Raw genomic sequence first — 57,671 nt, 5'->3', positions numbered from 1 at the left:
GCCGAGCCGGAAGAGGAAAAAGGCGGCGTGCTGCACGACCCCTGGGCCATGGTCTGGAGCAACCAGCACAACATGCTTGACGAGGTCAACGCCAAGGCTCTGGCCATGAGCGACTCCTTTGGCGACCGCGCCTTCAACGTGAGCGAAAAGGTGCAGCCCTTTATTGAAGAGGCGCGCCGTCTGCTTGTGTTGAGCAATACCTATAAAAACTGGCCCAACGCCATGGAGGCCGTCAGCCGCCGTCTGACGGTGACCATCACGGAAGTGAACAAGATCCTCGCGCCCCTGATGGCCGCGCGCGGGGAGTCGCAGGCCCTGCTTGAGCGCATCAGCTATCTTGCCGACAGCCTGCCCGAAGACCTGCACGATGAGCGCCTGAGCCCTGAAATGCAGGAATACATCCGCTCGCTTGCCATGACCCGCCTGCGGCTTACAGCGGTGCTGGCCCAGTACGACACGGCCCTGGCCCCTTCGCTGTCCCTGCTCAACCGGCTGGAAAAAACCCGCGAAGAAATCGCCACCCAGCTTCCCGCCCTGTGGAAGGACTATTATCTGCAAAAGCCGGTTCCCTGGCTCAGCGCGTCGGCCTGGACGGATTTTTCCAAGCAGATGACCTATTCCTATCAGGGCATGATGCTGCGCATCCCCGTTGAGGTGCCCATCACGCTGGAAAGCTGGGGCACAGCCGTGCTGCGGTTTTTCGTCTGCCTGCTGTTCACGGGCGTCATTACCGTGATGTTCTCACGCCGCTGGCTCAACGAAAAATCCACCCCTGCGGTCAGACACATCTTTCATGTAACCCTGCCCTGGCTTTGTGTGGGCCTGGCCCTTCTTGGCAGTTCGCTGTCCGCGTCGGGCGAGTTTTTCAGGCTGTTTCTGGCATTCGGCAACCTGAGCCTCATTGTGGCCCAGATATATCTGGCCTGGGATCTGCGGCGGCTCAAATATCCCGAGGTGCAGCTCGAGCGCTCGCCCCTCTGGCATCTTATCCCGCTGACCCTGTGCGCCTACGTGCTTGTGTACCTGCCGCTGGTCAAGCCGCTGGTGGTTCTTATCTGGATGGCCCTGCTCATTGTGGACATTGTCCGCATGCGCCGCCGCAAGGAACAGGACCTCGGCCCCCTGCACGCGGAAACATCCGTGCTGGAAACAGAACCCGTGGTGCTGTGGATATGCCTCGTCATGAGCATCTTCGGCCTGCACCTGTACAGCATGGTGCTCTACCTCTGCTTTGTGTCCTGCTCCCTGGCGCTGCAGCTGTCTCTGGGCGGCATGAGCTTTGTGACCACCATTAGCGAAAAGCTGCCCCAGGAGGGCGTGCGCGCCGCTCTGGCCCACATGGCCGTGGCTCTGGCCGCTCCCGTGGTGCTGGTTGTGGCCTTTATGGGCGTCACCCTGTGGGTGGGCACCCTGCCCGGCGGCCTGCCCCTGCTGCAATACTACATCCTGCGGGGCGTCAATGTGGGGGCAACGCAGTTCAACATCCTGCATTTGCTCATGATCGTCAGCGCCTTCTACATCACGCGCACTGCCGTGAGCATGGGTTCGCGCTTTCTGGGCCGCCTGCCCAAGCAGGGCCTGCAAATAGACGCTACCCTCATTCCCCCCATTCAGACGGCGTTTTCCTACGCCCTCTGGTGCTTCTTCGGCCTTTTCGTGCTCAAGGCCCTTGGCATGGAACTGAGCAACCTCGCCATGGTGGCTGGTGGTCTTTCCGTGGGTATCGGTTTTGGCATGCAGACCATCGTCAACAACTTCCTTTCCGGCCTCATCCTGATTTTCAGCCGTACGCTGCAGGCTGGCGACGTGGTGGAAGTGGGCGGCACCCAGGGGCGGGTACGCAAGATCAGCGTGCGCGCCACCATGGTGGAAACCTTTGACAATGCCCTGATCATCGTGCCCAACTCGGAATTTGTGGCCAGCCGCCTCATCAACTGGACGCGCAACAGCCGCACCGTGCGCAAGGAGATCAAGATAGGCGTCGCCTACGGCAGCGACACTGCCGTAGTCATGCGCATCCTGCTGGGCACGGCCAACGCCAACAGCAATGTGCTCAAGTACCCCCCGCCAGCCGTGAACTTTGCGGACTTTGGCGCCAGCACCCTTGATTTCAGTTTGACCTTCTGGGTACGCGACTATGACGTGGGCTCTTCCACCGCGTCGGACATCCGCCTGGAAATAGAAAAAGAGTTCCGCAAACAGCGTATTGAAGTGGCCTTCCCGCAGCTGGATATCCACATCAAGGATATTGCGCCACGCCTGAAAAGCGCCCGCCCGGCATCGGAGCAACCGATAAGCAGGCGGCCCACCAGGCGTCCCCGGCGCAGGCCATCCGCCCCGGCGGGAGCGGACGGCGCAACGGCCAAGCCCGCACCGAGCAAGGCCGAGGATGACGAAGACGAATCATAGGCAAGGCAAAACGCGTCCGGCCCGGCCCGCCACCGGCAGGGGCCGTTATGCGTTACAGTTGCAGCCCCGCCAGGGCCGCAGCCAAACACAAGGCACAAGGAGAACATATGATCTATCGCGCTGATGCTCTGGACGGATTTGAAAAAGAAATGTTCGGCGGCCCCGGAACCACCAAGTTCACCAAGATCGTCAATGAAGAAGGCCTGGTCGGCAAGGGCCGCCTGTTCAACGTGGTGAACCTCAAGCCCGGCTGCGCCATCGGCAGTCACAAGCACAACGGCGAACTGGAAATCTACTATGTGCTCAAAGGCCAGGGAACCTATGACGACAACGGCACGTCCATGCAGGTCAAAGCCGGCGACGTCACTGTCTGTAACGACGGCGAAGTGCACGGCATACTCAACAGCGGCACTGAAGACCTGGAAATGATCGCCCTTATCCTGTTTACCAAGTAGCAGCGGGCAAACGAATGCCTCTGCCGGGTGCGCCTGCGGGGCGTATTCCGGGGCGAGGTTTTGGGGCGAGGTTTTGGTGAAATGCTTTGTGGGGGAGGGACCCTTTTAGACCAGATTACCTTTGAAATGCTTCACATTTCAAAGGTTTCATTCAGCCGAAAAATGTGATTTCCGGCTGAATCCACGCCACGTTGTGGCGCGCTGCACTCTCGTGCAGCGTTAGAGCATTTAACTTTTATCAAAGCTAAATGCTCTAAAAAAGGGTCTCCTCCCCCACGCCCCCACCCCCTAAAACTCTTGGTGTAATTTCGTGTATGCCAATGAATTTTCTGGTCTGGAGTGGGATTCCCGAGGCAGCGCCTTCAAGCACATTTTCTGTGCTCCTCTGCCTCAAGGCTTGAACGCAAACACTGGAGAAGCCGCCCGGCTTCTCCAGTGTTTTTTTTTGTTCTGCCCGCTTTTTGTTCTGCCCGTTTTTTGGGGCAATGTGTTTTTCCGCCGATAGCATTTTCTACAACACTATGCCGAGAGTCACCTGGATATTTCAACCTGGCGTGCCAGGCGGCTGCTCCGCAGAGAGCCGTTAGTTCCTTTCATTCGCAGACGGCTCCAGGTTGATCCATTTCATTCGCAAACTGCTCCAGACAGTGTCGTCGCGAGATGAATTTTCAGTTATACCCGTCAGATCATGGAGAACGAGCCTTTTGGAAACGCGCAGTTGTTTCGTTTGGCAAGGCGCGATCTTTTTTTGAAACAGGAGTGGACTCTTCCGTCCTCGACTGTTTCAAAAAAAGTGAAGCAACACCGCCAAACGGAATAAATCAGCGTTTCCCTAATATTGAATGTAGGCCACGTGGGTCTGTAGATACTCCATAAGTCCGTGCTTGCCGTCGGCGCCGCCAATGCCGGACTTGCGCCAGCCCGCGTGGAAGCCCTGCATGGCCTCGAAGTTTTCGCGGTTCACGTAGGTTTCGCCAAACTTCAGCTTGTTGACCGCCTCAAGGGCCTTGGAGATGTTGCTTGTGTAAATGGACGAAGTCAGGCCGTATTCGCAGTCATTGGCAAGCATGATGGCCTCATCCAGCTCGCGGAAGGTCAGCATGGGCAGCACGGGGCCAAACACTTCCTTGCGCACGATCTCCATGTCCTGACGGCAGTTGCGCAGCAGGGTCGGCGTGTAGAAATACCCGTTGCCCTGTGGCGCGCGTGCCCCGCCAGTGACCGTTTCCGCGCCGTCGGCCTGGGCGCGCTTTACCATGGCTTCGATCTTTTCAAGGTGTTCGGCGCTGATCTGGCTGCACATATCGGGCGCTGGATCGTCAAAGGGATTGCCCAGGCGCACGTTGTTAAAGGCCACGGCCAGTTTTTCCGCAAACTGATCGGCAATGCTCTCATGTACATACAGCCGCTCGGCGCAGTTGCACACCTGACCGCTGAAGATGGTGCGCGAAGCTGTGACAGCCCTGACGGCCAGATCCAGATCAGCGTCCTGGCACACAATGGCCGGAGCCTTGCCGCCCAGTTCCAGCGAAACCTTGGTAACATTTTCCACGCTGGCGGCGATAATGCGTTGCCCGGCCTCAACACTGCCGGTAAGCGAAACCATGTCCGCCTGCGGGCTGGACGCCAGGGCTTCGCCCATACTGCCGCCGCCGCCCGTGATGATGTTGAGCACGCCTGCGGGCAGATCCACCTCCTGGGCCACCAGCCTGGCAAATTCCATCGTTGTGGCCGGGGCCACGCTGCTGGGCTTGATGACGGCTGTGCAGCCCACCAGAAGGGATGGGGCAACCTTGCGGGCCATGACAAAGAAGGGGAAGTTCCAGGGGCAGATGCCCACAACCACGCCGATGGGCTGGCGGTACAGCAGGATGTTTTCGCGCGGGCGGTCACTCTGGATGATCTCCCCTTCATAGATGCGCGCCCAACCGGCGTAATAGTCAAAGTAGTCTGCCGTAAAATCCACCTCCACCTGCGCCAGCGGGTGGGTCTTGGCCTGCTCCTCAGCCAGGATGCGGCCCAGGTCCTGACGGTGTCTGCGAATGACGGCGGCAAATTTTTTCAGATATTCCGCCCGGGCCGCCGAGGTCAGGGCAGCCCAGCCGCTCTGCGCCCTGGTGGCGGCCTCCAGGGCGGCCATGGCGTCCTCGCGCCCGCCATTGGGAGTATGGGCCATTATTTTTCCGGTTGAGGGATTTTCCACTTCTATCATGGTGTCCGACAGACCGGGAACCAGTTTACCGTTGATGAACTGCAAATATGAACGCATGTTCGCTCCTTGGTTTGCACCAAGTTAGCCATAAAATAAAAACAAGGTAAAGTCGCCCGCAGACGCTACAGGCTGCGCCTTTGCGGGGCTCTTGCTCAAAACTTTTCAGAATGATTGTCATTTTCATTCTTCACAAAATATATATGCCAATATGTATATCCGTCATGTCCGGCTGAATCCTGCACTGCCGCATACTGGCAAAAACTCGCCAGCACCCTGCCTGAAGCGGCCCCCCTCTGAAACCCTGCGCCGTAACGATCGAGATGCCCCTTGCCGACACATATGCGCACCGCAATTGTGCCCCCTTGGACCCGCACCTTCACAACGCCCGTCTCATGTCTGCCTGCAACGCGACTGCTGCCCCACTGGCCACGCAGTTTGGATGCGCCCATCCCCGATGCACCTGCACAGCCAGCCCGCATGCGCCTGCATAGCCAGCCCGCGTGCACGCATTCACGGAAAACGCCTGCGCACACAGCTGCAGAGCGTTGGCCTGAGAGTGCCCACATGTGCGAGGGTCAGGTGGATGGCCAGGTGTTCGTGCCCGCATGTGCGAGGGCCAGGTGTGCGTGCCTACATGTTCGTGCCCGGCATACGTGCCCCGGAGTGCGTGCCCCGGTATACGTGCCCGGTGTGCGTTCCCACATGTGCGTGCCGAGGTACGATTTTTTTTCAGACAACCATCTGTTTTTAAAAAAATATTTTTTCCTGTCAGCGCGTTGTGCAGACCTTCTGGCAAAGAATCTTGCGATTTTTGATTTTTTGTTATTGACATATGCCACAAACAGACCCTATTTTGTTTTTGACATATGTCGGCAATAACAAAACGCCCAAGGGCGCACGCAATAACAACCAACAACAGTAATCCCCAACATCAAGGAGATGTATATGTACAACGATAATCAGAACAATCCCCAGGATTTCCGTCAGACCGGGCGCGGCAGCCGTTGCGCCCACGGGATGCGCGGCGGCATGCGCGGCGGCATGCGCGGCGGCATGAATGCCATTGACGACATGACCCAGGACGGACAGGGCATGGGCCAGAATAATCAGGCCATGGGCATGGGCCGCCGCCACGGCGGCCGTGGCCGCAACGGCATGGCCCAGAACGGACAGGGTATGTCCCAGTGCCGCCGTGGACGTGACGGACAGGGCATGGGTATGCAACGTGACGGGCAGGGCATGGATATGCTCCAGAGCGGCCAGGACGGCCCGAACGGCCCAAACATGGACATGGCCCGGAACGGTCAGGGCATGGGCATGGGCCGCTGCCACGGCGGCAACGGCGGCCGTGGGCGCAAGGGCATGGGCCAGAACGGCCAGGGCATGGGCCAGCGCCGCAGCGGCAACGCCATGCCCCAGCGGAGCACGCCCCCCGACTCTGCGCCCGCCAGCCCCACAGGTGACGGCACGGACGATTAAGGGTACCCTGGCTCCATTGCCGGTTCGCATCGCCCGATGCCAAAAGGCCGCTCCCTGCCGGGGCGGCTTCACGTGTTACCGAGAGAAAGCCCATGCCAAGACCCAAAAAATGGCGCAGAGTCTGCTCCATGCCCCAGAGCACATGTTTCGGCCCCATGGCCGGGCCTGACGGCGGCCCTGCGCCGGAGGGGGGCGCATCCGGTCGCGGCATGCGCCCCGGCGGCGGCCCCGGATCGGGACGCGGCGGGCGCGGAGGCCACGGCGGCGGTCCCGGATCAGGGCACGGTATGCACGGCATGCACGCCGAAGCTGTGGTCATGACTGTGGACCAGTATGAAACCGTCCGACTCATCGATCTGGAGGGATTTACGCAGGAGGCCTGCGCCGAAAAAATGGAGATCGCCCGCACCACTGTGCAGAGCATTTATGCGGAGGCGCGCAAAAAGCTGGCCGACGCCCTGGTCAACGGCAAGATGCTGCGCATAGAAGGCGGCGAATACAAACTTTGCGAAGGCTCGGACCAGCCCTGTGGTCATGAGGGCTGCCATCACAGGCGGCGCTTTTAGGGCATTTACCCCTGAAAAAGGGTAGATGCCCCAGCGCTGCGAGGGAATAGGGCTGCTGCACGTGCACGGCCCCGGATGGGGTCAGCATCAGGGGCACAACCGCGCCCCGTTTTGTGCTTCTCGTCCCGTTTTGTGCGCCTCGCCCCAGTTTTGTTCATCCGTGCGCCTGCCCCGCTCAGGCGGGCTGCTCCTCCTTGCACACATCAACCCAGGTTCCCCCCGTGATGCGTTCAAGCTCGTCCAGTGTTATCCGCACCATATTATTGGGCGCACCAGCCGCAGGGTATATGGGATCAAAATTCCTGAGGCTCGCGTCAAGATACACGCGCACAGTGTCGCGCAACGCAAAGGGGCAGACGCCCCCCATGGGATGCCCCACCATGTCCGGCAAATCTTCGGGCTTGATGAATCGGGGCTTGCAGCCAAAAGCATCCTTGAACTTGCGGTTGTCCAGCCTGGCCGTGCCCATGACCACCAGCACCATGGGGCCGTCCGCACCCATGACGGAAAGGCTCTTGGCAATGCGCCCCGGCTCGCATCCCACCGCCGCTGCGGCCAGATCCACAGTGGCGCTCGACACCGCAAATTCCATATATGCCTCAGCCAGACCGTGACTTGCCAGCACGGCCTTTACCGCATCCACACGCATGATCCATCCTTGGTTGTATATCTTGGGTTGTATGTCTTGCCACAGGCAGGCTGTAGCGTGTCGTCACGTGCGCCACGCTAGCGCCGGAACACCAGAGCCAGACCGGCCAGCACCAGAACAAAGCCCAAAAGCCTGTGCCAGCCAAAGGGCGTCACAGGCACACCAAACCAGCCGTAATTGTCAATAATGGCCGCCATAAGCAGGTTGCCGAAAATCATGGCCAGAGCGGTAGCCAGCACGCCGATGCGCGGTACGGCAATTATGCTGCTCAGTACCATAGTGGCCCCTAAAATACCGCCTATCCACTGCCAGGAAGGCGCTTCGGTTAACCGCCATATGTGCCCGCGACCGAAAAAAAGCATGGCGAGCCCGAGAAACAGCGCCCCGCCGGCAAAAGAAACGAAGCTGCTTTCCAGCACGCCCACAGTGCGACTCAGGCCCGCATTGATGGGCGACTGCATGGCCGTCAGGAAACCCGCCAGAATCACAAGAGTGACGTACAGCATAATCCCTCCGACAAAGTCTAAGGAAACGCCGATTTATTTCGTTTGGCGGCTTTGCTTCACTTTTTTTGAAGCAGTCGAGGACGGAAGAGTCCACTCCTGCTTGAAAAAAGATCGCGCCTTGCCAAACAAAATACCAGCACGTTTCCAGAAGGCTCTTTAATCAGTGCTTCCCTAAAAAAGAATCCCCGGATCAAAGCGCGATTCTACCTTGAAACTGCTCTGCAACTGCATGAAAAGGCGCTTGCTGTGAAGGTGCGACGCAACGTGAGGCTTTGCCCGCCAGGCAGAGCGGGCAGGGGACTATGCTTGTTGCCGCCCGGCCCGCCTCTGACCAGCAGTGTTACACGGCAAAAACACCCTTGGGCACCGGCCCGAAAACGGCCTCGTACCGCTGGCAAAAGTCTGCGGGCGTAAAAACGTGCTCCTGCGTGCCCAGCTTTTCCAGGGCAAAGCTCGCGCTGACGGAGCCAAGTCTGGCGGCATCCGGCATGGCAAGGCCATGCACCAGCCCCTTGATAAGCCCCGCGCGGTGCGCGTCGCCCGCGCCGGTGGGATCCAGCACCTTGCTGATGGGCACGGGCGCAATGCGTATGTTTTCGCCATGGCCGCGCACCTGCGCGCCTTCCGCGCCAAGGGTGGTTACAAGCCACTGGGTGCGCGCCGCGATCTCGTCTTCGCTCTTGCCCGTGGCCTTGCAGATCATGTTCAGTTCATAATCGTTGGTGATGCAGGCCAGCGAGCCTTCAATGGCCTCAAGCAGTTCCTGGCTGGTGAGCACGGGCAGCTGCTGGCCGGGATCAAAAATATAGGGCACGCCCTTTTCACGATACAGGCGGGGCAGGCGGCGCATGTCTTCCACATTGCCGGGAGACACGATGGCCAGATCCTGCCGCGCGTCAAGGCCGGGGAAGTCATACTCGGCGGGCAGGGTCATGGCGCCGGGGTAAAAACCGGTGATCTGGTTGCTGTTCATGTCTGTGGTGATGTAGCACAGGGCCGTGAACACTTCGTCCGCACGGCGTATACCGTCCAGGGGCAGGCCGTGGGCAGACAGCGTCAGGGCGTAGGATTCAAAATCACGTCCGGCCGCCGCCACAATCACAGGTTTTTCACCAAGCAGGGCAAGGGAATAGGCGATATTGCCCGCGCAGCCCCCTCGCCTTTCATCCATGCCATCCACCATGAAGCTGACATTGATCATGTGCAGCTTGTCCATGAGGATATGATCCTGAAAATTGCCGGGAAAGGTCATGATGCGGTCAAAGGCCAGCGAACCGGAAACATAAATGGCCATAGGGTCCTCGCGTTATGTGGTGAAAAATATCTTGTGCAGCGTGAACGCATGTACTTTTTTTCAAAGACAAAAAGCTCTAGTCGTCTGCGGGCGCGGGCGGATGGCTGTTTTCCCGGATCCAGTCCAGAAAAGACCCGAACCCCGCCTCAATGGGCACCGCCACCATGCAGGGAACCTCATACCTGTGCAGGCGCCTTACCGCCGCCTCAAAGGCTGGCAGGGCCGCACGGCTCACCTGGGCCACAAGCAGATGTTCCTCTGCGTCATGCACCTGACCGCGCCAGCGGTATATGGAGCGCGCGCCGGGCACAATATTGACCCCGGCCGCAAGCCCCTCGCCCACCAGCGTTCTGGCAAGAGAAAGGGCAAGCGCTTCATCCGGGGCAGTGACGTATACCAGAAAGGACATGGTCTTCCTCCGCCTGTGGATATCTGGCGGCAAGTTTATACACAAATGCGCAAAAAACAAAGGCCGGACGGCCATGTACAAAATGGCGAACGATCACGACTAGCCACGGCAGCCCTGCGACGCGCTCACACAGGCCCGCGCTGACCGGGCTACTGGCGGCGCACTGACTTGTGACTGGCCTCCACTGGCGAGCGCTGCCCTTGCCACAGGCCGCGTACTACCCTTGCCATAGGCCGCGCAACTGCCGCGCACAGGCCGCCGCATCCTGCGTAAAACTTGCGGGCAACTTGCGCCTGTGGCATATGTCAACCATGAGCACGAAGAACACCCGCCCGGATCGGGCGAAAAAAGTTCTTGCGGCGCTGCGGGCCCGCTACCCCCATCCGCATACCCATCTGGACGCCGAAACCGCCTGGCAACTGCTGGTAGCCACGGTGCTGGCCGCCCAGTGTACAGACGCCAGGGTCAATACCGTCACCCCGGAACTGTTCCGCCTCTGGCCCGGCCCCAGAGAGATGGCCAAGGCGGGCATTGAAGAACTGGAAGCGGTTATCCGCCCCACAGGATTCTACCACAGCAAGGCCAAAAACCTGCTGGGAGCGGCTGCCCGCGTATGCGAGGTTTACGGCGGCCAGGTGCCCAAAACCCTTGAGGAACTCATCACCCTTCCGGGTGTGGCGCGCAAGACGGCCAATGTGGTGCTGTTCGGGGCTTTTGGCATCAATGAAGGGCTTGCTGTGGACACGCACGTAAAACGCATCAGCTATCGCCTTGGACTGACTGAAGAAACCGACCCTGTCCCCATTGAACGCGATCTCATGAAGCTTTTTCCGCGTGAGGACTGGGGCGATGTGAACCACCGCATGGTCTGGTTTGGCCGCGAAGTGTGCGAGGCGCGCAAACCCCTGTGCGGCCAGTGCGAAATGGCGGCGTTCTGCCCACAGCTTGAGCCCCCCAAAACGCCGCGCCCGCAACGCAAGAAAACGGCAACGCCTTAAGAGTTCGGTTTTCTGGCCGATGAGAACTGCAGCGCCAGACTCCATGCCAGGTGCTCCCCCCCACGTTTTGAACAAGACTCAGCCGCTCAACCGGCTCGGATAGACAGGAAAAAAGCCATGTCGCAGAACAGCTTGCTCAACGTCAATAACAATGAACTTGAGATCATTGAATTTATCATCGACGAGAAGCAGCCGGACGGCAGCTCCTACAGCGGGCACTATGGCATCAACGTGGCCAAGGTGCTCGAGATCATCCGTCTGCCCAACATCACCAGCGTGCCCAGCAAGTGCGATCCTTCAGTGCTTGGCACCTTCAATCTGCGGGGCAAGGTGCTGCCTATCCTCAACCTTGCCACATGGCTGGGCAAAACCATGGCCGAGGAGTCCAACGCCAAGGTCATTGTAACGGAATTCAGCGGGGTGCAGGCGGCATTTCTGGTCTCGTCCGTCACGAGCATCCACCGCATGACCTGGGATCGCATCGAGCCGCCGAACCAGTACGTGCAGACCTACTCGCGCGACAGCATCACCGGCGTGCTGCGCATCCAGGACAGGGTGCTCTTTATTCTGGATATGGAAAAAATTCTGGCCGGCCTGGACAGCACCCTGGACATGTCGCAGGTCAAGGTGGACACCTCGCCCGTGGAGGGCGCGGCCCAGTTTCACCTGCTTGTGGCCGACGACTCCAACTCGCTGCGCCACATCATCAAGTCCTCGCTGCAAAAATCCGGCTTTCAGGTCACGGCCGTGGCCAGTGGACGCCAGGCCTGGGAGTTTCTGCAAAAAACCCGCGATGAGGCCCAGGCCCAGGGCAAGGAACTTACCGACATCGTCCACCTGGTCATTTCGGACATCGAAATGCCCGAAATGGACGGCCACATGCTCACGGCAAAAATTCGCGACACCCCCGGCATGAACACCCTGCCCGTCATCCTCTTTTCTTCGCTCATCACAGAAGCCCTGTACGCCAAGGGCGTCAAGGTGGGGGCAGACAAACAGGTGTCCAAGCCCGACCTGCCCGGCCTCAGCAAGATCATCCGCGAACTCATTTCGGAAAAACTGAACAAGTAGCCGCCCGATCCGCCTGCGCCGCCTGCGCCGCCGTACAGGCGCGTGCTGTTTAAAAAAAACTTTGTGGGGGAGGGACCCTTTTGCAAAAGGGTCTCCTCCCCCACGCCCCCACCCCCCAAAACTCTTGTCTTTGCACTATACCTTTGAAAAAAGGTATACGCCCTGACGCGCCCTACTCCTGCCCCTGAGACAGTCCCGGGGCCTGTTCCTGGGCCTGTCCCTGGGCCAATCTCTGGGCCTGCCCCTGCTCCCCATTTTCGGTAACGCATACCGGAACGCAGTATTTTGCCACATACTCCATGGGGTTTGTGGAAACGATATAGCTGGCCATGTCGTAGCCATACACGTGGCCGTTGATGACCCAGCCGCGCCGCTCGATGTCGTCCACCATGCGGCTGTAGGCATCTGCATGGTTTGGGGTATCACCCTTATGGTAAAACCTCGCATACAGCCCGGCAGGGCGAATGAACAGGTTTTCGCGTCTGGTTTCCCTGGATGCGCCACAAAAAAAATAATCCACAAGATACGAACGGCTGGCAATCTTCTTCTTTTCCATCATAACACCAAGGGGCATGGGCACAGGACGCCCCTGCGCTTCATACTTTTCAAATAGTTTGACGAATATTTCAATGGAACCTTCTTCGGTTGCCTGATCCTCCTCGCTCACGGGCGTCATTTCAAGCCGCTCTTCGGGCATTTCCACAAGATCCAGAACGTCATAACGGGCGTTCAACGCTTCATGCCCAAAGTCTATGGTCGCTTCGAGCATTTTTTCCCTGGCGGCCATACGCATGCGCTCCCGGTGCAGAAGCCGCTTTTTTTCCTCAAGATGCGTCAGCAGGCCCGCCGGATCGGGCTCCTGCATGAAGGCGCGTATTTCCTTCAGCGAACTGCCCGTTTCCTTGAGCATGGTCACCATGTCAAATTCATAAAACTGCCCGATGGAGTAGCGCCTGTAGCCATTTTCCGACACAAGGCGCGGCTTCAGCAATCCTTCCTTGTCATAAAACAGCAAGGTGTCTTTTCGCGTTCTGCACAGTCTGGCGAATTCTCCCGTGCTCAAATACTTCATGCGTCCCCCTTGACTCTGGAGTTACTCCATACCTTATGGTGACTGACACCACCATGAAAAGCAAGACCGACAGCAGGACGACCAGCCAGAAAATCGCGCAGCGCCTGCCTCAAGAGGAAACGATGACCATACCCCAAAAAGCCGCGAATCCCCGTAACGCCCGACTTCTCACCGCCCTCGCCGCCCTGCTCTGCCTCTGTCTGGCGCAGGCCGGTTGCAGCGATCAGGAACAGCCCGCAAGCGACACGCCACAGGCGCGCTACCTGCCCGTGACGCCGGAGCGCCTTGTGCTGACCAGCGAACTGCCCGGTCGCGTGGCGGCCCTGGTCACGGCCGAAGTGCGCCCGCAGGTGGACGGCATCATTCAGCAGCGCCTGTTTGAAGAAGGCGCGGTGGTAGCCAAAGGGCAGACGCTTTACCAGATAGACCCCGCCGTATACGAGGCAGCCAGAAACACCGCCAAAGCCGAACTGGAGGAAGCCCAGGTGCATGCCGCGGCCCAGCAGAAACGCGAAGCCCGCATCAGGGTGCTGGCCAGGGCCAATGCCGTGAGCCAGCAGGAACTGGACGACGTGCAGGCCGAACTGGGCCGGGCCAGAGCGCGTGTGGCCCGCGCTCGTGCCGCGCTGGAAACGGCGGAGATCAACCTTGACTACACGCACATCAAGGCTCCTGTTGCCGGAAAGATCGGCAGATCGTCGATCACGCGGGGCGCGCTTGTCACAGCCAACCAGACAAGCCCTCTGGCGGTCATACAGCAGATCGACCACGTGTATGTGGACATCACCCAGCCCAGCGCCAACATGCTGCGCCTGCGCCGCCTTGCCGCGTCCCTTGGCCCGGCCTGGGGCAAGGGCGCCAGCGGGGCGCGCCTTATTCTTGAAGACGGCACGCCGTACGCCGCACCAACTGCGCCAAATGCGCCAGATGTGGCGGGTGTGGTGGGTGCGGCAGGATCGGTGGGGGCGGCGGATACGGCGGGCACGCCAGATGTGGTGAATACGCCAACTGCGCGAAACACAACGGGTTCGCAGAATGCGGCGGTGCCGGGGGACACGCCCAATGCTGGGGGTGCGCCAGATCCAGCGATGACGGCAGAGGCCGAGCCGCACTGGATCACGGGCGACCTGCTGTTTGCGGAAATAAGCGTGGCCCAGTCCACTGGCAACGTGAGCCTGCGCGCCCTGTTTCCCAATCCCGAAGGACTGCTCTTGCCGGGCATGTACGCCCGCGTGCTCATTGAAGAAGGCGTCATCGAAAACGCGCTTCTTGTTCCCCAGCGGGCTGTCATGACTGACAGTGAGGGACGCCATTTTGTCATGACCCTGCAAGGCCCGCAAACGCCGCCACAAGGCAGGGACGCGGCCCCGGTCTTTACGGTGCAGAGAAAAAATGTGGCGCTTGACCGCCCCCACGGCAACCGCTGGCTTGTGCGCTCCGGCCTCGAGGCCGGTGACCTCGTGGTCATTGAGGGCCTGCAAAAAGCCGTGCCCGGCGGCAAGGCCGCCGGAACCCTGTGGCAGGCTGAGGCCAGCGCGCAAGCCGACGCGCAGGCCAACGCGCAGCCCGGGGCCGACGCGCAGCCCAAGGCCAACACGCAGGACAGCCACAAAAATCAGGGTGGTCGCTAGATGGCAGCCTTCTTTATCAACCGCCCCATATTCGCCACCGTACTGGCCATCCTGCTCATGCTGGCCGGGGGTCTTGCCCTGCGCAGCCTGCCCATCGCCCAGTACCCGGACATAGCCTCGCCGCAGATATCCATCTTCGGTCAGTACCCCGGCGCTTCGGCGGCAACGGTGGACCAGAGCGTAACCCAGCTCATCGAACAGCAGATGAAGGGCATCGACAACCTGCTCTACATGCACTCGTCCAGCGACGCCTACGGCAGCGTGGAAATGGTCTTCACCTTTGAGGCGGGCACCAATATCGACATTGCCCAGGTGCAGGTGCAGAACAAGTTGCAGCAGGCCTTGCCCATGCTGCCCGAATCCGTGCAGCGCCAGGGCTTGCAGGTCAGCAAGGCAGTGGAAAACTCCTTTATGACCATAGCCTTTTATGTCGATGACGCATCCATGAGCGCTGGCGAAATCAGCGACTATGTGGCCAGCAACCTCATCGACCAGCTCAACCGGGTAGAAGGCGTTGGCTCCACCACGGTATACGGCGGCGTCAATGCCATGCGCATCTGGTGCGACCCGGCGAAAATGGAGCAATACCGCCTGAACCCGCAGGACATTGTGGCCGCCGTGCAGGCGCAGAACGCGCAGGTGGCGGGCGGGCAGACAGGCGCGGCCCCCGCCCTGCCGGGGCAGGAAACAAGCATCACGGTCAATGCCGCATCGCGCTTGCAGACAGTGGACGAATTCCAGCGCATACGCCTGCGCACAGAGGCTGACGGCTCCATACTGCGGCTCGGCCAGGCGGCCCGCGTGGAGATCAATGAAGAAACCTTTATGGGGCAATCGCGCTTCAACGGCCACCCCGCCGTGGGCGTGGCCGTAAAGCTGGCCTCAGGGGCCAACGTCATCAAGACCACGAATGCCATCAAGGCCGAACTGGCCTCCCTTTCCCGCTTTTTTCCCCAGGGCATGCAGTATTCTTTCGCTGACGACAGAGCCCCCATTGTGGAAAAATCCATAAGCTCGGTGGTGCACACCCTGCTGGAGGCCGTGGCCCTTGTGGTTGCCGTCATGTTTCTCTTCCTGCAGAGCTTCCGCTCCACGCTCATTCCCGCCATCACCGTGCCTGTGGTTTTGCTGGGCGTGTTCGCCGTGCTGTCGCTGGCGGGCTATTCCATCAACACCCTGACCATGTTCGGCATGGTGCTGGCCATCGGCCTGCTGGTGGACGACGCCATTGTGGTCGTTGAAAACGTGGAGCGCCTCATGCGGGACGAAATGCTCAGTCCCAAGGAAGCGGCGCTCAAGTCCATGCGGGAAATCACGGGCGCGCTGGTGGGCGTGGCTGTGGTCATTTCGGCCGTTTTTGTGCCCATGGCCTTCATGTCCGGGTCCACAGGCGTCATTTACCGCCAGTTTTCCATAACCATTGTCACGTCCATGGTGCTGTCGGTGCTGGTGGCCATTGTGCTCACGCCCGCCCTGTGCGCCCTCATGCTGCACAGCCACGCCTCCGCCCAGGGCGAGGGCCTGTTTGGCCGTTTCAACCGCTGGTTCGACCGCCTGACGCGGCGCTACGCCGTCAGCCTGCGCCCCATGCTCGACAAACCCAAACGCTGGGTCGGCCTTTTTGTGGCGGGGCTGGCCGTATGCGCTGTTTTGCTGTTCCAGTTGCCCGGCGCGTTTTTGCCGCAAGAAGATCAGGGCATACTTTTTCTCGACGTCCAGTTGCCGCCGGGGGCCTCCTTCGAGCGCACGGGCAGGGTGCTGGCGCAGGTGGAAGACTATTTTCGCCAGGACGAAAAAGAAGCTGTGGAGAGCGTCTTTACTGTCATGGGCTGGGGCTTCAGCGGCACGGGCCAGGGTTCGGGCATGGCTTTTGCCCTGCTCAAGGACTGGAGCGCGCGCGGCAAGGGGCAAGGGGTTTTTGACATCATGAACAGGGCCAATGCCCGGTTTGCGGACATCCCCGAAGCCCAGCTCTTTGTCATGGCTCCCCCTGCGGTTATGGAACTGGACAATTCCTCCGGCTTCAGCATGCAGCTCATGGACAGGGGCAACAGGGGACACCACGCCCTCATGGCCGCCAAGGACGCCCTGCTGCAAAAGGCCGCAAAGCAGAAGGCCATAGGCTCCGCCCGGTACAGCGGCCTGGACGACGCCGAGCAGTACCGCCTGATCATCGACAGCGACAAGGCCGGAGCCCAGGGCCTGGACATGAGCGTGGTCAACGGGGCCATCGGCTCGTATTGGGGCGGGGAATACATCAATGACTTTGTGGACAAGGGGCGCACCAAGAAGGTGTACCTGCAGGCGGAACCGGCCTTTCGCTCCAGCGCGGAGGACTTCCGCCGCTATCATGTGCGTAACGATGTGGGCGAAATGGTTCCCTTTGCCAGTTTTATTGATGTGGAATCCATCAACGCCTCGCCCAAGCTCACCCGCTATCAGGGCGTGCCTGCGGTGAAAATAGAGGGCGACGCCGCACCGGGGCAAAGTTCCGGTCAGGCCATGAAGGCCATGGCGGCCAGCGCCAAGGAACTGCCGCCGGGATTTGACTTTGCCTGGACAGGCTTATCTTATCAGGAGATGCTTTCTGGCGATCAGGCCCCCATGCTCTACGCCATATCCCTGCTGGTGGTCTTTCTCAGCCTCGCGGCCCTGTATGAAAGCTGGAGCATCCCCGTATCCGTGCTGCTGGCCGTGCCCACAGGTCTTGTGGGCGCGCTTGCCGGGGCATGGCTGCGCGGCCTGAACAATGACGTCTACTTTCAGATAGCGGTGCTGACCATTGTGGGCCTGTCCGCCAAGAACTCCATCCTGATTGTGGAATTCGCCCGCGCGCAGCACAGGGCTGGCAAAAGTCTGGTCGCTGCCGCCATTGAGGCTTCACGGCTGCGGCTGCGGCCCATCATCATGACCTCCCTGTGCTTTATCCTGGGTGTGATCCCTCTGGCGTTGAGCAGCGGGGCCGGGGCCGGAGCGCAGAACGCCCTGGGCACTGTGGTGATGGCGGGCATGCTTACGGCAACCGCGCTTGGTATCTACTTTACGCCGCTGTTCTTTGTCCTGATTGTAAAAATGCTGGGCAGACCATTGGCCGGTGACGGCAACCAGCAAAAAAGCTGAAGCTGCGGCGGCAGCGCTCCATTGGCGCTGCCGCCGCCACAAGAACCTCGCATGAGTTTTTATGAATACGGATATTCCTGATACGCATACTGCGTCCCCAAAAAACGCTCCTGTCCACAAGCGTCTTTCCAGGGCCGCCCGCTGGCGGGTGCTCATTGCCGTCATGATCGCATGGCTGCCCATTGCCATGGACATGACCATTCTTCATATCGCCGTGCCTTCGCTGACGCTCTCATTGCAGGCCACTGGCACGGAAATTCTCTGGATCATAGACATCTATCCCCTGATCATGGCCAGTCTGCTGGTGCCCATGGGCACACAGGGCGACCGCATAGGGCCACGCGCGCTGTTGCTGGTCGGGCTGGGCATCTTTCTGGTCGCCTCGCTGGCAGCGGCTTTTTCGCCCACGGCCAGGTTCCTGATCATGTCCAGGGCGCTTCTTGCCGTGGGCGCGGCCATGATCGTGCCCAGCGTGCTGGCCATCATACGCATCACCTTTGAGGACTGGAAAGAACGGGCCATGGCCCTGGGCATCTGGGGCACGGTGAGCACCGTGGCCGCAGCCATGGGGCCTCTGGCGGGCGGCCTTTTGCTTGAGCACTTCTGGTGGGGTTCGGTTTTTCTCATCAACGTGCCCATTATTCTGGGCATCTTGCCCCTGGCCGCCATGTTGCTGCCCAAACCCCAGGTAAAAATGCGCGGTTCATGGCCCATCGGCCAGGCGCTCACGCTGGCGGCGGGCCTCATGGCCACGGTATATGCGGTAAAGGCCGTATTTAAACAGGGCGCATCGCTTCTGCTGTGCGGCGGCGCACTGGTTTGCGGCGTCACGCTGCTGACGCTTTTTGTCCGCCGCCAGCTCACGGCGCGCACGCCCATGCTTGACCTGGGGCTTTTTCGGCTGCCCGCCATCCGCGTGGGCCTTGTGACCGCCCTCGTCGTTTCCGGCGCTCTGGCTGGTGTGGAACTGACCATTGCCCAGGAACTGCAATTTGTTCTGGGGCGCACGCCCTTGCAGGCCGGAATATTCATGCTGCCCATCATGGCTGCCTCCGCCGTGGGCGGCCCGCTGGCAGGCAGGCTTGTGGTCTTTGGGGGTTTGCGCAAGGTCTGTACGCTCTCGCTGCTGGCCGCAGGGGCCAGCCTTGCCGGGCTTGGCCTGGCAAGTTTTCACGACGCGGGCTGGCTTGTGGCTTCCTATATGGTGGTGCTGGGCCTTTCGCTCAGCATCGGCCTGACGGCCTCGTCCATTGCCATCATGGGCAGCGTGCCGCCGGAAAAAGGCGGGGCCGCCGGATCCATCGAGGCATTGGGCTATGACCTGGGCGCGGGGCTGGGCATCACAGGTTTTGGCGTGCTGCTGGCCGCCAATTACAGTTCCGCCCTGCGCCTGCCGGAACAGTTGCGGCAAAGCCTGCCGCACAGCGTGGCGGATTCCATCAGCGACACCATGGTGGCAGCGGAACTGGCAGGCGGCGAACAGGGCAGGGCCATTGCCGAGGCCGGACAGGCGGCCTTTTCCGCCGCGCACAGCACGGTGCTGCTGTCAGCGGCGTTTCTGGTGTGCCTGCTGGGAATCTGGGTCTTCAACGGACTGCGCAACTACAATTCCGGTGAACAGGGCAAAGCCTGATCCCGCCGGAAGCCTCCAGCCCCCGCAAACGTGCCCGGAGTGATTTCCGGGCCTGACGCGCCTCCCTGCCCGGAGTCATGCCTGCTCGTGCCCTGATTATGTCCGGCTCACGCCTGCTCATGCCCTCTTTCATGTCCGACGCATACATGGCGTCATGCCCTTTTTACGCTAAGCCGCCGCGCGTCACCCTTCTGACGCGCGATGGCCCCAAGAGGCTGTTTTCTTTGGCAGCCATTTTGCAAATCCCTCCGCATGGACGTGTTCAACTATAACCAGGCAGAGGTGCTGAGCCTCATACTGACCATGATGCGCGTAAGCATAGTCATGTTCATGCTGCCTGTGTTTTCCACCAACAATATTCCCATGCAGGTCAAGGCAGCCATAACCCTGGTGTTCACGCTGGGCATATGGCCGCATCTGGCGCTGCCGGGAAACCAGATGCCCGCTCACCCTTTTGATATTGTGATCATGATTCTGGGTGAAGCGGTCATGGGCCTGGTGTTGGGCATGGCCGTCAATTTTCTGTTCATGGCCATTCAGGCCGGTGGGGAACTGCTGGGCTTTCAGATGGGCTTTACCATGATCAACTTCGCCGATCCGCTCACTGGCAATCAGACGGGCATCACGGCGTTTTTTCTCTGGATGGTGTCGCTGCTGACCTTTCTGGCGCTGGACGGCCACCTCTACATGATCAAGGGCTTTGCCGAATCCTTCAAGCTGATCCCGCCGGGCGGGCTCTTCATCGGCTCCAAAATCCTGTGGCAGATATTGCACCTTGCCGCGCAGATGTTTGTGCTGGCCCTGCAGATAGCGGCCCCGGTGATGGTGGCGCTTTTTATGGTGGAAGTGGCCCTGGGCCTCGTGGCCCGCACCTCGCCGCAGATACACATTATGGAATTCGGCTTTCCGGCCAAGATCGGCGTGGGCTTTTTCTTTGTGGGCCTGCTGCTGGTCATCATGGCCGACCATGTGGAGACGTTCATTCTGGGGCTGGACGGCCTGTTCACCAACCTGCTGCGATCCATGAGTCCCTTGTATCAGTAGCAGTTGCACGGCCGGACGCGCCGACAAGCGGGCAGCGGGCGGCGGGCAGCGGGCAGCGGGCAGCGGGCAGCGGGCGCGCATATGCCCATGCCGCATACGGCAAGAGAACTTTAACGAAGCAGCTTGCGCCAATGCAAAAGGCCGCCCCTGAGGGCGGCCCTTTTGTATTGGCATCGAAAGAATACCGAAAGAGGCGTGATCCAACCTACCGCGCAGCCTTCTCCAGCCGTGCCAGGGTTTCGTCCTTGCCGAGAAAGGCCATGATCTCGTTCAGGTGCGAGCCGCCCATAAAACCCATAAGGGCGGTGCGCAGGGGCGGGGCCACTTCCTTGAACTTGAGGCCGTTGTCCGCCACATAGGCGTTGAGGGCGGCCTCGATATTTTCGGCAGTAAAGGGCTCGCAAGCCGCGAAGATTGCGGCCAGAGCGCGCAAATGCGCCTTGCCGCCGTCCGTCAGGTGCTTGGCGGCGTCTTTTTCAACGTATTCCAGATCAGCGGCGGCCACCAGCAAGGGCCGGAAGCTTTCGGCCAGGGCCTTGAGGGTATTGGCGCGCTCGCGGAACATGGCGCACAGTGGCTCCAGCCTTTCCTGCGTCAGCACGCCAAAGCCCGCCTGCTCCACAAAGGGGGCCGTCAGCGTGGCCAGTTCGGCCAGGGGCATTTCGCGCATGAAGTGGGCGTTGCACCATTCCAGCTTGGTGGGGTCAAAGGCTGCGGCCGCAGGATTGAGGTTGCTGCCGTCAAAGTATTCCACCAGTTCTTCGGGCGTGAACAGCTCCTGATTGCCGTGTGACCAGCCAAGGCGCACCAGATAGTTCACGAGCGCCTGGGGCAGCAGGCCGTCCTGCTGGTATTCAATGACGGCGCGCGCGCCGTGGCGCTTGGAGAGTTTTTGCCGATCAGGGCCGAGAATCATCGGCACATGGCCGAAACGCGGTACGGGCAGGCCCAGGGCTTCATAGATGAGGATCTGGCGCGGCGTGTTGGACACGTGGTCGTCACCGCGGATGACGTGGGTAATGCCCATGTCGTGATCGTCCACCACCACGGCCATGTTGTAGGTGGGCATGCCGTCGGCGCGGCGGATGACCATGTCGTCCAGTTCGCCCACATCCACGGCGATCTTGCCCTTGACCAGATCGTCAAAGACCACCTTGCCCGTCAGCGGAGCCTTGAGGCGCACGCAGCGCCCTTCGCCCGGCCCCAGATCGCGGCTGCGGCAGCGGCCGTTATAGCGCGGCTTGAGGCCATTTTGCCGGGCCTCTTCACGCATGGCCTCCACCTCTTCAGGGGTACATGAGCACCAGTAGGCGTGGCCGTTTTCCAGCAGCTTGTCCACATAGGCGTTGTACAGATCAGTGCGCTGCGTCTGATAGGCGAGTTCGCCGTCCCAATCCAGCCCCAGCCAGCGCATGGAAGCCAGGATTGAATCGGTATACTCCTGCTTGGAGCGCAAAAGGTCTGTATCTTCAATGCGCAGATGAAAGCGGCCGTTGAAATGCCGGGCCAGAAGCCAGCAGAAAATGGCGGTGCGCGCCCCGCCGATGTGCAGATGTCCTGTGGGGCTGGGGGCGAATCGTGTAACCACTTGCGTCATGTTGTTATCCTTGACTGGGCTTGTGAGACAAAAGGGCTGTCAGCCCGCCTGTTCTCGTATCTTGGTGAAACAATTTCACGTTAAAACTGCTCTGGCGGCTGCGTGAGCAGACGCCCGCCGCAAAGGCATACGCGCAGGCTGCCTGCACTGGTAAACGCCAAAGCGGACGTCCTGTAAACGCTGAAAATACGCATTCCCAGCGGTGAGTTGCGCCAAGCCCGATATGTTGTCGCAAAACGGATATCTCGGGCCAACCGGGTTCTGAAGACAAGCGCCCGCGAAGAGCGTCAGGACTCCGGCATAATGTTCAAAGATTCTGGTTGCCCGCTTCGTAGGCGGCTTCGCGCCGCTCATCACAGTTTCTGGCAAGGCGCTTGAGGGTCAGGGTCAGTTCCCGCACGTCAATGGGCTTGGTCAGATGGGCGTTCATGCCCGCCTGAAGGCTGCGCTCCGCATCCCCGCGCATGGCATAGGCCGTCATGGCCACAATGGGCACGTCCACAGCGCCGGGCAGACCGCTGGCCCGGATCTCGCGCGTGGCCGTGTAGCCGTCCATAAGGGGCATCTGCACGTCCATGAGGACAAGATCAATGTCGTCGGCCTGCTTGCGCCAGCCATCGAGCGCTTCCTGGCCGTTGCCCACGGCCATGCACTCAATGCCCATGCCGCTCAGCAGCACTTCCATAATCTCGCGGTTTATGTCCCCGTCTTCTGCCATGAGCACCCGCAGGCCGCGCAGGCAGGCATATTCCTCGGCAGCGTCGTCTTCCAGGCTGGTCGGGGCAAACATGTCTTCCCGACCCACGCCAAAGGGCAGTTCCACCTTGAAAACGCTGCCCTTGCCGGGCTCGCTCTGCACGGTTATGCGCCCGCCCATGAGTACGGTCAGACGGCGGCAAAGGGCAAGGCCCAGACCAGTGCCGCCGAAGCGGCGGGTTATGGATGAGTCCGCCTGGGAAAAGGGCGTGAATATACGCGCCTGCTCATCCCTGCTCATGCCGATGCCCTCATCGCTCACAAGACAGACCAGCGTGATGTCATGCTGTTTGCGGCGCAACAACTGCACGTCTATGCGCACCGTGCCCCGCTCTGAAAACTTGATGGCGTTGCCGCCAAGGTTCAGCAGTACCTGGCGCAGCCGCAGGGCGTCGCCCACCAGAGTCGGCGGTATGCGCGGGTCTATGTGACTTTCGAGCGTGCAGTTTTTGTGCTGCAGGCGCGGGCGCAGCAGGGACAGCACGGCCTCAATCTCCCTCTCGGGCTGGAAAGGAAGATTTTCCAGCTCCATATGGTTGGCCTCAATCTTTGAAAAATCCAGAAGATCATTGATGATGTCCAACAGCGATTCGCATGTGGAATGAATTTTTCCCACATAGTCCCGCTGCTGCGGATTGAGGGCCGTATTGAGCACAAGATGGGCCATGCCCATGATGCCATTCATGGGCGTGCGGATTTCATGGCTCATATTGGCCAGAAAAATACTTTTGGCCGCGTTGGCGGCCTCCGCGCTTTCCTTGGCCTCGCGCAGCATGCGCTCGTGCTGGCGGTGCTTTGTAACGTCGCTCACATAGCCAGCGATGCGCGGTTCTTCCGGCGTGCCCACCACTTCGCAGGCCACGGCAAACCAGCAAAGGCCGCGCCAGGGATGATTGACGCGCAGTTCCACATGCTCCTGAAAGCCCACTGTCCAGCCTTCGGAGCGGCAAAGACTCCGCCAGCGCCGCCTGTCTTCCGGCAGGATGCACTTTTCCACGGCCGCAAGCCGCTCTTCGGCGTTGGCCCCTTCGCGCAGGCCGAACTGTTCGTAAAAAACCTCGTTGCAGGTGAATTCCAGGCTATCCTTGCGGCGGCCCAGTTCAAACACGCCCAGCCAGCCCAGGCGACAGGCCAGCGAAAGCCGCGACAGGCTCTCACGCAAGGCCTGATGGGCCGCGTGCAGTTCGCTTATGTCCTGATGAAATCCGGCAATGCGTAAAATCTGCTCGCCATCGCCCGAAACGCGCCTGCCACCGCAGCGCACATGAATGGGGCCCCACTGCGGATGGTTATAGCCGTAGCGCATCTCGCACATGTCGTCATGGGTTTTAAAATCTTCAAGCTTTTTCCATATGGAGTCCATGTCGCGGCTGTCCACGCGACTGCGCCAGAATGTCGCGCACTCTTCCGGGGTGATATCATCGGGCGCGCCCAGCAGACGGCGGGTGATGGCGTTGGTGAGCAGACGCGTAAGGCCACGGCCCGTATCATGCTCGATAACCCACAGCCCAACGCTGGCCGCCGCCAGGGCCTCCTGCCCCCAGGCGAGTCCTTCACCAAAACTCTTTTGTGCCTCTAACACCATGATGCCTCCATAAACTTGCTGAGCAGGCTAGCGCTTTTGGCCCGGCAATACAATGCCGTAGTGCACCATCCACCCGTGCCTGTGGCATGGCATTTCTGTGCAATTACTACCCGAATCATCAGGATTTTGTCGCAGAACCGACATGTTGTCCGCTTGCACGCCGCATGACGGAGTGCTAGTTTAGATAACTATCAGGATATAAAAAATACCACGTCACTGGGCTTTTGCCGCGCCCATGCAGCGCGGCCGACCGCCCGTAAATGAGGAAGACGCATGAACAACGCCACTGTCGTTATCAAGTATGGCGGGCACGCCATGGACAAACCCGAGCTTTGCACGGCCTTTGCCACAGATCTGGCCCAACTTTCCGCCCAGGACATGGGCTTTGTGGTGGTGCACGGCGGCGGGCCGCAAATTTCCGCGCTGCTGACGCGCCTGAATATTGAGAGCCGCTTTGAAAACGGCCTGCGGGTCACCGACGAAGCCACCATGGCAGCCGTTGAAATGGTTTTGTGCGGCCAGGTGAACAAGGCCGTGGTGGCCTCCTTTGCGGCCCACGGCGCGCGGGCTGCGGGCATATCCGGCAGGGACGGCAATTTGCTGCGCGCTGTTGTAAAAAATCCCGCTCTGGGCCTTGTGGGCGAGGTGGAGGCCGTGGACCCGGCCCTGATCCTTTGCCTGCTCCAAGGGGATTTTGTGCCCGTTGTGGCTCCGGTGGCCAACGGCCCCGACGGCCAGGCTCTGAACATCAACGCCGACACGGCCGCAGGCGCGCTGGCCGGAGCTTTGGCGGCGGACTACTTTATACTCATCTCCGACGTGCCGGGCGTGCTGGACGCCGAGGGCAGGCTCATTACCTCCCTTACCCGTGCGGAGATAGAAAAGCTGCGGGCCGAAGGCGTCATTACCGGCGGTATGATTCCCAAGGTCGAATCCTGCCTGCACGCCCTGGACGCGGGCTGCCAGCGTGCGCTTATTCTGGATGGCCGTTCTCCGTCGAGCCTGCGCCGCTATCTGCTGGACGACGCGCCGCTGGGCACTGTGGTTGTGAACTGAACCAGCGCGGCCCCACAAAAATGCCGAGAGGCAGCCGGAAATTCCGGCTGCCTCTTTTTTTGAAGCCAAACTGGCGGTTTATCCGCTTTGGGATGCGCCGTCACGGACGCGCCCCGGCCTTTACATGGATACTTTTAGAGCACGCGGGCCAGGCGGGCAGGATACGCAAGACACACGGGCAGGACACACGGGCAGGGTACGCCGGCCAGGCGGACTGCCTGAACGGACTGCCTGAGCGGACTGCCTGAGCGGACTATTTTTTGAGGGAGCCAACGCTCTGGACTATAAGCACGCCCCAGCCCTCGGGCAGCGGCAGCGTGCCGTCCAGCGCCGAGGAATTCGAGGCATGCACAAAGTCGCCCAGCCCCGCCGATGCGCAGAACAGCCCCACATTCTGATATATGGAGCCCACATGCATGCCCGACCATCTGCTTGCCGTGGGAGCCGCATACAGCAAGACCAGCGAGCCGCCGCCAAGTTTGGCGCGCCAGTCGCCCTCCAGCACCATGGTCAGGCTGTGCCCGGGTTCATACCGCCATACGCCATTTTCCAGGGCCGCAAAAACCTGCACTTCCTGCTTGTTCATGGCTGAAGGCGCGGTGCGGCGTCCGTCTTCGCGGTTGACGCCCCAGGCAGCCCAGAGCAGATCGCTCAACTGTTGCGCCGGAAGCGGCGCGCCGTTGAACCCGCTCTTGGTTGAATGGCGTTGGGCCAGAGCCTGCATAAGCGGCACGCCGCCGGTTTTATCCGGAGCGGGCAGTTCCATGCGCCGGGCGGAGGCGTCCGCCGCAACTGCGCTGGTGGAAGCCGGGGGAAGCAAGGCCAGAGAGGCCATTGACAGACAAAAAGCAAGACCAAGTCGAATACTGCGGATCATACGTCCTCCATGAATGACTGCCGCCCGTGGACGCAAAAAAGTGCGCCAGGAATTCTTTATGGGCAGGCAGAAGACGTCCGAAGTATGCTGCTGTTCGCAACAGGTTTCAAGCGGCCACGCACGGATAAAAAACACAAGGCTGCCGCGCTGCGCTGTTTGTGGCGGATTATCGTGAAGGGGCAGTGGCAAAAGTTTCGACACGCCGCTTACGGGCGTACGGCCGGGCAGATGGGCAGCAGATGGGCATATGGGCGGGCATATGGACGGGCATATGGGCGGGCATATGGGCGTACGGGCGGGCATATGGGCGCATGGCCGCGCGGACGGCAGGTGTACGGCGGAGGGCGGCGGAGGGCGGCGGAGGGAGGCGGCGCGTGTATGGACGGCGTGCGGGTACACGAGCGGCAAGTGTACGGCGGAGGGCATACAGGCGCGCTACTCGCGCGCCAACGGCCTCAAGGGCCTATGCATCGGAAGCTTCTTCGCCTGCCGGAAGGAGTTTTTTGCCGCCCTCAAGCAGGTTCGTGAAGTTTTCCGGGCTCATGGGGCGGGCATAGAGAAATCCCTGCGCCTGAATGGCGCCCAGCCGTGACAGAAACTCGCGCTGCGAAGCATTTTCAACGCCTTCGCACAGCACCCCCATGTTCAGATCCTCGGCAAGGCGCACAACACTGGTGATGATGCTCTTGTTTGTGGGCGCTATGGCTCCCGACCCCAGGAGGCCCCTGTCTATCTTTATGACGTCAAAGGGCACATCCTTGAGCACGTTCAGGCTGGAATAACCCGCGCCGAAATCGTCAAGCCAGATGGAATAGCCGTACTGTTTGAGCTGGCGCACGCTTTCGCTGATTTCTCCAAGATTCTTTACAAACACGCTCTCTGTGATTTCAAGGCCCAACCAGCGGGGCTCAAGCCCATAGGACTGCACCAGCGCATGGAGATCGTCCACAAAGGCCGGGTTTCTGAAGTGCTCGCGTGAAATATTCACGGACATGGGCAGCAATGCCTTGCCCGCGCGCTGGCGTGCCTGCAGGTACTGGCAGACCTGGCCATAGATGGTGAAATCCAGACCCGTTATGTCGCCCGACTCTTCCAGAAGCGGCACAAAATTTCCGGGCATGATCAGCGTGCCGTCCGGCGTGCGCATCCTGGCCAGGGCCTCCGCGCCCACAACGGCGCCAGTGGCGATGTCCACCTGCGGCTGCAGCAGAAAGAACACGCCGCCGTGCTCCAGAGCCTTGGTCACGTCTTCGTAAAGGCTTTGCCGTTGCAGGCGGCAGATCTCCATGGCCTCGGTGAACACGCCGCCGCGTGAGCGCAGGGTGGGCTTGAGGGAACGCCGCGCCTGATCCGCACGGGTTACGAGGGAATGCAGGCTTTCTGGCCTGCCCTCGACCGGGCAGACGCCGCCCACAAAAGCCAGGTGGCTGCGCGGGTGCAGCCTGCGTTTTTCCGCAAGAAACTGCTCGCCTTCGGCCACGAACTTGTCGGTTATGGCCTGCAAACTGTAACCATCGGGGATGGTGAAGAGTACGACGAAGCGATCGGCAAAAATGCGGCTGCCGCACACATATTCTTCGCGCCGCCGCAAAAAGGCGGCAAAGGCGCGCAGCATGCTGTTGCCAGCCCGTTCGCCGTAAATGCGGTTGAGCACCTGAAAACCCTGCATGTCGGCATGCAGAAGGCCAAAGCGCCTGGCCGTGCGGTCAGAACGCACCACGCACAAAGCCTGTTGCAGAAACGACTCATACTGCATGAGCCATGTGGTGCGGTCATACTGCTCCACACGGGCCAACAGACGGCGAACCTGGCAGCTTTCCGAGGTTTTCAGGTCAAATTCGGGTGCAAAATTTTCCATGGCCAGTGCAGTGGGCCAAACATCGCCCCTGCGTCCTCCCTCAGCATCCAGAAAATGCATGCCTCCCCCTTTTTGGTCCGGCACAAGGGCCCCACAGTGGGGGCTTCTACAATTCTGGGCGTGCAAGGCTAGCCTAGTCTGAAATCTTTTGTAAAGATTTTTCAGTAATGGCAGCAACAGCTATCACTATTATTCTTGATTGCGGCGCACCCACCAGTCCTTTTCCACACGGCCATACCACCAGCGGTTATGGTCCGTGCGCAAGACAACCTCCGCCAGTTCCCGGGCTTCGGGGCTGCGCAGCCTCTTGACCGCGCTTTCAAGCCATTGGGCGGCAAAGGCATTGCCCTTGTCGAGTTCTGCCTTGAGGTTGCAGATAAGATCAAGCTGATCCGCGTCGTGGGCCAAAACCGCTTCCGGGCTTACGCCTGCGGCAAGTTCGTCCCACAGGGGCAGCACGTCGGCTTCAAGGCCCGTGCCATCCACGCAGTCTTCCAGGGCGCGGCGCGCCTGGCACTGGTCATAACGGTGATTCACATAGTTGAAATCGCCTGTGCGCGCTTCATGCAGATCATGAAACAGGCAAAGAAAGGTGACTCGTGCCGGATCAAGGCCGCACATGCGCGCCAGCACATAACCCATGACGCTGACCCGGTAGGAGTGCTCCGCCACATTTTCCTTGCCGGAGCCAAGAAAGGCATAGCCGGTGCGCGGCGTGTGCCGCAGCATGCCAACCTCATTAAAAAAATCGGCGAGACGTTCCAACCGGGCAGTGGTGAACTCCCCGGCCTCTGCTTTGCTGTCTGTATCACTCATGACTTTTCCGGTACGATGATGGGCGCAAAAAACCGGCCCGTTGCAAAAACGCTATTCCATGCCATATTTGCGCAGCTTGTTGTGCAGCGTGGCACGGGTGATGCCAAGACGGCGCGCGGCTTCGCTCTTGTTGTCTCCGGCCAGGCGCAGCGTTTCCTCAATGGCCCTGCGCTCCACTTCGTCCAGGGGCAGCCCCGCCAGGGAGGCGTCCGGATCTGCCGGGCGTTCCTCCACCTGGGCTTCACTGGAGAGCATGGAGGGCAGTTCACGCCCGGTAATGAGGTCGCCGTGGCAGAGAATGACGGCGCGCTCCACCGCGTTTTCCAGTTCGCGCACGTTGCCCGGCCACGAATACCGCAGCATGGTGTCCAGCGCCTGGGCAGAAAACCCCCGCACGGCCTTTCTGTTGCGGCTGGCGAATTCTTCAAGAAAGTGGGCCGCCAGCAAGGGGACGTCCTCCGCCCTTTCACGCAGCGGCGGCACATCCACGCTGATGACGTTGAGGCGGAAAAACAGGTCTTCACGAAAACGCTTTTGCGCCACCTCAAGCCGCAAATCACGGTTGGTCGCGGCCAGAACGCGCACGTCCACCATAAGCTGCGTGTCGGAGCCAACGCGCTGCACCTCGCCCTGTTGCAGGGCGCGCAGCAGTTTGGCCTGAATGGACAGGGGCATTTCGCCCACTTCGTCCAGAAAAAGCGTGCCGCCGTGGGCCTGGGCAAAGCGACCTTCGCGCCGACGTTCAGCCCCGGTGAAGGAGCCTTTTTCATGCCCGAACAGCTCCGATTCCAGCAGGTTCTCGGCCAGGGCAGCGCAGTTTACCGTGATAAAGGGCTTGTCGGCACGGGAACTCAGGGCGTGCAGGGCACGGGCGACCAGTTCCTTGCCTGTGCCCGACTCGCCGGAAATCAGCACCGTAGCCTCGGTGGGGGCCACTGTGCTCATGATTTCCTGCATGCGGGCAATGGCCTTGCTGCGGCCAATAATGCCCGACATGGACGCGGTGTGGCTCAATTGACGGCGCAGCTCGCGGTTTTCAACGCTCAGGCGCGAATGCTCGATGGCCTGATGCAGGGTGTGCTTCAGGTTGTCAAAATCCAGCGGCTTGACCAGATAATCGTAAGCTCCGAGGCGCAGGGCCTCCACAGCCGTTTCCACAGACGAATACGCCGTCATGAGCACCACGGGCAGAGCGGGATTATATTCGAGAATGCCCCTGAGTGCGTTTATGCCGTTCATCCGGGCCATGCGCACGTCCGTCAGCACCACGGAAAAACTTTTTTCGCGCACCAGAACCACGGCCTCGTCCCCGTCCGAAGCCTCTTCCACGTCATAGCCCCACGAGCGGAGCATGGTCCGCAGCATGCCGCGGTGCGCCTGATCGTCATCAACCACAAGAATACTGTTGTTCACTCTGGCCATTCCTCCTGATCTGCTGGGGTGCGAGGCCTGATTGTCAGCCGCGCGACACAGCGGTTGGCGCGATCGATCTGTTACGAATGCCGCAGGATCGAAACAGTGATCCCCCTGGCGGGCTTGGCCGCTTGCGCATTTACACTTTGAACTACGTTACAGTGCTCTAGACGCGTTTTCGCTTTCTGCGCTCCACAAAGAGTTGCGACTCAGTCAGCGCCTCCGGCAGCCAGATGCGGAACAGGGTTTCGCCCTGTCCGCCAGGCGGCGCCTGCCGGGAGACGACGCTGATCTCCCCGTTATGCGCCTCAACAATCTTGTGCACCATGGCCAGGCCCAACCCGGTTCCCTGGCCCTTGGTGGTGAAGTAGGGGTCAAAAATGTGCGGCAACTGACGCGGTGGAATACCCACGCCTGTGTCGCGCACCATAAGACATACGCCTTTTTTGTTCCGGGTCGCCGCCAGGATCAGGCGTCCGCCTTTGGGCATGGCGTCCAGAGCGTTGATGCAAAGATTCAGCAGGGCCTGGCCCATGCGTTCCGGGTCTACCAGAGCCTTGGGCGCCTCGCGGGAGATCTTGCACTCGACCTCAACCCCGCGTTTTTCCGCGTCCTGGCCGATAAGGCGCACCACATGCTTCACAACGTCCGCAACGTTGCCGGGCCTTGGGGACACGTCGCTCGGGCGGGAAAGACCGATGAGATCCATGATGACGCGGTTGAGCCTGTCAACCTCGTTAACCATGACATTGGCTGCGGCGCGGTCTTCGCTGCCCTCGGGAAAGCGCTGACCGAAGTAGGTGGCATAGCCCTTGATCGAACTTAAGGGATTACGGATTTCGTGCGCCACCCCGGCGGCGAGGTTGCCCACAGCCGCGAGCTTTTCCTTGCGCCGCACTTCCCCTTCAAGGCGGCGTATTTCCACCTCGGCCCTGCGCTGCCGCTGGCGGGATTCCCGCGCACGCTCGGCGTAATACAGGGCCAGAAGGCAGGCCAGCCCCACAAGCAGGGTCACTGCCGAGAGCATGGCGACATAGTCCCTGTTCTGGCTGCGCGTAATTTCAAAGGGTGAGATATCCAGGCCAAGAAATATGATGGGCGTGGGATAGCCCCGCATGGAATCGCCCATTCCGGGCGAAAACTGGCGGTACACGGCAAAAACCCTGCGTCCTTCCAGGTGCATGATGCCCCAGCGCGCCAGCATGCCGGGGTTCAGCCCGCGCATGCGCGCCTCGTCCATCTCCTTGTCCTCAACCCGCAGGATCTCGCCCAGGCGGGAGCGGTCGCTGTGCGCCACTATGGTTCCATCGGGCATGGTCACCGCAATAAAGATAATGCCCGGACTGGACGCCATTTCTTCCAGCAGCACCTGAAGGCGCACCCCGGCCTCGCTGCGCATGCCGGAACGCAAAATACTTTCAAAAGCAATAATAAAGGATGAGCCCTTTTCGGCCAGCAAACGTCCCATGGCGGCTTCACTGCGCTCAATGGAAATAAAGGCCAGCAGGCTTATCATGAGGGCCAGCACAAGCACGGCCCCTCCCATGAGCAGACCCAGCGGCGTGCGCAGAACGCCCCGCGCGCCCTTTAGAGAAGCGTAGAGGCTTCCCGCAGACGCTTTCGGCACGGCAGGCCCGACTCCTTCACCCGTTTCATCGTATTTTGCACTCATAGGGCAGACATAGCTTCATGAGGCCGCACTGTCACCTGTATACAAGGCTGGCCATTAATATTTTGCACGAATCTTGCTGCGCAATGCGTATATAGTCCATTTTATGTTGCCAAGGCAACATGCCGCTGCCTCTATGATCATCTGGAAGCATGCGACATTGCCTCTTTGTTAACGGCTCATGCAAATGATTCGGGGTTGCTTGCGACATGAAAAAATACTCTTTCATTTCATTGTGATGGGTAGTCTGGTGCTTCCTACATTTTCTTTGGCGCAAAACCAGCAGTATGACATTTCACCCCAAGCCCAACCTCAATCCCAACCATGTATGCCCATGAGCGCACTGGGGGTGCCGCTTGATCTCCTGCCCCCGCAAAAGTGCGCCAAGGCCATTGCCATCATGGATGATTTTAAGAAAAAAAGCTTTAATTTACGCCAGCTTATTGCGACAAAAAAGCATGCGCTCGAAAGTCTCAGTTTTGACCAAAAAACGTCACTTGACACACTGCCGCGCCTGGGATATGAGGTGCAGGTTCTGCGCGATGAACTGCGCGCCGCGCATATGAATGCCGATCAGAGAATGCGCCTTGAAGTTGGCCTTCCATTGGGCACCCTGGCAAGCAGAGGCTGTAGCATGGACTTTGAACGTACGGCCTGGAGCGACAGACTGAAGTAGCTTATCGCAAACTGAATATATACTATCACAGGCTGGGGTTACGTCCTCAAGCGCTGATCATAAACATGGCACAGGCTTTCCCCAAAGACAAAACCGCCGCATCTGCCCTGACTGTCTAATTTTTAAACATACAACCATACACATGTATAAAAAACATCCACACGATTTTCGGCACCACGAAAGGCAAATTCGGAATACTCAAATAATTTAAATCGATTATCAAAAAATCATTCCACATTGTTGATAGTGGCACAAGAATTACTTTTAATAATGCAAGAATACGTTAAACGGATAGAAAAAATAAAAAAACAATTAAAAAGTCTAACCGCGCAAGAGCAAGCTTCTCAATCCGTCAAAAAGACGGAACTCGGAAAAATCCCGTGAAGCGGCAAATCAGCGCCTACTGGCTGTATTTTAAAGTTAGGCTGTAAGCAACGCCGCCACGGAGCCGTCAGAAGAGAACACTGCCGGATATTCCAACCCGGCAACTGGCAATAGCAACCCGCCCAAATTCAAGCGTCCGGCAAACCGAGGCGCACAACAACAGGGCAGGCCGAAACGTCAACGCGTCGCCAACCCAGCCAATCCGCCGACGGGCGGTAAAGATATACATGACATCAAACTTCCGTGAGGCCCTCCGCCCCCATTGAGGGCTTCCGGATCCCCCCCCCCCGAAAACCTCCTCCTTTGAACAGAACCTCTAACCATCGGAACATCCTCCCTCTCTCGGCCGCCGGTTGCCCCCGGCGGCCGCCTCTCATTTTAGAGCATGCACCACGTGAATGGTTCGCGTACGGCAGGCTTTTGCCTGCCTGATCGCAGTTCGCAACAGGGATTTTCTCAAAATCCCTGTCGTCCAGTCAGCTCATTTCATTCGCAAACTGTTCTGGGGACGTCAGCCGGAACTGCCTAAAATTCTTTCCCGAAGCAGCCGGAAGCGACCTCAATCTCCAGCCTCCCCGCACGGCACCCCCCGCGCGGCCCTCTGCAGCGGCGGCAGGGGCTTGCCAGTGTGTGGCAAGGGCTGACGGACACCGTGTTCTTCATGACGCATAAAACGTCTCGCACGCCCAAACGCGGCAAGCGGCCCTCTTTATTCAGCGGGCACAAAAAGTGCGCTGCCTTCATAAAGAGAGCCGCATGCGACGGTGATGTTGTCTCTGGCCCTGTCTATGGCCCTGTCTCTGGCCCTGTCTCTGGACTTATCCCCTCAGACCAGAAAACTTGTGCGCCATACTATAAACAATAAAAGTTTTAGGGTGTTGTGGCGGGCGGAGGGGGCGTGATGAAGGAGGCCCTTTTACAAAAGGGCCCTCCCCCACAAGGCATCTCAAGTGGCATCGCCTCAACGTGCTAGCCGAGCTTCATCTGCGCCACAAGGTTCTTCAGGGTGTGGGCCTGGCCAGCCAGATCGGAAACCGCCTGTGTAGCCTCTGCCATGGCCATGGCGCTCTGACGTGATATCTCGTTGACGAGCACAATGCTCTGATTGATTTCTTCGCTGGCCGCAGACTGTTCTTCGCTGGCAGTGGCAATGGCGTTGACCTGATCCGCCGTGGCTTCCACTGTCGCCACTATTTCTTCCAGCGCCTGCCCGGACTGACTGGCAAAGTCCGTGGCCTGGGCAATCTGGTCTACAGCATTGTCCATTGACCCCATACTCTTGGCCGTACTGTCCTGAATGGACCTGATGGCATGGCTGACATCCTTGGTGGAATCCATTGTTTTTTCGGCCAGCTTGCGCACCTCGTCGGCCACCACGGCAAAACCCCGCCCGGCATCGCCTGCTCTGGCGGCTTCAATGGCTGCGTTGAGGGCCAGCAAATTGGTCTGGTCGGCGATGTCGGAAATAACATTCATGATTTGCGAAATGCTTTGGGCATGGTCATTAAGCTCGGCCATATCGCCCTTGAGCTCCTCGGACATGCGCCGCACGGCTTCGATGCTTTCCACGGCCTGCTCGACAATATGTGCGCCAACCCTGGCCTTTTCTCTGGTGTGCACCGAAGCTTCTGACGCTGCGCTCGCGTTGCGGGCCACTTCCTGCACCGTGGCGTTCATCTCGTTCATGGCTGTGGCTGCCTCGGAAAGGCGTTGCGCTGCCTCTGAGGCGCTGCGGTCGGACTGCTCTATCTGTGCGGCAAGCTGGGTTGAGGCGGAAGAAATGACGCCGATGGAGGTTTCCAGTTGCCCGGCGGCGGTCAGCATGCCGTCCTGACGGGCGGTTTCGGCCTCCTTGCGCGCCACCTGGGCCTCTTCCATGGCGACGCGGGCTTCGCCCGTTGCCATCTCCGCCTGATGGGTTTTTTCTTCACTTTCCTTGAACAGGCCGCGCAGCTTGCCCACCATGCTCTGTATGCCGCTGGAAAGCCCGCCGATTTCATCACCTCTGCTGGCGGCTTTGGCCAGGGCTTCCTCTTCATGCGGATCAGGATTAAAGTTGCCGCCGGCCACCACCTGCACATACTTTTCGCTGATCTTCAGGGATCGCGCTATGCCGCGCGACACAAACACAATGACCACGCCGAGCACAAGCGCCGTGATTACGCCCACAAGCACGTTGGCCTTGAGAAGCCTGCTGGTGGGTGCAAGCATCTCGTCCCTGTCGGCGACCATGACCACATGCCAGTTGCTTTCGGGCATATGCCGATAGTAGGCCACCATTTGCTGTTCGCCACGGGCGAAGCGCACGCTCCCGCTTCCGCTGACCAGGGCTGCCTTCACAAAGGGTTCCTGGCTGCAGTCCTTGCCCAGCAAAGACTTGTCGGGATGCATGATGGCCGTCCCCGAACTGTCATACACGGCGCAATATCCGTGTTTTCCCATCTTGATGGTATCTGTGGTGCTCTCGCTCAGACGGGCCAGACTCATATAGGCGTACAAAACGCCCTGCGATTTGCCCTGGGCCATGACGGGAGCCGCCACCATGGTGGACATTTCGCCCGCATGGTTACGGATATTTTCCATGCTCATCTGACCGGCAAGGGCCACCTGCACGGACTTTCGGTCGCGCAGGTTGCCGCCGATCATTTCTCTGGTGGTATGGGCCACCACAATGCCTGAAGCATCAATCAATCCTGCGCCATTAACCATGCCGAAATGCTGTGAAAGATCGTCAAGCACACTCTGGACGTCCGGCTCTCCGAGGCTGTCGAGGCCAGCCTGGTTGCCTGTGCTGGTGAACAGGGCCTTTTTGACATGAGCCGATTCGGCATTGGTTCTGATGAGGCCGTGCGTCATTCGCTGCACAGAGCCCAGCCCTTCAATCTGCTTGTCTATAACGCTGTCAAATTCGTGCGCGACCTGCTCTGTGAGCGAATGTTCTGCCTGCCAATAACTGAGACCGCATACAGCAGCCAGGCCAAGTAGGGATGGAACCAGAATGGTAAGCATCATCTTGTTCATTATTCCCATTTTCATATTCAAGACCTCTGGATTCATGTGTATTTCAGATTGCTGGCGGAAGAAGGAATCGCGCCGAATCAAGGCTGGAAAGCGAGGAATGTCGGAGGGGGGAACTGAGGAATTGAACCGGAAGGAGGGTGTAGATTCCTGACTGCGCTGTCCAGGTTAATTTACCTATATAGCTTTTCGAGTTATTTTGCAAAAAATATTATGGCAAATGCGCAATTATTTCAAAAAAGTTTTTCACACCCGTGCGGCAAGAGCGTATTTTGGGGGGCGAAGCCTCAAATGGAAGAACGCGCGACACGACACGGCCGCCCGCGCCAGCGGGCAGGCTTCGATAAAACCAATAAAAGAGGGAAGATGGGTATCGTCCAGTACCGAAGGCTGGCATCCAAAGGCCAGTACGGAAGCTGACTATCATAAAAATGATATCTGAAGACAACTATAGGAAGGGCGAGATGAAAGCAGTCACATTTTGAAAAAGTGTGACTGCTCTCATGCTGAACAAAAGTGCAGCGCGTCGCAACATGGCGTGGATTCAGCCGGGAAATGCGATTTTCGGCTGAATGAACACGCTAAAATGTATAGGATTTCAAAGGCAATCAGGCCAGGAGCCATACTCAGCAGAGTACGGTCAGGCGCAGTTCCTGCTGGCAGGCGGGGTCAAAAACCAGGCGGGCAGGCGAAAGCCCCAGCCCCTCCCAGGCGGCACGCAGTTCGCCGCGCGTTCCCCATATATATCCCTGGCAGGAAGGGGGCACGTGCAGCGATTGCAAGCGCAACGGCGCGGGCATTCCCAAAGAGCCAGCCTGTGCGGCCATGCTCGAAGACGCCGCCTGCGCGGCCATGCTCGAAGACGCCGCCTGCGCGGCCATGCCCGAAGGTGCCGCCTGTGCGGCCATGCTCAAAGACGTCGCCAGCGCGGCCATGCTCAAAGACGTCGCCAGCGCGGCCATGTCCAAAGGTGCCGCCTGTGCGGCCAGGGCGCGACGCACCGCCAGCAGCAGTGCCCGCCCCATAATGCGGCTGCCCAGGGCATTGTCCACAGGGCCTGCCAGCACGGCCTTGGCCAGCGCGGCTTCGGGCGCAAGCCCCATGCGGATAACGGGCACCCCTGCCTCCTGCGCCAGAAGCCAGCCCTGCGCGAGACAGTCCAGCGTCTCTTCCAGCGGCCACGGCGCATAGAGATTCTGCCGCCACATGCGGGCAAGGGCCGTACCCTCAAGCACAAGGCAGGGGTAAAAACGCAGCATGTCAGCCCCGGCATCGAGCGCCAGGGGAACGTCGCGCAAAAAATCCCCCGTGCTGTTGCCCGGCATGCCCGGCAAGAGCTGCACCCCCAGCGTCAGGCCAGCTGCCTTCACACGGCCGCAGGCCGCGAGGGCCGTGGCCCCGTCATAGCCCCGCTTTGAGGCGGCAAGGGCATCATCGGCAAAGCTTTGCACGCCAAGTTCCACGCAGCGGCAACCGGCAGCGCGCAGTCGCGCAAGGACGGCCGCGTCCACGCAGTCCGGCCGGGTTGAACAGCGGAAGCTGCGAATCCAGCCGCGCTCAAGAGCACTGCGCGCCAGATCCAGACAGGCGTTCTGATCCTGTACGGGCATGGCCGTGAAGGTGCCTCCATAAAAGGCCAGCTCGGCTGGCGGCAGGCCCATGGTATGACGTTGTTCAAGGTTTTCGCTGGTCTGGCGCAGCAGGGCCACAAGGGAAGACGCAGGCAGAACCGGCGCGCCGGAAGAGGGCGCGGCAGGGTCCATGCAGTTGGCAAGCCCTGTCTGCACGTCTTGTGCGCAGAACACGCAACGCACCGGGCACCCGCTGAAAGGAAGAAAGAGGGGAATCAGGGCGTACCCCTGGGGCCGGGGCACGAACCAGGGCACGGTTGAAGAAAAAATTCGGGCAGATACCGTTTTCATATATGCTCAATGGCTGCGAAGCCACGTGCGGCGCGCACAATGGCTCTTTATGCGTAAGAAGACAATTTTTAAGAAAAATCTTGCTCTGCCCGTTAGTTGCGTGTATTTTACACAAAAGTGCGCTTCATGTGAAGTGTGCCATCGTTGCCCGTTGGGCCATACCTGTCCATATCATGTTTTGTGACAGCCATACCAGCGCATTGTTACGCGCCGGAGAACTCACAATGAAAAAAACACTGACCAAAGCGGACATCGTGGAGGCCATCTACGAAGAAACCGACAAGAACCGCGTTGATGTAAAGAACGTGGTTGAAAAACTGCTGGATATAATGAAGTCCGCCATCAAAAAAGATCGGGCTTTGCTCATCAGCGGATTTGGCAAGTTCGAATGCTATGACAAAGCATCACGCAAGGGGCGCAATCCCAAAACAGACGAAACCATCACCCTGCCCCCGCGCAAGGTTATGGTGTTCCGTCTGTCGCGGAAATTCCGCTCGGAACTGAACCCCTAAGTCGGCAACAATACGCCTGTGCCTTCACGGCGGGCCTTGCCGGGTCCTGCCGCGCTGGTTTGCCGCGCTTTTTCTTTAGCCGTCAGCCGTAGCACGGACAGGGCATTTTTTTGTCCTGCGCTTTTTCGTGTCCCGGCCTCTGCCGTTCTGGGCTGCGTTATCGCCTGATCCTGGGCCGTTTCGCCACAAATGCTCGAGGTCAACGTCACGGGAGTTGTGCATGCTATTCAATTCCTATTCCTTTATCTTTCTTTTTCTCCCACTTCTGCTGCTGTGCTGGCGGCTGACCGCAGGCTACGGAGCCACGCGGCTGAGTCTGGTTCTGCTGCTCTTTTCCGTAGTTTTTTACGCTCTTTGGGGCCTGCCCTTTCTGCTGCTGCTGGCGGCCATTCTGGGCATGAACTACGCGTTCGCGCTGGCCCTGGCCGACCCAAACCGGCCTGACGGCACAATGGACGAGACGGAGATCATCCCCGAAGAAGCCGAACTGGCTGGTCCCTCAGAGTCGTCGGACGCCCAGGCAGAAGGCCCTGGCTCCCGTCCGGCGAAATTCCGCAGGGGGAGGCGTCTTTTTCAGGGCAACGGGCTGAAAGGAGCACGCGCCTGGGCGTGCAGCCGCAAAGGGCTGCTGGCCATGGCCCTCATCCTGAACCTGCTGCCCCTGCTCTGGTTCAAGTACTCCTGGTTTTTCGCCCAGAACCTGGCCCTTCTTATGGGCACGCAATGGAACTTCACCCCGCCGGGGCTTCCGCTCGGCATATCCTTCTATACCTTCATACAGATCGCATGGCTGGTCAGCGTGTACCGGCGGCAGGTGACGCCGCAGGGTTTTTCGCGCCACGCCCTGTTCTCGGCCTGCTTTCCCTACGTGATTTCCGGCCCCATTGTGCGTTACGAGCAGTTGGGCCCGCAGCTTGACGATCTTTCTGGCTCCACGGCAGAGGGTCTGGCCCAGGGGTTCACGCTTTTTACCATTGGTCTTGCCAAAAAGGTGCTGCTGGCGGACGGGCTGGCCGTATATGCCAACGCCGTTTTCAACGCTGCGGAAAAAGCCTTTCCCATCAGCAGAGCCGAGGCATGGCTGGGGTCCCTGTGCTACACCTTCCAGCTGTATTTCGACTTTTCCGGCTATACGGACATGGCCATCGGCATTGGCCTCATGCTTGGCCTGCGCCTGCCTGAGAACTTCGATTCGCCCTACAAGTCCACGGGCATAGTCGATTTCTGGCGGCGCTGGCATATCACCTTGAGTTCGTGGTTGCGTGATTTTCTGTACATCCCCCTTGGCGGCAACCGCAAAGGGCGGCTCATGCAGTACCGCAATCTCTTTCTGACCATGCTTATCGGAGGCGCATGGCACGGCGCGGGCTGGACCTTCATCATCTGGGGGGCCTTGCACGGCTCCATGCTGGGCGTCAACCATTTTTTCCGGGCCTGCATCAAGGGCACCCTGCTTGAAAAGGTGCTGGCCACCCCGCCCATGCGGATTTTCTTCATCCTGTTCACCTTCCTGTGCATCAACCTTGGCTGGGTGATCTTCCGCACGGTGAGCCTTGACGGAACCGCAGCCATGTTCGGGGCCATGTTTGCCGGGCCCTTCACGGCCGAGGCCGCAGGCCTGACCGCTGATTACGCGGGCCTTTCCACTATGGGCGTTCTGGCGGCCCGGTGGCTGCCCAACAACTATTTGCAGGGCTGGCTGCCCTTTGCCCTGCTGGGCATAAGTTTTGTGCTGTGCTGGGCATTCCCCAACAGTCACGAACTGCTGCACGGCAGGCGCGACGGTTCGCGCCCGTACCTCAGTTGGCAGCCCTCGATGGCATGGGCCACAGGCCTGGCCTGCCTGGCCTTTGTGACGCTCATTCTGGTGTCGCGCAAGGCGACCTTCCTGTACTTCCAATTTTAAAGGGGCGGACACAACATGAGTAAAACCCTCACCGAATCCGCCTACCTTTCCCGGTATTTCCGTGTGCTGCTGCTTCTGGCCCTTGTGGTCGGCCTGCTGGCCCTGCCCTATACCCTGTGGTGGCTCTACAAAAGCGGCGACGTGGGCGTCGAGCGCGCGGTGGAGGCGCAGTCCTCCGGGCAGTTCGCCGTTTTCGGCTCTGGCGTCTCACAGGACTTTGTGGACTACAAGCTGCAGCTTTACGCCAAGGTCAAACCGGAAATCGCCGCCGTGGGTTCATCCCGCGTCATGCAGTTCCGGGGGGCCTACTTTCGTAAACCCTTTCTCAACGTGGGCGGCACGGCAGGCAACCTTTCGGTGCTGCGCTCCACCCTTGACGCCATGCTGGCCCTGCACAAGCCCGATGCCGTCATCATCGGCCTGGATTTCTGGTGGTTCATGCCCCAATGGCAGCCCGATCCCTTCAAGGACGAGCCCCCCACCAGCGGCTCCTACAACTACGGGTTTGAAAGCCTGAAAAAACCCTGGGCCTGGCTGCTTGAAGGAAAGATCTCCGTTCACGACCTCATTGCCCCCGTTCTGCTGGAATCGGCGGGAGGCTTCCGCGCCGGACGCTACGGCATCATGGCCCAGCAGACGGACGACGGGTTCGGCCCTGACGGCGCATGGTACTACACGGCCGAAACCACAGGGCAAAAGCGTCCCTTCGACTATCAGTTCGAGGACACGCTCAAGCAGGTGCGGCACGGCATCAAGGCCTTTTTTCGCGCCAAGCCCATTGCAGGCAGCCGCGACCCCGGCGGCATAAGCTCCGCCCATCTGGACGCCTTTGCCGAAATCTACTGTCGCCTCAAGGCGCGCGGCATAGCCACCTTTGTCTTTATTTCGCCCCTGTCCGTGAAAGTGCTGGACGCCATACGCCAGCGCGAGGCCGACTACCCGCACCTCTTCCACCTGCGGGAGGCCCTGCTGGCACGCGGCATAGACGTTATGGACTTTACGGACGCGCGCACCTTCGGCTCCAGCGATTGCGAATTTGTTGACGGCTTCCACGGCGGCGAAGTAACCTATGCGCGTATGCTGCGGGATATGGCCGATCGCTGGCCCGCCCTGCTGACGTATGTGAATATGGAAAAAATCAATGCGACCATCCGCGACTGGCGCGGGCACGCCCTGGTATTTGACCCGCGCCTTACGGACAAGCCGGAAATTGATTTCAACAATTTCAACTGTCCCAAACGTAAACCATAGGCCGCAAACGGCCTGGCAAGACCCGGGCCCGGCCGCCAGCCACTGACGCAGCGCCGAGCCACAGGAACGCCATGGCCGCGAGGCTTGGCTAGAGCATTTTGACTTTGAAAAAGTGTAAATGCTCTAACGCTGTACGAAGTGCAGCTCGCCACAACGTGGCGTGGATTCAGCCGAGCTTTAGCCGTTGCGACGAAGGAAGCTACGGATTAAGACAGCAATTGGTTAATAGAGCGAGCAGCCTGCTGATGGCTGTCGCAAATCGCATTTTTCGGCTGAATGAAAACTTTGAAATGTGAAACATTTCAAAGTTAATCTGCTCTAGGGATGGGAGCCATGCGCCGGAACACCTCCAGTTGTACAGCAGAGCCGAAAGGTTTTGCGCAAAACAGTATGCCTGCCCGCAGGGTCGTGTTGACGGCCCTGCGGGTTCACGCTCTTTGCGGCCCGACCGCGATCGGCCCGCTGAACGAAATCAGCCCGGGCGATCGCGATCTGCCAAGAAGCATCTTGCAAAATCCCATCTCGCAAAATCCCGGCCCGCATGATGCTGGCCCGCATGGTGCTGGCCCGCTCGGTTCTGGTTCGCATGATGCTGGCCCGCATGATTCTAAGGCGGAGGCTTCTGCCCTGCGCGCCACCCTTCCCGCCGCTTCAGCCCAGGTCATCGCCTCTGCCAGGGCCATCACCTCAGCCAGGGCCATCGCCTTTTTGCGTGCCATGGCGCTGTGGGGCCTGCTCCTCTGCGCTGCCTCCCTGGGAGGCATGACGCCACGCACGGCTCTGGCTGCTGCGGCCTCCATACCCACCCCAACCAACACCGAGCCCACTGTCACGACGCCTACAGTTCAAGCGCCAGTTGTTCAAACTCCCACGGTCACGGCTCCCACAATCCAGGCTCCCGCCCTGCAGGCTCCCGGCGGCGGGCAAAGGCCGGGCTGGGCAGGCAGCGGACAGCCAGCAGACAATGGCCAGCCCTCCAGAGGGCGCGAAATAATGGGATTTCTTTTTGGCGGCCAGCTGTCAGAAGCTGAAGCGGCCACTCTGCAGCAACAGGGCGGCCAGGCGGGACAGCAAGGCAGCCAGGCGGGGCAAAAGAGCAATGGCCACTCTGGCGCAGCCCCCGCCGCTCCGGGGCAGGCCCCTACCCTTTCGCCAGCCCCGGTGCCGCCGCCCGCGCCCGTGGCCCCGACGCCTGCCGTACTCGCTCCCGCCAGCCCCAGAAGTCCCGCTGCCGAAGGCATACAGCCCCAGTCGCCGGAAGCTCAACGCCGCCAGCAGCAGCTGAATCAGGAAAGGGAACGCCAGCGGCAGGAACGGGGACGCCAGGGCACGCCGCGAGCGCCGCGCGCCAAGGCTGCGGACGCCAAAAAAGACGCGGCCTCTGCGCCACATACCCCCAAAGCGACCGAGGAGGCTTCCACGCCTCACGCTCCAGCCAATGGCGGTCACGAAGCTACGGGTGGAGGAAAGCCGGAAAGTTCCCCAACCCCCGGCAGCCCTGAAGCTCAAGCCAATGAGGCCTATCAGAAGGGCGACTACGCCCAGGCCCGCGCCATCTGGCAGCATCTGGCCGAGAACGGCGACGGCCAGGCCATGAACAACCTTGGGGTGCTCTTTGACCTCGGTCAGGGTGTGGATCTGGACGAAGGGCGCGCCCTCTACTGGTTTGCCCGCTCCGCCTCCACAGGGCATCCGTCCGGCATGAGCAACTACGGGCGCATGCTGGAACAGGGGCGCGGCATTGACGCCAACCCCCAAGAGGCCGCCCGCTGGTTTGACCTCGCAGCCCGGCAGGGGCAACCCGAGGCCCAGTACAATCTCGGCCTCATGTACGAGAGCGGCCACGGCGTGCAGCAAGACCACAAGGCGGCCGCAGCCTGGTACAGCCGCGCGGCGGCCCAGCAGCAGACAGACGCCCTGGCCCGCCTCGGCCATCTTTACCGCACAGGTCAGGGGGTGGAAAAAAACCAGGCTCGCGCCACGCTTCTGCTCTATGCGGCTGCCATGCGCGGCTCCATCCACGCCATGAAGGAACTGGAAGACATGGCCGGGCCTTCCGCCTCACGCCCCGGAGCAGTGCTCTTTGGCCAGCGCCTGGACACCGCCACCAGGCCCGCCATGCGCGACGCGCTCGCCAAGGCGGGCATGCACGCGTCCCGCCAGGACGACGCCTACATCTGCGACACCTACACGCCCGGCGCGCTTGTGCCCGGCGCGCGGCAGGCGGCCTTCTGCTACGGGCCAGGCCGCCCCTCGCCCCTGGGCTTTGCGGAACTGGAATACGCCGTGCCGGACAAGGCCACGGCGCAGGCCATCGTGCGCATGGTCAGTGAGCGCTTCGGTGCGCCCTCCGCAGGAGAAAGCGACGACGACCACCTCTGGAACCTCGGCTCCGTCGTGGTGGCCACGCGCTACGAGCCCACACGCCAGCTCGTGAGCCTCATGTACATGATCCCCGCCGTCTACCATCTCACCCGCCAGGACTAGAATACTTAGGGGATTTTGTGGCTGAAAAGCTTTGTGGGGGAGGGACCCTCTTTAGACCAGATTACCTTTGAAATGTTTCACATTTCAAAGGTGTCATTCTGCCGAAAATGCGATTTCCGGCAGAATCTACGCCACGTTGTGGCGCGCTGCACTCTCGTGCAGCGTTAGAGCATTAAACCTTTTTCAAAGGTTAAATGCTCTAAAAAAGGGTCTCCTCCCCCACACCCCCTCCCCCTAAAACTTTTATTTGGTTCAGTCTGTTGCGGGGCTGCGCCTTTCCGCCCCACACGGGATCAAAACTACCCCAGATCAAAGCTGCCTTGTATGGCGGCTCAGCGGCATTCCGCCCTGGGACTCAGGAGAGGCCACCCGCATTCTTTGCCTGTCTGCACTTGACACCGTGGCCGCCGTTATATATCAACTTATCTAGATATTGTGATGAGAAACGGAAAACGGTGAAAATCCGTTGCGGACGCGCCACTGTAATCGGCACAAACCCGCGCCGTACCACTGTCCACCGACCAGCCGACAACATGTTGTGAATGCACATTCGCAGCATCGGTCTGCTCCGGGGACGGGAAGGTACGGCCACGCGCAACCACAAACGCGCAGGGGCCGGAAGCCAGGAGACGCCTCATCACCTGCCGCCATCCGGCGGCAAGGCAGTACTGTCTCGCGTTCAGGCAAGTGCCCGGTCAGGCGTTGGCGCGCCCGGCCAGAGCCGTGCGGCATTCCCATGCCGCGCGTCGGTACGGATTGCATCCGTATTGTGAAGTGGCGGCAAGACCGGCAGGTCATGCGCCATTTCAGGTATACAAGCTCTAGCGTGAAAAAGACTGCCCTTTCAACACCATATGAAAGGAGCAACCATGCGTACCCACATTCTCGGCTTTCCCTCCATGGGCAGGCAGCGTGAGCTGAAACAGGCTCTCGAATCTTTCTGGCGTGGCGACACGTCCGCCCAGGACCTCACCGGCACAGCGCACCAGCTTCAGGAAAGCCATTGGGCCATCCAGCGCGAAGCTGGGCTGAGCTACGTGACCACGGGCGATTTTTCCCTCTATGACCGCATGCTGGACACAAGCCTCATGCTTGGGGCTGTGCCCGCCCGCTTTGCCCGCTGCGGCAAGGACGCCCTGACGCGCTATTTCGCTCTGGCGCGAGGGGACGCCTCACGCAACATTCCGGCCATGGAGATGACCAAGTGGTTTGACACCAACTACCACTATCTTGTGCCGGAAATCGAAGCCGACGCCGTCTGGACGCCAGGCGAACACCCCGTGCTGGAAGCGACTCGGCGCGCCGCCGCCAGGGGCTTCACGCCCAAGGCCTCCATCATCGGCCCCTTCACCTGGCTGGCTCTGGCCAAGGGCCAGAACGGCGCAGACCCGTGGACGCGGCTGGACGAGGTGCTGGCAACCTATGCGGGGCTGCTGGAACAACTGGCTCCTCTTTGCAACTGCATCCAGATTGAAGAGCCTGTGCTCTGCACCGAACTGCTGCCTGCCACAGCAGCAGAGCGGTTCACCGAAGCGTACGCCACGCTCAATGCGGCGGTGGCCCGCGCCGGGTCAGCCAGGCTCTTGCTGGCGACCTACTTCGGCCCGCTGGAAAATCACCTTGCCCTGGCCATAAACAGCGGCTGCGCGGCCCTGCATATCGACCTTGTGCGCGGCTCCGGCCAGTTGGACGCCGTGCTCGCCGCCCTGCCCGATCACATGGCCCTGTCCCTCGGACTGGTCAACGGACGCAATATCTGGAAGACCGACTACGCGCAGGCCGCCAGCCTCATGACCCGCGCCGTGAACGCTCTTGGCGCTGATCGTGTGCTTCTGGCCTCTTCCTGCTCGCTTTTGCACAGCCCCGTGGATCTCGCGGAAGAAACCGACCTGCCCGCCCACATCAGAAGCCGCATGGCTTTTGCCGTGCAGAAATGCGCGGAACTGGCCGACCTCAAAGCCATTGCCCTTGACCAGGGCGCGGACATTCTGGCAGCCAACGCCGCCGTGCTGGCCGAGGCTCAGGCCCATGCCGACACGGTGCTGACACGGGTGCGTGAGCGCGCCGCCGCAGTGACCCCGGCCATGCTGGCCCGCAAATCCCCCTTCGCCGCGCGCAAGCAGGCCCAGGCCTGGCTGCGTCTGCCGCTTCTGCCCACCACCACCATCGGTTCTTTCCCGCAGACAGACCATATCCGTAAGACGCGGCTGGCCTTCAAACGCGGTCAAATGACCCCGGCCGACTACGAAGCCGCCATCAAGGCCGAGATTGCCGCCTGCATCAAAAAGCAGGAGGAACTTGGGCTGGACGTTCTCGTGCACGGCGAGGCCGAGCGCAACGATATGGTGGAGTATTTTGGCCAGCAGCTTGGCGGATTCTGCTTTACGCGCAATGGCTGGGTGCAGAGCTACGGCAGCCGCTGCGTCAAGCCGCCCGTCATTTATGGCGACGTGTACCGCAAGGCCCCTATGACCGTGGCCTGGGCGCGCTATGCCCAGTCCCTGACGCAAAAGCCGGTCAAGGGCATGCTCACCGGGCCAGTGACCATCCTCTGCTGGAGCTTCGTGCGCGACGACCTGCCGCGCAGCGAAGTCTGCCGCCAGATCGCCCTGGCCATCCGCGACGAGGTCAGTGACCTTGAGGCGGCGGGCATACACATCATCCAGATAGACGAGGCCGCCCTGCGCGAAGGCATGCCCCTTACTGCGGCCGAGGCCGCCGTGTACCTGCAATGGGCCGTGGATGCCTTTCTTCTGGCGTCCACTGGCGTTGAAGATCGCACACAGATGCACACCCACATGTGCTACAGCGAATTCAACGCCATCCTGCCCGCCATCGCGCGCATGGACGCCGACGTCATCAGCATCGAATCCAGCCGCAGCGGCATGGAACTGCTGGACGCCTTCACCCGCTTTCACTATGTGGGCGAGGTCGGCCCCGGCGTGTATGATATCCACAGCCCGCGCATTCCCACGGCGGACGAGATGGTGCGTCTGCTGCACCTGGCGCTGCAGCACATCGACAAAAGCCAGCTTTGGGTCAACCCCGACTGCGGCCTCAAGACACGGCGCTGGGAAGAGGCTTATCCGGCCCTGGAAAATATGGTGGCCGCTGCTCTGCGGGTGCGCGTGGAACTGACCGCCTAGGGATTTAGCGTATGCGAGGATTTGTGGGGGAGGACTCTCCCCCACGCCCCTCCCCCTAAAACTCTTGGAGCAATTTCAAAGTAAAATTGCTCTGGCGGCTGCGTGAGCCAGATTCACTAGAGCTTAGCCATAAGAACCAGCAGCTTGGCTATGAGCGGCGACAGCAGCACAATGGCATAGATGCGCACCAGGTGATACACCATAATCATAGGCGCTTCGCGTCCCGCATCTCCGGCCAGGGCCATGATGGCGTTGAAGCCGCCGGGGCTGGTGGCAAGGTAGGCGCCCTCGGCGCTCATGCCGCCAAAGCGCATGCTTATCCAGGAACAGCCGAGACCGGCGGCGAGAATGATAAAGGTCGAAAGCAGCATGATGGGCCACGTTTCACGCACAACGCTCAGCATGCCGGGACTGTACATATTGCCAACGATCACGCCCACGCAGCCGTACACCACATACCGGATCCAGTGCGGCATGAACGGCGTGCTGACGGAGCCGAGGCTTTTAAAAATGACCACGGCCACCATGGCCCCAGTCATGGGGCCGCCCGGCAGGTCAAAGTAGTCAAAAACCAGGCCTCCGGTGAGGCCCACGGCAAAAAGTGCGATCAGCGTCGTCATACAATCCTTCCTTCACGCGGCTTCGTAGTCTTTACATTTATGCGCTGGCCGCGTCATGATTTGGCGGGCCAGAACCCGCCGTCCGCACTGCATACTCCCATTGCTTCCGCACCTCAATGACGAAAATGACGAGGGGCGCATTCTTCGCATGGAAGAATGCGCCCCCCGGTAATTGCGCAGGGATAATTGCGCTGTGGTAATCGCGCTGTGGCGCTACTTCTGGAGTATGCCTATGAGCTTGTCCATGGTGGCAGAGGCATCGCCAAGCATCATGATGACGCCGGGCTTGCCGTACAGGGTGTTGTCCACCCCGGCATAGCCGGGCTTGTCGTCATAGTTGCAGATGATGACGTTTTTGGCCTCGCCAGCCTTGAGGATGGGCATGCCGTAAATGGGCGTGCCCTCGGCCGTGTTGGCCGCAGGGTTCACCACGTCGTTGGCCCCGATGACGATGGCCAGATCGGCTTCGGCAAACATCGGATTCACCACGTCCATTTCAAGCAGGTCTTCGTAATCCACGTTGGCTTCGGCAAGCAGCACGTTCATGTGGCCGGGCATGCGCCCCGCCACGGGATGGATACCGTAGCTCACCTTGACGCCCCTGGATTCCAGCAGGTCGGCAAGCTGCTTGACCTTGTGCTGGGCCTGGGCCAGTGCCATGCCGTAACCGGGCACGATAACGACGCTTTTGGCGTCCCTGAGCACCTTGTCCACCTGATCTCCGCCAGCCGCAGGAGCGGCAGGAGCGGCCCCCGCCGGGCTTTCGCCCTGTGCGTAGGCCAGCAGCTTGTCAAAGCTCTTGGAGGCATCGCCCGTCATGAGGATTACCCCATCGCGGGTATACAGGGGGTTGGGCACACCGGCGTAACCAGGCTTGTCGTCGTAGTTGCAGATGATGATGTTCTTGGCTTCTTCGGCCTTGAGGATGGGCATGCCGTAAATGGGCGTGCCTTCCGCACTGTTGGCCGCAGGGTTCACCACGTCGTTGGCTCCAACGATGACCACAAGGTCGGATTCCGCAAACATCGGGTTCACGGTGTCCATTTCAAGCAGATGTTCGTAGTCCACATTGGCTTCGGCGAGCAGCACGTTCATGTGGCCGGGCATGCGCCCCGCCACGGGATGGATGCCGTAGCTCACCTTGGCTCCCTTGCTTTCCAGAAGGTCGGCAAGCTGCTTGACCTTGTACTGGGCCTGGGCAAGGGCCATGCCGTAGCCGGGTACGATGACCACGTTTTTGGCGTTCTGCACCAGCCTGGCGGCCGCGGCTTCCTTGCTGTCGCCGCCGGATGGGGCGGCTGCGGCGGGGCTTTCGCCCTGGGCGAAGCTCACCAGACGGTCCACGGTCTTGGCCGCGTCGCCTGTCATGAGGATCACGCCGTCACGGGTATACAGGGGGTTGGGCACGCCAGCGTAGCCCGGCTTGTCGTCATAGTTGCAGATGATGATGCCCTTGGCTTCTTCAGCCTTGAGGATGGGCATGCCGTAGATGGGCGTGCCTTCAGCCGTGTTGGCCGCAGGGTTCACCACGTCGTTGGCCCCGATGACCACCACAAGGTCGGTCTCCGCAAACATCGGGTTCACGGTATCCATTTCGAGCAGATCTTCGTAATCCACGTTGGCTTCGGCAAGCAGCACGTTCATGTGGCCGGGCATGCGCCCCGCCACGGGATGGATGCCGTAGCTCACCTTGACGCCCTTGGCTTCCAGCGTGTCAGCAAGCTGCTTGACCTTGTGCTGGGCCTGGGCCAGCGCCATACCATAACCGGGCACGATAATCACGCTCTTGGCGTTGTGTACCAGCTTGGCGGCTGCGGCTTCCTTGCTGTCTCCGCCGGATGGGGCGGCGCTTTGCTCGGCCGGGGCATTGCCCTGGGCATAGTGCAGCAGGGTATCAAAGGTCTTGGCCGCGTCGCCCAGCATGAGGTGCACACCAGCGCGCTCATACAGGGGGTTGGGCACGCCGGCATAGCCCGGCTTGCTGTCATAGTTGCAGATGATGATGTTCTTGGCCTTTTCGGCATCAAGAATGGGCATGCCGTAAATGGGCGTGCCTTCCGCGCTGTTGGCCGCAGGGTTCACCACGTCGTTGGCGCCCACGATGACCACAAGGTCGGCATCGGCGAACATCGGGTTAACCGTGTCCATTTCAAGCAGATTTTCGTAGTCCACATTGGCTTCGGCAAGCAGCACGTTCATATGGCCGGGCATGCGCCCCGCCACGGGATGGATGCCGTAGCTCACCTTGGCTCCCTTGCTTTCCAGAAGGTCGGCAAGCTGCTTGACCTTGTACTGGGCCTGGGCAAGGGCCATGCCGTAGCCTGGCACGATGATCACGTTTTTGGCGTTCTGCACCAGCTTGGCCACTTCGGCCTCAGTGGATTTGACAGGGGCCGGAGCAGCTGCGGCAGCCTTGGGCGCAGCCCCACGAGCGGGCGTGACCACAGAGGACTCGCCAAGCAGGATGGACAGCAGCTTTCTGTTCATGGCCTTGCACATGATGCGCGTCAGCAAAAAGCCCGAAGAACCGATGATGCCGCCGATGGCCACCAGCAGGGGATCGCTCACCGCAAAACCCGCAATGGCGGCGCAAACGCCGCCCATGGAGTTCAGCAGCGAGATGGTGATGGGCATGTCGGCTCCGCCCACGCGGATGGTGAACCCTATGCCAAAGGCCGTGCCCGACAAAAGCATCATGAAGATGAAAAAGCCGAACAAAAAGTGCGGAAACATCGTGCCCATAAGCACGGAAAAGCCCATAACACCCAGAATGGACAGAATAATCCTGGTGTGGTCGGGCAGGATAATGGGTTTTTGCGGCAGTATCTGATGCAGTTTGCCTGCGGCCACAAAGGAGCCAGTAATGGTGGTCATGCCCATGGCCATGGCCAGGCAGGCGCTGCCGCGTTCAAAGGCCGAGGGCGCGCCCGTGTCCGTCAGTACAAGAAAGCTCACAATGGCAGCGGCACCGCCGCCGATGCCGTGCAGAAAGGCTACCATCTGCGGCATCTGGATCATCTTGACCTTGTTGGACAGGGTAAGGCCCAGCGTCATACCCACGGCAATGGCCAGCCACAGCGTGGGAGACGTCATGGAGCCGTCCTTGAACATGGTCACAAGGATGGCGAGGCCCATGGCCGAAGCGCAAAAAAGATTGCCCTTGACCGCAGTGGGAACCTTGTTCATGAGGCGTAGACCAAACAGTACAGACGCCACAAGAAGTCCGGCAATTATGTTGTAGGTTAGTGCATTCATGTCACAGCAACCCTTTCTTCTGATTTATGGTTGTAGCAGAGGCCAGAATGAAGGGTTACTTCTTTTTCCCGGCGACCATTCGAAGCATTTTGTGAGTAATGTCAAACCCGCCGAAAACGTTCACAATGGCCATGGCGACGGAAATGGCGCCCAGTATGGTGAAAAAGACGGAGCCCGCAAGATAGGTCGCCGTCACCGCACCAAGAATGATGACGCCCGAAAGGGCATTCATGGCCGACATCAGGGGCGTGTGCAGCAGGCTCGGCACATGGCTGATGATCTTGTAGCCAAGCAGCGTCGCGGCAACGAACACTGCCAGCAGGGTAATTGGGGTCATATGCTCTTCCTTGAATTTTTTTTCCGGGGCCCATGCGAGATGTCCGGGTGGCAAGCGCCGCCCGGACACTCCGCTGTAACCCAGCGCATGTGACTTTGAAAAAGTTTACATGCCCTGGCGCCGCACAGGAGTGCAGCGCGCCGTTTGCGGCGTGGATTCTGCCGGAAATGCGATTTCCGGCAGAATCCTGCTCGGTTCTATAAGCCCATGGCCTCACGCGCGCCACGGTGGACAATCTGCTTGTCGATGGTGGTCAGCGTGGATTCGATGATGGGGTCGGTTCTGTCCAGCACGATCTTGCCGTCCTTGGCCAGGAAGGAAAGCAGCTGGAACACGTTGTTGGCGAACATCCAGGTGGAGCTCGTGGGCATCATGCCGGGGATGTTCTTGGTGCCGTCAATGGTCACGCCGTGCTTGACCACCACTTCACCAGCGTCGGTCAGCTCGCAGTTGCCGCCCTGGTCAATGGAGATGTCAACGATGCTGGAGCCGGGAGCCATAGAGGCCACCATGTCTGCGGTGATCAGGATGGGGGCCAGCTTGCCGGGGATCAGGGCGGACAGGATGATGATGTCCGAATCCTTCACCAGGGGCTTCAGGGCCTCACGTTCCTTGTGCAGCCATTCGTCGCTCAGGCGCTGGGCATAGCCGCCTTCGCCAATGGCCACATCGGCGGGCACGCCCACGTCAAAGCACTTGGCGCCAAGGCTTGTGGACTGTTCGCGCGCGTCGGGACGGATGTCCACGGCGGTCACAACAGCGCCAAGGCGCTTGGCGGTGGCGACGGCCTGAAGGCCGGCCACGCCCGTGCCGATGACCAGCACGTTGGCGGGTTTGATAACGCCCACGGCCGTGCCCACCATGGGCATGAACTTGGCCAGGCGGTTGGCGGCCATGAGCACGCCCTTGTAGCCGGCCACAGTGCTCATGGAGGTCAGGGCGTCCATGCCCTGAGCGCGCGATATACGCGGGATGCCGTCAAGCGTGATGCTGATCACGCCCGTGGCCGCCAGCTTCTTCATCATTTCATGGTTCACAGGCGCGGCGGGATGCAGGAACGTGATCAGGTACTGGCCGTCACGCACCATTTCCGCTTCGTGCTTGTTCACTTTTTTGTTGAACAGGGGTTCCTTGACCTTCAGGATCACGTCGGACTTGGCAAAGATTTCCTGAACGTCCTCAACAATTTTGCCGCCAGCTTCAACATAGGCGGCGTCAGCGAAGAACGCGCCGTCGCCCGCGCCCTTCTCGACCAGAACCGTGGCGCCTTCGGCAACCATCTTCTTGACGGTATCAGGAGTTGCGGACACGCGGCGTTCGCCGTGCATAATTTCCATCGGCACACCGATAGTCATACCCTGAAACTTCATTATAAGACTCCTTGGAACTTGTTTGATTCTCTTTCCATCTTTTGTGCGGCAGCCGACGCCCTATGCGCGGTTGTCGCTCCACACTCTACTGAAAATGCTGCTACTGAGCGTCTTTCTTGTTCCACCCAAGCAGGTTGTACACAACGTTGATGCCGATGATCCAGAGCGGCCCAACTATCATGGCGATACGCGTGGATTCACCAATGGTGAGAATCACGGCCACGAACACCAGCCCAATCAAGGCAAAATAGTTGGAATAGGGGTACCAGGGCATCTTGTACGCGATCTTGCTCACCTCTTCCGGCGACTTGCTGACACGGGACTTCATCTGAACGATGATGATGGTTCCCCATATCCACACGGCCGCGAAAGTGGCGATGCTGGTCACGATGATAAAAACTTCTTCAGGCACGATATAGTTGAGAAACACGCCGATAAGCATGATGCACGAAGACACCAGGATACCGCGCGCGGGCACGTTGGCCTTACTGGTCTGACCGAAGTACTGCGGAGCGCGTTTTTGCAGTGCCAGGTTGTACAGCATACGCCCGTTGCTGTAGATGCCGCTGTTGCAGGAAGACAGGGCGGCGGTGGCCACCACGAAGTTGATGATGCCCGCAGCCGCGGCGATGCCGATGTTCTTGAAGGTCAGCACAAAGGGGCTGCCGTGTACGCCGATTTCATTCCAGGGGAAGATGCTCATGATGACGAACAGCGCGCCGATATAGAACACGAGGATTCGCCACAGCACCTTGTTGATGGCTGAGGGGATGGACTGTTCGGGGTTGCGGGCCTCACCAGCGGTGACGCCGATGAGCTCAATGCCCAAAAATGCGAACATGACCATTGATAAGGCCATAAAGACGCCGGTCATGCCGTTGGGCAAAAAGCCGCCTTCAAGGGCGTAAAGGTTGGTTATACCCGTGGGCACGCCGCCATGGCCGATGCCGAACAGGATAATGCCAAGACCGATGGCGATCATGGCGATAATGACCACAACCTTGATAAGCGCGAACCAGAATTCGAATTCGCCGAAAAGTTTTACGGAAATGAGGTTGACTGTTGTCATGGCCACCAGAGCCATCAAGGCCGGTATCCACTGTGGCAAGTCCGGCCACCAGAAGGTGCAGTACACACCCACTGCCGTGATTTCGGCCATGCCTGTGATGATCCACATGAACCAGTAAGTCCAGCCGGTTATGTAGCCCATGCGCGGGCCCATGAACATATTCGCGTAGGCGCTGAACGATCCGGACACAGGATAGGCCACAGCCACTTCACCGAGGGCGCGCATCACAAAAAAGATGACGGCCGCGCCGATGAGGTAGGACAGCAACAGGCCCGGCCCGGCGGTTCTGATGGCCGTGCTTGAGCCCAGGAACAGGCCGACGCCGATAGCTCCGCCGATGGCGATGAGCTGAATATGTCTTGACTCCAACCCACGGGTTAGAGTTTCACCAGTTACACTTTTGTTTTCGCTCGACATATGGTCTCCTTGCAAACCGTGAACGAGTTTGAATGCCAATCCTTAGACAACGAGGTTTCGTGAGTGGGGGGGGCCCTCCTTTTTCCTCATGATGATGTAGTGTATGTATCTCGAGCGGCGATCCGGTCATCCGCATATGACCGGGGTCGTCCGACCACGGGAAGCTACGGCATTCTCCTCACACAAAAAGTTGCAGGCGATGACATATGAACGGCTACAGGTTCATTCAACGTACACTCTGGGCACACGTTTGCCCACCATGCACACGATTTCATAATTGATGGTGCCGAGATGCGCGGCGATTTCGTCCGCAGGCAGTTCGGGGCTGCCGAAGAGCAGCACTTCATCACCGGCACGGACATCAGGTATGTGGCTCACATCGGTCATGCACTGGTCCATGCAGATGCGGCCGACCACGGGCGCGCGCTGGTTCCGCACGATAACTTCGGCCTTTTTGCTGAGCATGCGTGTGTAGCCGTCAGCGTAGCCGATGGGTATGGTACCGAGAATACTGTCTTTCTGCGTATGAAAAATGCTGCCATAGCTCACGCCCACGCCGGGCGGAACCTGCTTGACCATGGCCAACCGCGCCTTGAGGCGCATGGCCGGGCGCAGTTCGATGGGGATGGGGCATTCGTCCGAGGGCTTGAGCCCGTAAAGGATTATGCCCGCCCGCACCATATCGAGCTGGGCTTCGGGCATGGAAAGTATGGCAGCGCTGTTGGCGCAATGCCGGATGGCAAGGCGTATGCCGGATGCCTCCACCGCCGCCATGGCTGCCTGAAAACGCTCAAACTGCTTGAGGCAGTACGAGCGGTCGGCGCTGTCCGAACTGGCGAAGTGGGTAAACATGCCCTCAAGCACAATATTGCCAAGGCTGGACACATAGGAGCAGAAGGCCGCCGCGTCTTCGGGGCGCACGCCTATGCGCGTCATACCCGTGTCGACCTTGACATGCACCTTGACGGACATGCCAAGCCCGGCCGCAGCCGCTGACAGGGCGTCCGCCTGCTCCTTGCTGAAAATGGTCTGGGTAATGTGGTTGCTGACCACGAAAGACGCCGCCTGCGGCGGCGTATAACCAAGTATGAGAATGGGCACGGTAATGCCGGCAGCGCGTAGTGCTGCTGCCTCGTCTAGGATGGCCACGCCAAGATAGTCCGCGCCCAGGGCCACGGCTTCATGGGCAAGCGGCACCGCTCCGTGTCCATACCCGTCTGCTTTGATGATGGGGCAAAAACGCACTCCAGGCTTAAGCAGCGACCTGATCTGGCGCATGTTATGCCGCAGTGAAGAAAGGCTTATTTCCGCCCACACCGGTCTGTCAAAACTGACCACAACGTCCTCCCGTTCCGGATACCGCAATATCCACGGCTGACAATATCAGCATATGGGTCTGGCAACCCACACAAAACACTTCCTATGGACACGAGACACTATATATTCAAAAACTAAACCATTCATTCATAGTTATTTATCAACAACCGGCCTTTAAAAGAATGCTTTTTCATACGGTAAAGCATTTTCTGAAAATATACATCTTTTTCTATTTATCATGCTGGATTTGCAAAAAAGTCTGACATCATTCTTTAAAATCTTTTTGCTTTGATGTCACAATATATACAAGTGATACCATGAGTGCCACCCTATGTCCATGCCTGCAAAAAAATTTGCAGCAATTCTTTGGCAGACGGCTTTTTGCGAAATGATAAAATATATAATTTTCAGTATCTTATCATAAAAAATATACGTTCCGTCTACAAAAAAAGGTTAGCGCCTCACCTTCGCTGACTGCAAAAAACCTTCAAGACCCTTGCCCCCAGAACCATGTCCGGTTCGAAAAATCCGCGCTGCTGGCTGCTCCCGCAACACTACGGGTCGATCAATCAACCAAACATCCCCGCCGTATCTACGCGCTGCATTTACAAAAGTTTGTAAGCAGCGCTTTTCAGCATAACCATCTATAACCACAAAATTTATCACATAATTTTCAGCCACGAAAAAATACGGCTATTTTACTCATGTAATTTCAGGATGTTTGCTCTCTGGAAAAAAATTTCCTGTCATTTCTTCCTGCTATACACGCCGGTACGGTTGTTGCCCCATTTCATAATAATTGCCGCCGTGAGCATCCATAACCACAATAGCGGGAAAATCCTCAACCTCAAGAGCGGCCAGGGCTTCCGGCCCCAGATCGCCATAGGCCAGCACCGTATATTTTTTGATGCTGCGCGCCACCAGCGCCCCGGCGCCGCCAATGGCCGCCAGATAGGGCGCGCCAAAACCCCGTATGGCTTGTGCCACTGCTTCGCTGCGGTATCCCTTGCCTATCATGCCCTTGAGGCCCAACTCCAGAAGTTGCGGCGTATAGGCGTCCATACGGCCGGACGTGGTCGGCCCGGCTGCGCCGATGACCTGTCCCGGCTTCGCCGGGCTTGGCCCCAGATAGTAGACCACCGCACCCTTCAGATCCACGGGCAGGGGTTCGCCCTTTGCCAGGCTTTCAACCATGCGTTTGTGCGCGGCGTCGCGCGCGGCCAGCAGCGTGCCTGTAATAAGCACCCTGTCGCCCGCCTGCAGCGAGCGGGCGGTGGCGTCGTCAAAGGGAGCCGTGACGCGTTTGACGTTCTGATCTGCCATGGGGCCTCCTACAGCACCACTTCGGCGTGGCGCGCCGCATGGCAATTGATGTTCACGGCCACGGGCAGACTCGCAATATGGGTGGGGGCCCACTCCACATGCACCTTGAGCGCGGTCACGAGGCCGCCGAATCCCTGCGGGCCGATGCCCGTGCTGTTGACAAGGTCAAGCAACTCTTCTTCCAGTGCGGCGTAACGGCCATCGGCATTACGGCTTTCAAGGTCGCGGGCGGCGGCGCGTTTGGCGCAGAGTGCGGCCACTTCCATGGTGCCGCCAATACCCACGCCAACCACCATGGGCGGACAGGCGCTGGGCCCGGCGCTCCTGACGGCCTCCAGAACCACCCGGCGCACGCCGTCGATCCCGTCTGCGGGCACCAGCATTCTGAGCAGGCTTTTGTTTTCCGACCCCGCCCCCTTGGGGGCCAGCCGCAAACGCAGGGCGTCACCCGGCACAATGCGCGTATGGATGACAGCCGGGGCATTG

General features: G+C 59.8%; 40 protein-coding genes and 1 riboswitch (2 of these 41 running past the window's edge). Of the genes, 17 read left to right on the top strand and 23 right to left on the bottom strand.

Annotation, left to right across the window (positions count from 1 at the left end; all coding sequences use genetic code 11):
* Positions 1-2,409, top strand: the 3' portion of a protein-coding gene (locus RBR41_RS06120; protein ID WP_320351698.1) for a mechanosensitive ion channel family protein. It extends 546 nt beyond the left edge of the window; the window shows 2,409 of its 2,955 coding nt (coding positions 547-2,955); its start codon lies beyond the left edge, outside the window; the stop codon is at positions 2,407-2,409.
* Between the two features lie 107 nt (positions 2,410-2,516).
* The gene (locus tag RBR41_RS06115) at positions 2,517-2,864 is read left to right on the top strand and encodes a cupin domain-containing protein (protein WP_320351697.1); all 348 of its coding nucleotides are present in this window, start codon (positions 2,517-2,519) and stop codon (positions 2,862-2,864) included.
* 832 nt (positions 2,865-3,696) lie between these two features.
* On the opposite strand, the gene aldA is transcribed toward RBR41_RS06115, so the two are convergent.
* On the bottom strand, positions 3,697-5,133 hold the full coding sequence (aldA, locus tag RBR41_RS06110) for an aldehyde dehydrogenase (RefSeq protein ID WP_320351696.1): 1,437 nt from the start codon (positions 5,131-5,133) through the stop codon (positions 3,697-3,699).
* Positions 5,134-6,021: 888 nt separating this feature from the next.
* Between aldA and RBR41_RS06105 the strand changes: the two genes are divergently transcribed.
* Together RBR41_RS06105 and RBR41_RS06100 are read left to right on the top strand one after the other, a co-directional pair.
* Complete coding sequence (locus RBR41_RS06105; protein WP_320351695.1) at positions 6,022-6,555, top strand: hypothetical protein; 534 nt, start codon at positions 6,022-6,024, stop codon at positions 6,553-6,555.
* A 128-nt stretch (positions 6,556-6,683) separates the two neighbouring features.
* Positions 6,684-7,121, top strand: a complete 438-nt coding sequence (locus RBR41_RS06100; protein WP_320351694.1) for a DUF134 domain-containing protein — start codon at positions 6,684-6,686, stop codon at positions 7,119-7,121.
* 175 nt (positions 7,122-7,296) lie between these two features.
* Here RBR41_RS06100 and RBR41_RS06095 read toward each other — a convergent pair whose 3' ends face one another.
* The 4 genes from RBR41_RS06095 to cutA all read right to left on the bottom strand — a co-directional run bounded on the left by RBR41_RS06095 (position 7,297) and on the right by cutA (position 9,979).
* Positions 7,297-7,770: a YbaK/EbsC family protein gene (locus RBR41_RS06095; protein ID WP_320351693.1), complete on the bottom strand. Its 474-nt coding sequence runs from the start codon at positions 7,768-7,770 to the stop codon at positions 7,297-7,299.
* Between the two features lie 77 nt (positions 7,771-7,847).
* Positions 7,848-8,276: a DMT family transporter gene (locus tag RBR41_RS06090; RefSeq protein WP_320351692.1), complete on the bottom strand. Its 429-nt coding sequence runs from the start codon at positions 8,274-8,276 to the stop codon at positions 7,848-7,850.
* Positions 8,277-8,616: 340 nt separating this feature from the next.
* Positions 8,617-9,570, bottom strand: a complete 954-nt coding sequence (locus RBR41_RS06085; protein WP_320351691.1) for a carbohydrate kinase family protein — start codon at positions 9,568-9,570, stop codon at positions 8,617-8,619.
* Positions 9,571-9,646: 76 nt separating this feature from the next.
* Complete coding sequence (gene cutA, locus RBR41_RS06080) at positions 9,647-9,979, bottom strand: divalent-cation tolerance protein CutA (protein ID WP_320351690.1); 333 nt, start codon at positions 9,977-9,979, stop codon at positions 9,647-9,649.
* A gap of 311 nt (positions 9,980-10,290) precedes the next feature.
* Between cutA and nth the strand changes: the two genes are divergently transcribed.
* Together nth and RBR41_RS06070 are read left to right on the top strand one after the other, a co-directional pair.
* Entirely contained in the window at positions 10,291-10,977 is a 687-nt protein-coding gene (nth, locus tag RBR41_RS06075) for an endonuclease III (protein ID WP_320351689.1), read from the top strand.
* A 117-nt stretch (positions 10,978-11,094) separates the two neighbouring features.
* A complete protein-coding gene (locus RBR41_RS06070) occupies positions 11,095-12,048 on the top strand; it encodes a chemotaxis protein (RefSeq protein ID WP_320351688.1) in 954 nt (317 codons plus the stop codon).
* 172 nt (positions 12,049-12,220) lie between these two features.
* Here RBR41_RS06070 and RBR41_RS06065 read toward each other — a convergent pair whose 3' ends face one another.
* Positions 12,221-13,120, bottom strand: coding sequence for a MerR family transcriptional regulator (locus RBR41_RS06065; RefSeq protein WP_320351687.1), 900 nt, complete (start codon positions 13,118-13,120; stop codon positions 12,221-12,223).
* 53 nt (positions 13,121-13,173) lie between these two features.
* On the opposite strand from RBR41_RS06065, the gene RBR41_RS06060 reads away from it, so the two are divergent.
* The 4 genes from RBR41_RS06060 to fliR all read left to right on the top strand — a co-directional run bounded on the left by RBR41_RS06060 (position 13,174) and on the right by fliR (position 20,548).
* On the top strand, positions 13,174-14,751 hold the full coding sequence (locus RBR41_RS06060) for an efflux RND transporter periplasmic adaptor subunit (protein WP_320351686.1): 1,578 nt from the start codon (positions 13,174-13,176) through the stop codon (positions 14,749-14,751).
* Complete coding sequence (locus RBR41_RS06055) at positions 14,752-17,871, top strand: efflux RND transporter permease subunit (protein ID WP_320351685.1); 3,120 nt, start codon at positions 14,752-14,754, stop codon at positions 17,869-17,871.
* 61 nt (positions 17,872-17,932) lie between these two features.
* Positions 17,933-19,504 (top strand): MFS transporter, encoded by a 1,572-nt coding sequence (locus RBR41_RS06050; protein WP_320351684.1) that lies wholly within the window; start codon positions 17,933-17,935, stop codon positions 19,502-19,504.
* Between the two features lie 252 nt (positions 19,505-19,756).
* Positions 19,757-20,548 (top strand): flagellar biosynthetic protein FliR, encoded by a 792-nt coding sequence (gene fliR, locus RBR41_RS06045; RefSeq protein WP_320351683.1) that lies wholly within the window; start codon positions 19,757-19,759, stop codon positions 20,546-20,548.
* A gap of 205 nt (positions 20,549-20,753) precedes the next feature.
* On the opposite strand, the gene gltX is transcribed toward fliR, so the two are convergent.
* Positions 20,754-22,145, bottom strand: coding sequence for a glutamate--tRNA ligase (gltX, locus tag RBR41_RS06040; protein ID WP_320351682.1), 1,392 nt, complete (start codon positions 22,143-22,145; stop codon positions 20,754-20,756).
* Positions 22,146-22,452: 307 nt separating this feature from the next.
* Complete coding sequence (locus tag RBR41_RS06035) at positions 22,453-24,486, bottom strand: ATP-binding protein (protein WP_320351681.1); 2,034 nt, start codon at positions 24,484-24,486, stop codon at positions 22,453-22,455.
* Between the two features lie 273 nt (positions 24,487-24,759).
* Here RBR41_RS06035 and argB point away from each other — a divergent pair, with 273 nt between their 5' ends.
* Complete coding sequence (argB, locus tag RBR41_RS06030) at positions 24,760-25,542, top strand: acetylglutamate kinase (protein WP_320351680.1); 783 nt, start codon at positions 24,760-24,762, stop codon at positions 25,540-25,542.
* A gap of 253 nt (positions 25,543-25,795) precedes the next feature.
* On the opposite strand, the gene RBR41_RS06025 is transcribed toward argB, so the two are convergent.
* The 5 genes from RBR41_RS06025 to zraS all read right to left on the bottom strand — a co-directional run bounded on the left by RBR41_RS06025 (position 25,796) and on the right by zraS (position 32,178).
* Positions 25,796-26,419 carry a nitroreductase family protein gene (locus RBR41_RS06025; protein ID WP_320351679.1) on the bottom strand — a complete coding sequence of 208 codons (624 nt, stop codon included), beginning with the start codon at positions 26,417-26,419 and terminating at the stop codon, positions 25,796-25,798.
* Positions 26,420-26,882: 463 nt separating this feature from the next.
* The gene (locus RBR41_RS06020; RefSeq protein WP_320351678.1) at positions 26,883-28,337 is read right to left on the bottom strand and encodes a GGDEF domain-containing phosphodiesterase; all 1,455 of its coding nucleotides are present in this window, start codon (positions 28,335-28,337) and stop codon (positions 26,883-26,885) included.
* Positions 28,338-28,466: 129 nt separating this feature from the next.
* Positions 28,467-29,093 (bottom strand): HD domain-containing protein, encoded by a 627-nt coding sequence (locus RBR41_RS06015; protein WP_320351677.1) that lies wholly within the window; start codon positions 29,091-29,093, stop codon positions 28,467-28,469.
* Positions 29,094-29,144: 51 nt separating this feature from the next.
* On the bottom strand, positions 29,145-30,506 hold the full coding sequence (locus tag RBR41_RS06010; protein ID WP_413785133.1) for a sigma-54-dependent transcriptional regulator: 1,362 nt from the start codon (positions 30,504-30,506) through the stop codon (positions 29,145-29,147).
* A 166-nt stretch (positions 30,507-30,672) separates the two neighbouring features.
* Positions 30,673-32,178 carry a two-component system sensor histidine kinase ZraS gene (zraS, locus tag RBR41_RS06005; protein ID WP_413785132.1) on the bottom strand — a complete coding sequence of 502 codons (1,506 nt, stop codon included), beginning with the start codon at positions 32,176-32,178 and terminating at the stop codon, positions 30,673-30,675.
* Positions 32,179-32,377: 199 nt separating this feature from the next.
* Here zraS and RBR41_RS06000 point away from each other — a divergent pair, with 199 nt between their 5' ends.
* On the top strand, positions 32,378-32,851 hold the full coding sequence (locus tag RBR41_RS06000; RefSeq protein ID WP_320351674.1) for a hypothetical protein: 474 nt from the start codon (positions 32,378-32,380) through the stop codon (positions 32,849-32,851).
* A gap of 1,353 nt (positions 32,852-34,204) precedes the next feature.
* Here the strand turns inward: RBR41_RS06000 and RBR41_RS05995 are convergent.
* Together RBR41_RS05995 and RBR41_RS05990 are read right to left on the bottom strand one after the other, a co-directional pair.
* Positions 34,205-36,271 carry a methyl-accepting chemotaxis protein gene (locus RBR41_RS05995; protein WP_320351673.1) on the bottom strand — a complete coding sequence of 689 codons (2,067 nt, stop codon included), beginning with the start codon at positions 36,269-36,271 and terminating at the stop codon, positions 34,205-34,207.
* Between the two features lie 608 nt (positions 36,272-36,879).
* Positions 36,880-38,175: a radical SAM protein gene (locus RBR41_RS05990; RefSeq protein ID WP_320351672.1), complete on the bottom strand. Its 1,296-nt coding sequence runs from the start codon at positions 38,173-38,175 to the stop codon at positions 36,880-36,882.
* A 224-nt stretch (positions 38,176-38,399) separates the two neighbouring features.
* Between RBR41_RS05990 and RBR41_RS05985 the strand changes: the two genes are divergently transcribed.
* The 5 genes from RBR41_RS05985 (at position 38,400) to metE (ending at position 47,477) form a co-directional block, all read left to right on the top strand.
* On the top strand, positions 38,400-38,687 hold the full coding sequence (locus RBR41_RS05985; RefSeq protein WP_179980258.1) for an integration host factor subunit alpha: 288 nt from the start codon (positions 38,400-38,402) through the stop codon (positions 38,685-38,687).
* Between the two features lie 220 nt (positions 38,688-38,907).
* Entirely contained in the window at positions 38,908-40,593 is a 1,686-nt protein-coding gene (locus RBR41_RS05980; protein WP_320351671.1) for an MBOAT family O-acyltransferase, read from the top strand.
* Between the two features lie 15 nt (positions 40,594-40,608).
* Positions 40,609-41,844 (top strand): hypothetical protein, encoded by a 1,236-nt coding sequence (locus RBR41_RS05975; RefSeq protein ID WP_320351670.1) that lies wholly within the window; start codon positions 40,609-40,611, stop codon positions 41,842-41,844.
* A gap of 507 nt (positions 41,845-42,351) precedes the next feature.
* On the top strand, positions 42,352-44,331 hold the full coding sequence (locus RBR41_RS05970) for a tetratricopeptide repeat protein (RefSeq protein WP_320351669.1): 1,980 nt from the start codon (positions 42,352-42,354) through the stop codon (positions 44,329-44,331).
* Between the two features lie 411 nt (positions 44,332-44,742).
* A riboswitch (cobalamin riboswitch) is annotated at positions 44,743-44,983 on the top strand.
* A gap of 217 nt (positions 44,984-45,200) precedes the next feature.
* On the top strand, positions 45,201-47,477 hold the full coding sequence (metE, locus tag RBR41_RS05965; protein ID WP_320351668.1) for a 5-methyltetrahydropteroyltriglutamate--homocysteine S-methyltransferase: 2,277 nt from the start codon (positions 45,201-45,203) through the stop codon (positions 47,475-47,477).
* 116 nt (positions 47,478-47,593) lie between these two features.
* Here metE and RBR41_RS05960 read toward each other — a convergent pair whose 3' ends face one another.
* The 8 genes from RBR41_RS05960 to RBR41_RS05925 all read right to left on the bottom strand — a co-directional run.
* Positions 47,594-48,097 (bottom strand): AbrB family transcriptional regulator, encoded by a 504-nt coding sequence (locus tag RBR41_RS05960; protein ID WP_320351667.1) that lies wholly within the window; start codon positions 48,095-48,097, stop codon positions 47,594-47,596.
* Positions 48,098-48,310: 213 nt separating this feature from the next.
* Positions 48,311-51,352, bottom strand: coding sequence for an NAD(P)(+) transhydrogenase (Re/Si-specific) subunit beta (locus tag RBR41_RS05955; protein ID WP_320351666.1), 3,042 nt, complete (start codon positions 51,350-51,352; stop codon positions 48,311-48,313).
* 55 nt (positions 51,353-51,407) lie between these two features.
* Entirely contained in the window at positions 51,408-51,689 is a 282-nt protein-coding gene (locus RBR41_RS05950) for an NAD(P) transhydrogenase subunit alpha (RefSeq protein WP_179980264.1), read from the bottom strand.
* A 197-nt stretch (positions 51,690-51,886) separates the two neighbouring features.
* Complete coding sequence (locus tag RBR41_RS05945; protein ID WP_320351665.1) at positions 51,887-53,059, bottom strand: NAD(P) transhydrogenase subunit alpha; 1,173 nt, start codon at positions 53,057-53,059, stop codon at positions 51,887-51,889.
* A gap of 100 nt (positions 53,060-53,159) precedes the next feature.
* Positions 53,160-54,545 (bottom strand): amino acid permease, encoded by a 1,386-nt coding sequence (locus RBR41_RS05940; RefSeq protein WP_320351664.1) that lies wholly within the window; start codon positions 54,543-54,545, stop codon positions 53,160-53,162.
* 222 nt (positions 54,546-54,767) lie between these two features.
* Entirely contained in the window at positions 54,768-55,883 is a 1,116-nt protein-coding gene (gene alr / locus RBR41_RS05935; RefSeq protein ID WP_320351663.1) for an alanine racemase, read from the bottom strand.
* A gap of 738 nt (positions 55,884-56,621) precedes the next feature.
* Positions 56,622-57,185, bottom strand: a complete 564-nt coding sequence (locus tag RBR41_RS05930; RefSeq protein ID WP_320351662.1) for a Fe-S-containing hydro-lyase — start codon at positions 57,183-57,185, stop codon at positions 56,622-56,624.
* 8 nt (positions 57,186-57,193) lie between these two features.
* Positions 57,194-57,671, bottom strand: partial view of a fumarate hydratase gene (locus RBR41_RS05925; protein WP_320351720.1) — the 3' portion only. It continues 368 nt past the right edge of the window; 478 of the gene's 846 nt are visible here — the last part of the coding sequence; its start codon lies off the right edge, out of view; it ends in the stop codon at positions 57,194-57,196.

The sequence above is a fragment of the Desulfovibrio sp. genome, from assembly GCF_034006445.1.
GTDB lineage: Bacteria > Desulfobacterota > Desulfovibrionia > Desulfovibrionales > Desulfovibrionaceae > Desulfovibrio.
This window is presented reverse-complemented; position numbering and strand designations above follow the sequence as displayed.

Bases quoted from the DNA above. Each gene is read 5' to 3' on its own strand.
- RBR41_RS05955 (WP_320351666.1), bottom strand. From the start codon at position 51,352: ATGAATGCACTAACCTACAACATAATTGCCGGACTTCTTGTGGCGTCT.
- RBR41_RS06025 (WP_320351679.1), bottom strand. From the start codon at position 26,419: ATGATCCGCAGTATTCGACTTGGTCTTGCTTTTTGTCTGTCAATGGCC.
- fliR (WP_320351683.1), top strand. From the start codon at position 19,757: ATGGACGTGTTCAACTATAACCAGGCAGAGGTGCTGAGCCTCATACTG.
- RBR41_RS06070 (WP_320351688.1), top strand. From the start codon at position 11,095: ATGTCGCAGAACAGCTTGCTCAACGTCAATAACAATGAACTTGAGATC.
- RBR41_RS05950 (WP_179980264.1), bottom strand. From the start codon at position 51,689: ATGACCCCAATTACCCTGCTGGCAGTGTTCGTTGCCGCGACGCTGCTT.
- nth (WP_320351689.1), top strand. From the start codon at position 10,291: ATGAGCACGAAGAACACCCGCCCGGATCGGGCGAAAAAAGTTCTTGCG.
- RBR41_RS06095 (WP_320351693.1), bottom strand. From the start codon at position 7,770: ATGCGTGTGGATGCGGTAAAGGCCGTGCTGGCAAGTCACGGTCTGGCT.
- RBR41_RS05930 (WP_320351662.1), bottom strand. From the start codon at position 57,185: ATGGCAGATCAGAACGTCAAACGCGTCACGGCTCCCTTTGACGACGCC.
- RBR41_RS06055 (WP_320351685.1), top strand. From the start codon at position 14,752: ATGGCAGCCTTCTTTATCAACCGCCCCATATTCGCCACCGTACTGGCC.
- RBR41_RS05990 (WP_320351672.1), bottom strand. From the start codon at position 38,175: ATGAAAACGGTATCTGCCCGAATTTTTTCTTCAACCGTGCCCTGGTTC.
- RBR41_RS06020 (WP_320351678.1), bottom strand. From the start codon at position 28,337: ATGCATTTTCTGGATGCTGAGGGAGGACGCAGGGGCGATGTTTGGCCC.
- RBR41_RS06050 (WP_320351684.1), top strand. From the start codon at position 17,933: ATGAATACGGATATTCCTGATACGCATACTGCGTCCCCAAAAAACGCT.
- RBR41_RS05975 (WP_320351670.1), top strand. From the start codon at position 40,609: ATGAGTAAAACCCTCACCGAATCCGCCTACCTTTCCCGGTATTTCCGT.
- cutA (WP_320351690.1), bottom strand. From the start codon at position 9,979: ATGTCCTTTCTGGTATACGTCACTGCCCCGGATGAAGCGCTTGCCCTT.
- RBR41_RS06090 (WP_320351692.1), bottom strand. From the start codon at position 8,276: ATGCTGTACGTCACTCTTGTGATTCTGGCGGGTTTCCTGACGGCCATG.
- RBR41_RS05945 (WP_320351665.1), bottom strand. From the start codon at position 53,059: ATGAAGTTTCAGGGTATGACTATCGGTGTGCCGATGGAAATTATGCAC.
- metE (WP_320351668.1), top strand. From the start codon at position 45,201: ATGCGTACCCACATTCTCGGCTTTCCCTCCATGGGCAGGCAGCGTGAG.
- RBR41_RS06035 (WP_320351681.1), bottom strand. From the start codon at position 24,486: ATGGTGTTAGAGGCACAAAAGAGTTTTGGTGAAGGACTCGCCTGGGGG.
- RBR41_RS06105 (WP_320351695.1), top strand. From the start codon at position 6,022: ATGTACAACGATAATCAGAACAATCCCCAGGATTTCCGTCAGACCGGG.
- RBR41_RS05940 (WP_320351664.1), bottom strand. From the start codon at position 54,545: ATGTCGAGCGAAAACAAAAGTGTAACTGGTGAAACTCTAACCCGTGGG.
- gltX (WP_320351682.1), bottom strand. From the start codon at position 22,145: ATGACGCAAGTGGTTACACGATTCGCCCCCAGCCCCACAGGACATCTG.
- aldA (WP_320351696.1), bottom strand. From the start codon at position 5,133: ATGCGTTCATATTTGCAGTTCATCAACGGTAAACTGGTTCCCGGTCTG.
- RBR41_RS06060 (WP_320351686.1), top strand. From the start codon at position 13,174: ATGAAAAGCAAGACCGACAGCAGGACGACCAGCCAGAAAATCGCGCAG.
- RBR41_RS06085 (WP_320351691.1), bottom strand. From the start codon at position 9,570: ATGGCCATTTATGTTTCCGGTTCGCTGGCCTTTGACCGCATCATGACC.
- RBR41_RS05985 (WP_179980258.1), top strand. From the start codon at position 38,400: ATGAAAAAAACACTGACCAAAGCGGACATCGTGGAGGCCATCTACGAA.
- RBR41_RS06100 (WP_320351694.1), top strand. From the start codon at position 6,684: ATGCCCCAGAGCACATGTTTCGGCCCCATGGCCGGGCCTGACGGCGGC.
- RBR41_RS05995 (WP_320351673.1), bottom strand. From the start codon at position 36,271: ATGAAAATGGGAATAATGAACAAGATGATGCTTACCATTCTGGTTCCA.
- RBR41_RS05960 (WP_320351667.1), bottom strand. From the start codon at position 48,097: ATGACGACGCTGATCGCACTTTTTGCCGTGGGCCTCACCGGAGGCCTG.
- RBR41_RS06015 (WP_320351677.1), bottom strand. From the start codon at position 29,093: ATGAGTGATACAGACAGCAAAGCAGAGGCCGGGGAGTTCACCACTGCC.
- RBR41_RS05980 (WP_320351671.1), top strand. From the start codon at position 38,908: ATGCTATTCAATTCCTATTCCTTTATCTTTCTTTTTCTCCCACTTCTG.
- argB (WP_320351680.1), top strand. From the start codon at position 24,760: ATGAACAACGCCACTGTCGTTATCAAGTATGGCGGGCACGCCATGGAC.
- RBR41_RS06115 (WP_320351697.1), top strand. From the start codon at position 2,517: ATGATCTATCGCGCTGATGCTCTGGACGGATTTGAAAAAGAAATGTTC.
- zraS (WP_413785132.1), bottom strand. From the start codon at position 32,178: ATGAGTGCAAAATACGATGAAACGGGTGAAGGAGTCGGGCCTGCCGTG.
- RBR41_RS06065 (WP_320351687.1), bottom strand. From the start codon at position 13,120: ATGAAGTATTTGAGCACGGGAGAATTCGCCAGACTGTGCAGAACGCGA.